The 57,671-nt window shown below is 73.7% G+C and carries 41 protein-coding genes (1 of these 41 running past the window's edge); 27 read left to right on the top strand and 14 right to left on the bottom strand.

Going from position 1 to position 57,671, the window contains the following annotated elements; translation table 11 throughout:
• The 14 genes from ACWGKI_RS01625 to ACWGKI_RS01560 all read left to right on the top strand — a co-directional run.
• Nucleotides 1–431: the final stretch of a carbohydrate ABC transporter permease gene (locus ACWGKI_RS01625; protein ID WP_452184145.1), read on the top strand. It extends 553 nt beyond the left edge of the window; 431 of the gene's 984 nt are visible here — the last part of the coding sequence; its start codon lies beyond the left edge, outside the window; it ends in the stop codon at nucleotides 429–431.
• A gap of 5 nt (nucleotides 432–436) precedes the next feature.
• A complete protein-coding gene (locus ACWGKI_RS01620; RefSeq protein ID WP_452184143.1) occupies nucleotides 437–1,378 on the top strand; it encodes a carbohydrate ABC transporter permease in 942 nt (313 codons plus the stop codon).
• 5 nt (nucleotides 1,379–1,383) lie between these two features.
• Nucleotides 1,384–4,590 (top strand): sugar-binding protein, encoded by a 3,207-nt coding sequence (locus ACWGKI_RS01615; RefSeq protein ID WP_452184141.1) that lies wholly within the window; start codon nucleotides 1,384–1,386, stop codon nucleotides 4,588–4,590.
• Nucleotides 4,591–4,705: 115 nt separating this feature from the next.
• On the top strand, nucleotides 4,706–6,151 hold the full coding sequence (locus tag ACWGKI_RS01610) for a Gfo/Idh/MocA family oxidoreductase (RefSeq protein ID WP_452184139.1): 1,446 nt from the start codon (nucleotides 4,706–4,708) through the stop codon (nucleotides 6,149–6,151).
• Nucleotides 6,152–6,160: 9 nt separating this feature from the next.
• Nucleotides 6,161–7,156: a LacI family DNA-binding transcriptional regulator gene (locus ACWGKI_RS01605; RefSeq protein ID WP_452184137.1), complete on the top strand. Its 996-nt coding sequence runs from the start codon at nucleotides 6,161–6,163 to the stop codon at nucleotides 7,154–7,156.
• A gap of 102 nt (nucleotides 7,157–7,258) precedes the next feature.
• The gene (locus tag ACWGKI_RS01600) at nucleotides 7,259–8,911 is read left to right on the top strand and encodes an FAD-binding protein (protein WP_452184136.1); all 1,653 of its coding nucleotides are present in this window, start codon (nucleotides 7,259–7,261) and stop codon (nucleotides 8,909–8,911) included.
• A gap of 473 nt (nucleotides 8,912–9,384) precedes the next feature.
• The gene (locus tag ACWGKI_RS01595; RefSeq protein WP_380240996.1) at nucleotides 9,385–9,753 is read left to right on the top strand and encodes a roadblock/LC7 domain-containing protein; all 369 of its coding nucleotides are present in this window, start codon (nucleotides 9,385–9,387) and stop codon (nucleotides 9,751–9,753) included.
• A gap of 253 nt (nucleotides 9,754–10,006) precedes the next feature.
• Nucleotides 10,007–11,158 carry a toll/interleukin-1 receptor domain-containing protein gene (locus tag ACWGKI_RS01590; protein ID WP_452184133.1) on the top strand — a complete coding sequence of 384 codons (1,152 nt, stop codon included), beginning with the start codon at nucleotides 10,007–10,009 and terminating at the stop codon, nucleotides 11,156–11,158.
• 3 nt (nucleotides 11,159–11,161) lie between these two features.
• The gene (locus ACWGKI_RS01585; RefSeq protein ID WP_452184132.1) at nucleotides 11,162–12,748 is read left to right on the top strand and encodes a hypothetical protein; all 1,587 of its coding nucleotides are present in this window, start codon (nucleotides 11,162–11,164) and stop codon (nucleotides 12,746–12,748) included.
• A 16-nt stretch (nucleotides 12,749–12,764) separates the two neighbouring features.
• Nucleotides 12,765–13,619: a DUF4231 domain-containing protein gene (locus ACWGKI_RS01580; protein WP_380241626.1), complete on the top strand. Its 855-nt coding sequence runs from the start codon at nucleotides 12,765–12,767 to the stop codon at nucleotides 13,617–13,619.
• 220 nt (nucleotides 13,620–13,839) lie between these two features.
• Nucleotides 13,840–17,460, top strand: coding sequence for a TIM-barrel domain-containing protein (locus tag ACWGKI_RS01575; RefSeq protein WP_452184129.1), 3,621 nt, complete (start codon nucleotides 13,840–13,842; stop codon nucleotides 17,458–17,460).
• A 244-nt stretch (nucleotides 17,461–17,704) separates the two neighbouring features.
• Nucleotides 17,705–19,045 carry an aminoacyl--tRNA ligase-related protein gene (locus tag ACWGKI_RS01570; RefSeq protein ID WP_452184127.1) on the top strand — a complete coding sequence of 447 codons (1,341 nt, stop codon included), beginning with the start codon at nucleotides 17,705–17,707 and terminating at the stop codon, nucleotides 19,043–19,045.
• A 72-nt stretch (nucleotides 19,046–19,117) separates the two neighbouring features.
• On the top strand, nucleotides 19,118–20,221 hold the full coding sequence (locus ACWGKI_RS01565) for a response regulator (RefSeq protein ID WP_380241632.1): 1,104 nt from the start codon (nucleotides 19,118–19,120) through the stop codon (nucleotides 20,219–20,221).
• Nucleotides 20,221–21,963 carry an ATP-binding protein gene (locus tag ACWGKI_RS01560; RefSeq protein ID WP_452184125.1) on the top strand — a complete coding sequence of 581 codons (1,743 nt, stop codon included), beginning with the start codon at nucleotides 20,221–20,223 and terminating at the stop codon, nucleotides 21,961–21,963. The genes ACWGKI_RS01565 and ACWGKI_RS01560 overlap by 1 nt, the downstream gene beginning before the upstream one ends.
• Before the next feature lie 25 nt (nucleotides 21,964–21,988).
• Here ACWGKI_RS01560 and ACWGKI_RS01555 read toward each other — a convergent pair whose 3' ends face one another.
• From ACWGKI_RS01555 to ypfJ, 4 genes are read right to left on the bottom strand one after another with little or no spacing between them, the layout of a single operon-like run.
• Nucleotides 21,989–23,119 (bottom strand): hypothetical protein, encoded by a 1,131-nt coding sequence (locus tag ACWGKI_RS01555; RefSeq protein WP_452184123.1) that lies wholly within the window; start codon nucleotides 23,117–23,119, stop codon nucleotides 21,989–21,991.
• 5 nt (nucleotides 23,120–23,124) lie between these two features.
• Nucleotides 23,125–24,399: a glycosyltransferase gene (locus ACWGKI_RS01550; RefSeq protein ID WP_452184121.1), complete on the bottom strand. Its 1,275-nt coding sequence runs from the start codon at nucleotides 24,397–24,399 to the stop codon at nucleotides 23,125–23,127.
• Nucleotides 24,396–25,307, bottom strand: coding sequence for an ATP-grasp domain-containing protein (locus ACWGKI_RS01545; protein WP_452184119.1), 912 nt, complete (start codon nucleotides 25,305–25,307; stop codon nucleotides 24,396–24,398). The genes ACWGKI_RS01550 and ACWGKI_RS01545 overlap by 4 nt, the downstream gene beginning before the upstream one ends.
• A 46-nt stretch (nucleotides 25,308–25,353) precedes the next feature.
• Nucleotides 25,354–26,256 (bottom strand): KPN_02809 family neutral zinc metallopeptidase, encoded by a 903-nt coding sequence (ypfJ, locus tag ACWGKI_RS01540; RefSeq protein ID WP_452184118.1) that lies wholly within the window; start codon nucleotides 26,254–26,256, stop codon nucleotides 25,354–25,356.
• 129 nt (nucleotides 26,257–26,385) lie between these two features.
• On the opposite strand from ypfJ, the gene ACWGKI_RS01535 reads away from it, so the two are divergent.
• Nucleotides 26,386–27,096, top strand: a complete 711-nt coding sequence (locus ACWGKI_RS01535; protein WP_452184116.1) for a Type 1 glutamine amidotransferase-like domain-containing protein — start codon at nucleotides 26,386–26,388, stop codon at nucleotides 27,094–27,096.
• A 78-nt stretch (nucleotides 27,097–27,174) separates the two neighbouring features.
• Here ACWGKI_RS01535 and ACWGKI_RS01530 read toward each other — a convergent pair whose 3' ends face one another.
• Complete coding sequence (locus ACWGKI_RS01530; protein ID WP_452184114.1) at nucleotides 27,175–28,683, bottom strand: DUF2809 domain-containing protein; 1,509 nt, start codon at nucleotides 28,681–28,683, stop codon at nucleotides 27,175–27,177.
• A gap of 172 nt (nucleotides 28,684–28,855) precedes the next feature.
• On the opposite strand from ACWGKI_RS01530, the gene ACWGKI_RS01525 reads away from it, so the two are divergent.
• Nucleotides 28,856–30,454, top strand: a complete 1,599-nt coding sequence (locus tag ACWGKI_RS01525; protein ID WP_380241647.1) for an ABC-F family ATP-binding cassette domain-containing protein — start codon at nucleotides 28,856–28,858, stop codon at nucleotides 30,452–30,454.
• On the opposite strand, the gene ACWGKI_RS01520 is transcribed toward ACWGKI_RS01525, so the two are convergent.
• Genes ACWGKI_RS01520 through ACWGKI_RS01510 form a run of 3 tightly spaced genes read right to left on the bottom strand, consistent with a single transcriptional unit; the run spans nucleotide 30,427 to nucleotide 32,221 of the window.
• Nucleotides 30,427–31,458, bottom strand: a complete 1,032-nt coding sequence (locus ACWGKI_RS01520; RefSeq protein ID WP_452184111.1) for an SURF1 family cytochrome oxidase biogenesis protein — start codon at nucleotides 31,456–31,458, stop codon at nucleotides 30,427–30,429. The genes ACWGKI_RS01525 and ACWGKI_RS01520 overlap by 28 nt on opposite strands.
• Complete coding sequence (locus ACWGKI_RS01515) at nucleotides 31,455–31,691, bottom strand: hypothetical protein (protein WP_380241651.1); 237 nt, start codon at nucleotides 31,689–31,691, stop codon at nucleotides 31,455–31,457. Before ACWGKI_RS01515 ends, ACWGKI_RS01520 begins: the two co-directional genes overlap by 4 nt.
• Entirely contained in the window at nucleotides 31,691–32,221 is a 531-nt protein-coding gene (locus tag ACWGKI_RS01510) for a DUF3099 domain-containing protein (protein ID WP_452184109.1), read from the bottom strand. Before ACWGKI_RS01510 ends, ACWGKI_RS01515 begins: the two co-directional genes overlap by 1 nt.
• A gap of 266 nt (nucleotides 32,222–32,487) precedes the next feature.
• Here ACWGKI_RS01510 and fabG point away from each other — a divergent pair, with 266 nt between their 5' ends.
• The 3 genes from fabG to ACWGKI_RS01495 all read left to right on the top strand — a co-directional run bounded on the left by fabG (nucleotide 32,488) and on the right by ACWGKI_RS01495 (nucleotide 34,695).
• Nucleotides 32,488–33,249, top strand: a complete 762-nt coding sequence (gene fabG / locus ACWGKI_RS01505) for a 3-oxoacyl-ACP reductase FabG (RefSeq protein ID WP_380241654.1) — start codon at nucleotides 32,488–32,490, stop codon at nucleotides 33,247–33,249.
• An 80-nt stretch (nucleotides 33,250–33,329) separates the two neighbouring features.
• Nucleotides 33,330–34,094 carry an enoyl-ACP reductase FabI gene (gene fabI, locus ACWGKI_RS01500; protein WP_452184107.1) on the top strand — a complete coding sequence of 255 codons (765 nt, stop codon included), beginning with the start codon at nucleotides 33,330–33,332 and terminating at the stop codon, nucleotides 34,092–34,094.
• A 49-nt stretch (nucleotides 34,095–34,143) separates the two neighbouring features.
• Nucleotides 34,144–34,695, top strand: coding sequence for a SixA phosphatase family protein (locus tag ACWGKI_RS01495; RefSeq protein ID WP_380241659.1), 552 nt, complete (start codon nucleotides 34,144–34,146; stop codon nucleotides 34,693–34,695).
• Between the two features lie 39 nt (nucleotides 34,696–34,734).
• Here the strand turns inward: ACWGKI_RS01495 and ACWGKI_RS01490 are convergent, their stop codons facing one another.
• From ACWGKI_RS01490 to glgC, 5 genes are all read right to left on the bottom strand, one after another.
• Nucleotides 34,735–35,277, bottom strand: a complete 543-nt coding sequence (locus ACWGKI_RS01490; RefSeq protein WP_380241661.1) for a cysteine hydrolase family protein — start codon at nucleotides 35,275–35,277, stop codon at nucleotides 34,735–34,737.
• Nucleotides 35,274–36,698: a purine-cytosine permease family protein gene (locus ACWGKI_RS01485; RefSeq protein WP_380241663.1), complete on the bottom strand. Its 1,425-nt coding sequence runs from the start codon at nucleotides 36,696–36,698 to the stop codon at nucleotides 35,274–35,276. Before ACWGKI_RS01485 ends, ACWGKI_RS01490 begins: the two co-directional genes overlap by 4 nt.
• A gap of 51 nt (nucleotides 36,699–36,749) precedes the next feature.
• Nucleotides 36,750–37,457 carry a hypothetical protein gene (locus ACWGKI_RS01480; protein WP_452184104.1) on the bottom strand — a complete coding sequence of 236 codons (708 nt, stop codon included), beginning with the start codon at nucleotides 37,455–37,457 and terminating at the stop codon, nucleotides 36,750–36,752.
• A 153-nt stretch (nucleotides 37,458–37,610) separates the two neighbouring features.
• Nucleotides 37,611–38,324 (bottom strand): phosphoserine phosphatase SerB, encoded by a 714-nt coding sequence (gene serB / locus ACWGKI_RS01475; RefSeq protein ID WP_452184102.1) that lies wholly within the window; start codon nucleotides 38,322–38,324, stop codon nucleotides 37,611–37,613.
• Nucleotides 38,317–39,561: a glucose-1-phosphate adenylyltransferase gene (gene glgC / locus ACWGKI_RS01470; protein WP_452184100.1), complete on the bottom strand. Its 1,245-nt coding sequence runs from the start codon at nucleotides 39,559–39,561 to the stop codon at nucleotides 38,317–38,319. Before glgC ends, serB begins: the two co-directional genes overlap by 8 nt.
• A gap of 65 nt (nucleotides 39,562–39,626) precedes the next feature.
• Here glgC and glgA point away from each other — a divergent pair, with 65 nt between their 5' ends.
• Complete coding sequence (gene glgA, locus ACWGKI_RS01465; protein WP_452184098.1) at nucleotides 39,627–40,904, top strand: glycogen synthase; 1,278 nt, start codon at nucleotides 39,627–39,629, stop codon at nucleotides 40,902–40,904.
• 36 nt (nucleotides 40,905–40,940) lie between these two features.
• On the opposite strand, the gene ACWGKI_RS01460 is transcribed toward glgA, so the two are convergent.
• Nucleotides 40,941–41,708, bottom strand: coding sequence for a hypothetical protein (locus ACWGKI_RS01460; protein WP_380241674.1), 768 nt, complete (start codon nucleotides 41,706–41,708; stop codon nucleotides 40,941–40,943).
• Between the two features lie 74 nt (nucleotides 41,709–41,782).
• Here ACWGKI_RS01460 and ACWGKI_RS01455 point away from each other — a divergent pair, with 74 nt between their 5' ends.
• The 7 genes from ACWGKI_RS01455 to ACWGKI_RS01425 all read left to right on the top strand — a co-directional run bounded on the left by ACWGKI_RS01455 (nucleotide 41,783) and on the right by ACWGKI_RS01425 (nucleotide 57,609).
• Nucleotides 41,783–42,580, top strand: a complete 798-nt coding sequence (locus tag ACWGKI_RS01455) for an ABC transporter ATP-binding protein (RefSeq protein ID WP_380241676.1) — start codon at nucleotides 41,783–41,785, stop codon at nucleotides 42,578–42,580.
• A 95-nt stretch (nucleotides 42,581–42,675) separates the two neighbouring features.
• Complete coding sequence (locus tag ACWGKI_RS01450; RefSeq protein ID WP_452184095.1) at nucleotides 42,676–43,155, top strand: NfeD family protein; 480 nt, start codon at nucleotides 42,676–42,678, stop codon at nucleotides 43,153–43,155.
• 78 nt (nucleotides 43,156–43,233) lie between these two features.
• Nucleotides 43,234–44,421 carry an SPFH domain-containing protein gene (locus ACWGKI_RS01445; RefSeq protein WP_452184093.1) on the top strand — a complete coding sequence of 396 codons (1,188 nt, stop codon included), beginning with the start codon at nucleotides 43,234–43,236 and terminating at the stop codon, nucleotides 44,419–44,421.
• A 96-nt stretch (nucleotides 44,422–44,517) separates the two neighbouring features.
• Complete coding sequence (locus ACWGKI_RS01440) at nucleotides 44,518–53,031, top strand: prealbumin-like fold domain-containing protein (protein WP_452184091.1); 8,514 nt, start codon at nucleotides 44,518–44,520, stop codon at nucleotides 53,029–53,031.
• Nucleotides 53,032–53,072: 41 nt separating this feature from the next.
• On the top strand, nucleotides 53,073–53,834 hold the full coding sequence (locus ACWGKI_RS01435; RefSeq protein ID WP_452184089.1) for a TetR/AcrR family transcriptional regulator: 762 nt from the start codon (nucleotides 53,073–53,075) through the stop codon (nucleotides 53,832–53,834).
• Nucleotides 53,834–55,585 (top strand): ABC transporter ATP-binding protein, encoded by a 1,752-nt coding sequence (locus tag ACWGKI_RS01430; RefSeq protein ID WP_452184087.1) that lies wholly within the window; start codon nucleotides 53,834–53,836, stop codon nucleotides 55,583–55,585. The genes ACWGKI_RS01435 and ACWGKI_RS01430 overlap by 1 nt, the downstream gene beginning before the upstream one ends.
• The gene (locus tag ACWGKI_RS01425) at nucleotides 55,582–57,609 is read left to right on the top strand and encodes an ABC transporter ATP-binding protein (RefSeq protein WP_380241688.1); all 2,028 of its coding nucleotides are present in this window, start codon (nucleotides 55,582–55,584) and stop codon (nucleotides 57,607–57,609) included. Before ACWGKI_RS01430 ends, ACWGKI_RS01425 begins: the two co-directional genes overlap by 4 nt.
• Nucleotides 57,610–57,671 lie beyond the last annotated feature (62 nt).

Genomic DNA, 57,671 nt, shown 5'->3' with positions numbered 1-57,671 from the left:
TGCAGGATCCTGGGCTCGCGATGCCGAGCATGGTCGTCCAGTCCACGTGGGCGACGGCGGGCACCGCCACGATCATCTACCTCGCGGCGCTCATGTCGATCCGCACCGAGCTGTACGACGCGGCCGAGGTCGACGGGGCGTCGATCCTCCAGCGCACGTGGCACGTCACCCTGCCGCAGCTGCGCAGCGTGATCCTGCTCATGCTCCTGCTGCAGATCATCGGCACGATGCAGGTCTTCACCGAGCCGTTCGTCATGACGGGAGGGGGGCCGGAGAACCGGACGGTCACGCTCCTGATGCTCGTCTACAACTACGCCTTCCTCTCGGGCGACTTCGGCAAGGCGACAGCCCTCAGCCTCCTGCTCGCCGTCGCCCTCAGCCTCGTCTCCGCGGTCTACCTGCGGCTCACCCGGAAGTGGAGCGAATCGTGACCAGCGTGACGACCAGAGTGACGACCCCCGTGCGCGCGACCGCGCGGCGCGCCCCGGCGGGCGCCGACCCCGACGAGCGGTCCAACATCTCCACGCTCGACCGGTCGCGCCGTTCCGTGCGCGTCACGACGCGCGTGCTCACCGGGGTGCTGATCGCCGCCCTGTGCGTGGTGGCGCTCGGGCCGCTGCTCTGGTTGTTCAAGTCCGCCCTGTCCACGAGCCAGGACATCCTGCGCGAGCCGTTCGCCTGGTGGCCGAGCGGCATCCAGTGGCACAACCTGGCCGACGCCTGGACGCAGGTCCACGTGGGGCAGTACCTGCTCAACACGGTGTGGATGGCGGCCGGCTGCTGGTTCTTCGGCCTCCTCGTGGCGCTGACCGGTGGCTACGGCATCGCCGTGCTGCGCCCCAGGTACGCGAAGGCCGTCAACGCCGCCGTGCTGGCGACCCTCTTCATCCCCGGGGTGGTCTCCCTCATCTCGCTGTACGTGACGGTGCTCGACGTCCCGCTGCTGGGGGTCAACCTCGTCAACACGTTCTGGGCGGTGTGGCTGCCGACCTCCGCGAGCGCCTTCAACGTGCTGCTCGTCGCGCGGTTCTTCGACCGGCTGCCGCGCGACGTCTTCGAGGCCGCCCGGATCGACGGCGCGGGCGTGTTCCGCGTGTTCTGGTCGATCGTGCTGCCCCTGTCGCGGCCGGTCGTCGGGGTGGTCTCCCTGCTGACGATCGTGGCCTCGTGGAAGGAGTTCCTCTGGCCGCTGCTCGTCCTGCCCTCGCCGGACCTGCAGCCGTTGTCCGTCGGCCTGTTCCGGGTGAGCGAGACGGCCCCCACCCATCTGCTGATGGCCGGGATGTTCATCTCGGTGCTCATCCCCGTGGTGCTGTTCGTCCTCTTCCAGCGCCAGTTCCTGCGGAGCGCCGGCCAGGCCGGCGCGGTCAAGGGGTGACGACGGTGCCGACGACGATGCCGACGACGACGCCCCCGACGACGCCCCTGACGACACGACGGCCGCGCCGGGCCGTCCCCGCTCTCCTCGCCGCGCTCGCGGTCCTCGCGGGCGTGCTCGTGACGCCCCCGGCGCCCGCCCGTGCCGACCTCGCCGCGTCCGACTCCTTCGAGGGGTGGACCACGACCGTCTCGGGCAGCCCTGACTTCGAGATCGCCGCGGACACCGCGCAGGCCCACGACGGAGCCGCCTCGGCGCGGGTCGACTTCACGACGCCGTACTCGGCCTCGTACGTCGACCTGCGGCAGAACGTCCGGGCGACGGGCGGCGTCACCTACGACATGAGCGCATGGGTGCGCACCGCGGACCTCTCCTCCGCCGGGGCGGCCTACGTCGTGCTCAGCAGCGACCACACCCAGCGCGTCGAGCTGCCCGCGGGGACGAACGGCTGGACGAAGCTGGAGTGGAGCTACACCCAGCCCACGGGCAGCATGACGTTCGTCCTGCGGTTCCTCGTGCGCGGCGCCGGCACGGTCTGGCTCGACGACGTGCGCATGGCCGCGGCGGGCGACGACGACAACCTGGTCGTCAACCCGTCGTTCGAGCAGCACGCGCCCCCGCCCGGCACGCTCGCCTTCGCCGACACCGCTCTCGTCTACCGGGCGGGCGACGCGCACGTCGGCGTCCGCACGGTGGCGCAGAGCGTGGACTGGGAGCTCCGGGCGGCGTCGGGGCAGCGCGTCGACACGGGGACGGTGACCGTCTCCGGCGGCTCGGCGTCGATCGACCTGTCCGGGCTGCCCGCGGGGTACTACGGCCTCACCCTCGAGATCGACGCCCCGGTCGCGCTCAGCCGCACCGGGTCCCTCGCGGTCGTCGAGGCGCCGGGGTCAGCGGCCTCGTCGGACCGACCGGTGGGCGTCGCGGTCCACGTGAACCGGTACTCGGTGGAGCAGGTCGACGCGCTCATGGCACCGCTGGGCGTCGGGACGATGCGCGAGGGGCCGTCGTGGGACACCGTCGAGACGGCGCCCGGCGTCTACGAGTTCCCCGCGCACTTCGACGCGCAGGTCGCGGCGGCGAAGGCCCGGGGCGAGCGGCCGCTGGTCATCCTCGCCTACTTCAGCAGGTGGTACGACGACGGCAAGACGCCGAGCACGCCCGAGGGGATCGCCGCGTACGCCCGGTACGCCGCGGCCGCCGCCGCGCACTACGGGCCAGGCGTCGACTACGAGGTCTACAACGAGTTCAACCACTCCTTCAACACGGGGGCGTGCGGCACGACCGCCGCGTGCTACCTGGACCTGCTCGCGCCCGCGGCCGACGCCATCCACGCCGCCGCGCCCGGCGCGCGCGTCGTCGGTCCCGTCACGGCGGGGGCGCGGTGGGACTTCATGGAGGACCTGTTCGCTCTCGGAGGCCTCGACTACCTCGACGCCGTCAGCTACCACACGTACGACTTCCCCGTCGCGCCCGAGGGCCGCACGGAGGCGGGCGTCGCGACCCTGCGCGCGCTCGTCGACGAGTACGCGCCTGGGCGGGACATCCCCATCTGGCTCAGCGAGCACGGCTGGACGACGACGACCGGCGGCACCACCGAGCAGCAGCAGGCGGCCTACGTCGTGCGCTCGGCGGCGCTCCTGGAGGCGGCGGGCGTCGAACGGGTCATCTACTACGAGCTCATCGACTCCGGCGCGAACCGTGCCGAGCCCGAGCACAACTTCGGGCTCACCCGGCTGCCGGCCGCCGGCGGCACGGCCCTGACCCCCAAGCCGGCCTACCCGGCGCTCGCGACCTTCACCCGGCTGACGGCGGGCCGCACGCTCACGGCCCTGCGGCGGCTGGACGGCGCGATCACCGCCGACTTCACCGACGCCACGGGCGGCGCCGTGCGGATGGTCTGGGCGACGGGGGCCCCGGTCACGGTGTCCGTAGGGACGGGGGCGTCGGCGCGGGTCGTCCGGGCCGACGGCCGGTCGTGGCGGGCGCGGCCGGACGGCCCGGTGGAGCTGACGGTCGGGGGAGACCCGGTCTACGTGTCCGGAGCCGTGGGGGCGACGACGATCGTGCCCGACGCCGCGGCCGAGGTCGGCACCCCCGACCAGGTCGCGCTCGGCCAGGGGGCCGACGTCCCCGTGGGCGTGGACCGCGCGGCGCTCGGGGTGACGGGCGACGTCAGCGTCGTCGGCCCGGTGGGCGCCGGGGTCGCTCTCTCCGGGACCGGTGACCAGGTGCAGGGCGTGCTCGCGCTGGACGCGATGCGCGAGCCGGGCGTGCACCCGGTGTCGTACACGGTGCGCAGCGGGGACGCGGTGGTCGCCTACGTCGACGACACCACGGACGTCGTGCAGAACCCGCTGCTCTCCCTCGGCCCGGCCGCCGGACGGCGGGGCGACGTCGGCCTCGCCCTCGACGTCGAGAACCTCCCTGGCGGGGACGCCACGACGGTCGGCGACATCACCTGGACCGTCGGGGACACGCAGGGCGTGCTGCCGGACGTCGCGGTGGACCCGGGGAGCACGTCGGCGTCGGTGCTCGACCCCGCGCCGCTCGAGCCGTGGCAGCCGTACCCGTTCACGCTCACGGCGACCGCGGGGGGAGAGGTGCGAAGGCTGTCCGGGACGACGGCACTGGCACCTGTCGCCAAGAACCCCCGCCGGGCGGCGGTGGTCGACTGGCGGGCCCGGGGCACCTACGTCCCGATCAGCGGTGCCACGCCCGACACCGACGACCTGGGCGGGACGTTCGCGCTCTCGTGGAGCGACCGCGGGCTCCGCCTCCGTGCCGCGGTGCGGGACGACGACCACCGCGTCTCCGCCGCGGTCGACCGGCTGTGGGAGGGCGACTCGATCCAGCTCGCCGTCGCGCGCGGGCTGCCGGGGGAGGACCCGGCGTCGCGGGTGGAGATCGGGGTCCACCCGGCGGTCGGGAGCGCGAGCGCCTACCGGTACACCGCCCCGGTCGGGGTCGTCGACGACGTCGCCGCGGACGTGGCGCGCGACGACGGCACCACGACCTACGACGTCCTCGTGCCCTGGGACGAGCTGGGGATCGACCCGCACGACGGGGTGTTCGCGTTCTCCGTCCTCGTCAACGACAACGACGGCGGCGCCCGGCAGGGCTTCCTCGAGTGGGGCAGCGGCATCGGGCCGAGCAAGGACTCGGCGCTGTTCGTCCCGGTCGTCCCCGTCCGGACCGTGCCCAGGCCGTGACCGTGCCCAGGTCGTGACCGTGCCCAGGTCGTGACCGTGCCCCTGCGCACCCCCCCGCTGACACACCGCATCACCGACAGGCCGGCCGACGCGCCGGGCCGAGAGGACCATCTCCATGACACGCACGACGACGACCCGCTCGACGACGGCCCGCAGCACGCGGTACGCGCTGATCGGCACGGGCGGGCGCGCCCAGCTCTACCTGACGGCGCTCGCCGGCCCCTACGCCGAGGTCGCCGAGATCGTGGCCTGGGGCGACACCAACCCGGGACGGTTGGAGTGGAACGAACGGCGCCTCGCGGAGGCGGGCCTCGCCGCCCCCGAACGGATCGACCTCGCCGCGCTCTCCGCGCACGTGGCACGGTCCCGCATCGACCGGGTGATCGTCACGGCGCCGGACCACGCGCACGCAGAGCTGGTGGTCGCCGCCCTCGACGGCGGTGCCGACGTCGTCGTCGAGAAGCCGCTGACGACGGACGCCGAGGGCGTGCGCCGCATCGCAGACGCCGTCGACCGCACGGGGCGGGACGTCGTCACGACGTTCAACTACCGGTACTCGCCCCGGAACGCCGCGCTGAAGCAGGTCGTCGCGGACGGCCGCATCGGCGAGGTCACCTCCGTGCACTTCGAGTGGCTCCTGGACACCTCCCACGGGGCCGACTACTTCCGCCGCTGGCACCGGCGCAAGGAGAGCTCGGGCGGACTCCTGGTCCACAAGTCCTCCCACCACTTCGACCTCGTCGGCTGGTGGCTCGCCGACGCCCCCGAGCGGGTGTACGCCAGCGGTGGGCTCCGCTTCTACGGCGAGGAGAACGCGGCCCGCCGCGGCCTCGGCGACCGGCCCGCCCGGGGCACCTACGACGGCGCGGACCGCGACCCGTTCGCGCTCGACCTGCGCGAGCACGACCTCCTGCGGGGCCTCTACCACGAGCAGGAGGAGCACGACGGCTACCTGCGGGACCAGGACGTGTTCGCGCCGGGGATCGACATCGAGGACAACCTGTCCGTCGTCGTCGACTACGCCCGGGGCGCCACCATGACGTACTCGCTCAACGCCCACTCTCCCTGGGAGGGCTACACGGTGGCGCTCAACGGGACGCGGGGGCGGGCGGAGCTCACCGTCGTCGAGCGCGGCGCCGTCCTGGCCGACGGCGGGAGTCGACCGGTCGACCCGACGGCCGCGGGGGACGCGGCAGCTGACGACGGCCCCCGACGGGTGGGAGAGCGGCTCGTGGTGCAGGAGCATTTCGCCAGCGCGCGGGAGATCGCCGTGCCGCAGGTCGCCGGCGGGCACGGCGGCGCGGACGACGCGCTGCTCCGCGACCTCTTCCTCGGCAGTGCGCACGACGACCTCGGCCGGGCGGCCACGTGGCTCGACGGCGTGCGTGCCCTCGCCGTGGGAGTGGCGGCCAACGAGTCCCTCGCCAGCGGGCAGCCGGTCGCCGTCCGTGACCTCGACCTCGGCGCGGCGCAGCCGGCGCTCGAGGTCGCCTCGACCGTCCGCGCCGCCCCTGTCGCCGCCCCCGCTACCGCCCCCGGCCGCGCGGCCCTCGCTGGATAGGATCGTCTGATGTCGACTCAACGTGCCGTGCGCCTGAGCGACGTCGCGGCGGTGGCGGGCGTGTCGAAGGCGACCGCGTCGAAGGCGCTCAACGACAGCCCGGTGGTGTCCCCGGCCACCAAGGCACGGGTGCGCGAGGCGGCCGAACGGCTCGACTTCCGCCCCAACGCCCTCGCCCTGTCGTTCGCGTCCGGGCGCAGCCGGACGGTCGGCCTGCTCACCCACCGCGCGACGGCGACGTTCTCCCGACCGGTCGTCATGGGCGCGATCCTCCGGCTGGGCAGCCGGGAACGCGCCGCGCTCGTCTTCGACGGTCGGATCGACGCCCACCGCGACATGACGGAGAGCGTCCGGACGCTCCAGGACCGCCGCATCGACGGGCTGCTCGTCGTCGGGTCCGGGTACGCCCGGGTCACGCCGTCGATCACCCACCACTTCGACGTGCCCGTCACGTACGCCTTCGCCGCGACCGACGACCCCGAGGACTTCGTGTTCCTCCCCGACAACGAGCGCGCCGGCTACCTCGCGGCCCGCCACCTCGTCGAGCGGGGCCGCACCCGGGTCGCGCACGTGACGGCGGACGCGGACGACCTCGCCGTGCGCCGGCGTGCGGCGGGGTTCCGGCGCGGGCTCGCGGAGGCGGGGATCGCCCCGCTGGTGACCCTGCACGGGAGCTGGCGGCGCGAGTGGGGCGAGCAGGCCGTCGGCCTCCTCGACGAGCAGCAGCCCCGCTACGACGCGATCTTCTGCGGCAACGACCACATCGGGTTCGGGGTGCTCGACGCCCTCGAGGCGCGGGGGCGCCGCGTGCCCGACGACGTCGCCGTCGTCGGCGTCGACAACTGGGAGGAGGTCGTCATCGACCAGAAGCTCCGGCGTCTGACCACGATCGACCTCGACCTCATGGGGGTGGGCCGGGTCGCGGCGGACAACGTCATCGAGCCGGAGGCGGACGGGGGAGAGCGGTTCGTGGAACCGCTCCTCGTGCACGGCCCCTCGACCTGACCCTCGTCGCGGCGGCGACGGACCCGTTGACGCCTTGCGCGGCGTGCTGGAGGATCGCAGGCACGCGAACCGGACAGTGGTGTCCGGATGAGAGGAGTCGTCATGCCTGGTCCGTCCGAGCAGCAGTTCGACCACACCTACGACGTCGTGGTGGTGGGCAGCGGGGCCGCGGGCTTCGCCACCGCCCTGGGAGCGGTGGACGCGGGGCTGAGCGTGCTGATCGTCGAGGGCACGGAGAAGTGGGGTGGCAGCTCGGCGATGTCCGGGGGCGGGCTGTGGCTGCCCGACAACCCGCTGATGGCCCGCGACGGTGCCGGCGACTCGCGAGAGGAGGCCCTGGCATACCTCGACGAGACCGTCGGCGACGTGGGCAGGTCGACCTCGCGAGAGCGCAAGGAGGCCTTCGTGGACGGGGTGGCCGACCTCGTCACGACGGCAGAGCGGCACGGGATGCGCTTCTCGCGGGGCAAGGACTACCCGGACTACTACCCCGAGCTCCCCGGCGGGAAGATCGGCCGGTCGATCGAGGTCGAGCCGCTGGACTCCAAGCCGCTCGGGGACTGGTGGCACACGCTGCGGTCGGCGATCGCGCTGCCCGCGAAGACCGACGACGTGTGGCTGCTGGGCCGTGCGTGGTCGACGCCGGCCGGCTTCGTGCGCGGCGCGCGGTTCGTGTTCCGCGCCCTGGGCGGGGTGGTGACCGGCAAGCGGCTCGTCGGGATCGGGAACGCGCTGATGACGTCGTTCGGCCGGGCCCTGCTGGTCGAGCGGGAGGTGCCCCTGTGGCTGTCCTCGCCCCTGGAGGACCTCGTCGTCGACGGGGGGAGGGTGGTGGGCGTCCGGGTGCGCCGGGAGGGCCGGGTCGTGACCGTCGGCGCCACGCGGGGCGTGATGCTGGCGGCAGGCGGCTTCGAGTCGAACCCCGACTGGCGGCAGAAGTACCACGGCATCGACGGCAACCCGTCGGGCAACCCGGGCAACGTCGGGCAGGTCATCGAGATCGCTCGTGAGGCCGGTGCGGCGCTCGAGCTCATGGACGACGCCTGGTGGGGCGCGTCGGTCGAGGCCCCGCCCGGCGGGTCGCCCGCCTTCATCGTGGGGGAGCGGTCGATGCCGTACTCGATCATGGTCGACGCGCGCGGAGAGCGGTTCGCGAACGAGTCCGAGTCGTACGTGGACCTCGGCCACCACATGCTCGCCCACGACAAGGACGGTCCGTACTGGCTCGTCCTGGACGCCCGCGCCCAGCGCCGCTACCTGCAGACCTTCGCGATGGACCCGCGGGCCGTCAAGGCGATGCGGCGGGCAGGCATCACGCACCGGGCGGGCACGATCGCCGAGCTGGCCGGGGCGATCGGCGCGGACCCGGCGACGCTGCAGCGCACCGTGCGGCGGTTCAACGGCTTCGCGCGCACGGGGGTCGACGGCGACTTCGGCCGCGGGAACTCCGCGTACGACCGGTACTACAGCGACCCGCTCGTGCGCCCCAACCCGAACCTCGGTCCGCTCGAGAAGGGTCCGTTCGTGGCGTACCGCGTCGTGATCGGCGACCTGGGCACCAAGGGCGGGGTCGTCACCGACGCCGACGGACGCGCGCTGCGGGAGGACGGCAGCGTCATCGACGGCCTGTACGCGGCGGGCAACACCTCCGCGTCCGTCATGGGGCGGACCTACCCCGGCCCGGGGTCGACCATCGGACCCGCCACCGTCTTCGGCCTGCGTGCGGCGCGGCGGATGGCACGCGCGGACGGCTGACCCTCCGGCGAGCGCGGTCGTACCGCGGCCGGGCGCAAGGATCTGAATCGTAGGACGGAAATTGCTGAGGAAATGTCGAGACGGCTGATATGCCATTCTTCAATTCAGATAGCACTATGTCGATGGAATGGCAGAAGGGCGCATTGACGGGGCGCTCCGTGAGGTAATGTCGCCATCGGACCGGTGCCCGCTGGTCGTCAATAGCGTTTCACTTCTGGGGAATGTTCCACGTGCCGTTTCTTCGCAAGAGGTCGAGGACCTCTCAGGCCGCCCACGCGGCCCCGGCCTCGCCCGACACCTCGGAGTTCGACCTGCGGATCCTGCTCGGCCTGGACCCGTCCGAACGACGCTCCCCGGCCGCGGAAGGCGGCGTTGACGACGGGTCGGTCCATGCCACCGATGACCACGGTCCTGCCCCGGCACCCGAGGGTGCGGGGCGGGCCGACATCGACCATCGACCGAGAGGACCGCTCATGGCCAGCATCGACGACGCGCTCACCGAACTCATCTCGCACCCGGGCGTCGTCGGCGCAGTGTTCGTCGACGCCGAGAGCGGGATGTCGTTGGGGACGAGGAGCGCCGGCGCGATCGACATCGAACAGGTCGCCGCCGTGAACTCCCAGGCCGTCCGCTCGAGCCTGCAGTCGATGCGGGCGCTGGGTATCGCCGACGACCTCGACGACCTGCTCATCACCTTCACCGGGCAGTACCACGTCGCCCGCGTCATCCCGCTCGACGGGAACCAGGCGATCATCGCCTACGTCGTCCTCGACCGGTCGCGCGGGAACCTCGCGCTCGGCCGGCTCAAGGTCGCCGAGGTCGCGCGGCAGATCGTCATCTGACGCGTCGACCAGGACGGAGGGCCAGGACGGAGGGACAGGACGGAGGGACTCATGGCGACGCCGTGAGCCCCTCCGTCCTCGGCGCAACGGGCGGGTGAACTTGTCGCGAACTGCTGCGACCCCGGCGCCCCGGTCGGAGATGGGGCGTACGCGGCCCCGCGGGTCGCGTGCGCGTCGGGTATCAGGGCCCGCCGCGGTCGTTCCCTTCGAGGTGACGCGGTCTCCGCCGCGGCCGACCTTGAGCAGGTGCGCCATGCCGAACCCCCACGTGTTCATCAGCTACTCCAGCCCCGACCGGCCTCCGGTCGAGATCATGGCCAAGTCGCTGCGCAACGTGGACGTCGACGCCTGGATCGACCGGGAGCTGCACGGCGGCGGGACCTGGTGGGGGCAGATCCTCGACCAGATCGAGCAGACGGACGTGCTCGTCTACGCGCTCTCCCAGCACTCGCGCCGGTCGAAGGCGTGCCAGGCCGAACGCGCCTACGCCCGCGCGCTCCGCAAGCCGGTCCTCGTCGTCCGCATCGACGACATCGACCTGGCACGCACCCAGGAGTCGCTCGAGCAGATCATCGACTACGACCCGACGTCGGTCGACTCGTTCATCACCCTCATGAACGAGGTCAAGAGACTGGGCGCGATGCCGCCCGTCCCGGTCGACCCGACGCCGGAACGCCCACCGGTGCCGGGCGCGTACATCCACGACTTCGTCGTCCAGCTGGACGCCGACGAGCTGACGTGGAGGCAGCAGTCGCGCCTGCTCGAGGACATCAAGCTCAGCCTCAAGATGGAGGACGACCCGCGTACCCGCGACGACCTGGTGGACCTGCTCCACCGCCTGAGCAGCCGTCCGGACGTGGTGAAGGACGTGGACGCGGCCATCGTCGCGTTCCTGGCGCAGGCTGCGCCTGCACCCGCCTCCGTCCCGGCGCCCGCCACCCACGCACCGACGCCCGCGCCTGCGCCCGCAGCGACGGTGTCGAGGCCGGCCTCGTCGTCCGGGCCGACGTCTGCGCCGTCGACGCCGTCACGGGTGCCGCCGCAGTCTGCCCCGTCGTCGCCGCACCGAGCCGCGGCGCCGCGCCCCCGGGCCGGTGCGGCGGCGCAGGGGCCTGCCACCGCACCGCCGGCCGCGCCCGCACCGACCGTGGCCCCGTCGGACCGCGCAGTCCTGTCGACGGTGGCGTTCGTGCTCGCGGGCGCCGGGCTGTTCAGCCTCGGGCTCGTCGCATGGGCCGGCGTGATCGTGGCCGGCGTCGGGCTGAGCAGGAAGGAGCGGCGGGCGAAGGCGGCGTTCTGGACCTGCCTCGCCGTGGCGGTCCTCGGGCTGGTGCTCCTCGTCGTCGTCCTGGCCACGGACACCTCCGGCGGCGGGGGCGACGTTCCCGTGCCGTCCGGTCTCTGAGCCATGGCGTCACGGCCCGCGGTGCATGTCCCGGTCCGGGTCTGGATCGGCGCCACCGGGCACCGCGACGTCACCGAGACCGACGCCTTCGTCGCGGCCGTGTCCCAGGTGATCGCCGAGACACGGGCAGCGGTCCAGGCGACGGGGATCGACGAGGTCCTGTTCGGTGTCGTGTCGGCGCTCGCCGAGGGCTCCGACCGCATCATCGCCCGTACGGTGCTCGCGGAGCCTGGCGCGGTGCTCGAGGCCGCGCTGCCCCTGCCGGCCGACGACTACGAGCGCGACTTCGACGACGCCGCGTCCCGGGCGGAGTTCCGTGAGCTGCTCGGCCGCGCCGCCTCCGTGCGGACGGAACCGGCGTCGGCAGACCGCGAGTCGGCGTACATGCTGGCCGGCTACCGCGTGGTCGAGCGGTGCGACGTGCTCGTGGCGGTCTGGGACGGGGCGCCCGCCCACGGCCTGGGAGGTACCGCCGACGTGGTGGCTGCGGCGCGCCGTGCCGCGCCGTCCCCCGTGATCTGGCGCATCGAGCCGGGGACCTGGCGCCTGGAGCGCGACACCGGGAGCCTGGACGTCACGGCCTACGTCCAGCTCGCCCGGTTCGTCGGTGAGTCCACCCCGGGTGCTGACGGCGCTGACGGCGCGGACGGCCTCGCCGGGACCATGCGCCGGGCGGCCCAGGCGGCCGCCGTCCCGGACGGGGTGCTCGACCCCTGGCTGTGCTGGATCTCGCCGGCCTTCGACCGCGCCGACGCCCTGGCCGTCCGGTACCAGCGGCTGTACAACCTCTCCACCAGCGGCCTGTTCGTGGGGTCTGCGCTCGCCGTCGCGCTGGGGGCGCTGCAGGTCGTCGTCCTGCACGACCAGGTCTGGCTCGTCGCCGGCGAGCTCGTCCTGCTGGTCGGCCTGCTCGCCCTGGTGGTCGTGGCGCGGCGGGGCGAGCTCCATGCGAGGTGGCTCTCCTACCGTGCCCTGGCGGAGGTGTGCCGCAGCTCCTTCTTCCTCGCCCTGGTCGAGGACGGGTCCCGGGGCCGGACCGGCGCGTCGGTCGGTCACCGGACCGGGCGCTGGGTCCCTCGCGCCGCGGAGGAGCTCTGGCTGGCACGGCCTCGCGGCGACGTCCCCGTGCGCGCCGGGCAGCTGCGCGAGCTGCTGGTCCGCGGCTGGGTCGAGGACCAGGCCAGGTACCAGGTCTCGCGCGGCCGCCGGCTGGGTCGGCAGGAGCGGGCCGTGCTGGGTGCGGTGTACGGCCTGTTCGCCGTGACCCTCGCGGCGGTGGCGACCCACCTGGTGACGGACCTTCGTGACGCCGGGGGACACCTCGCGGGCCTGTTCGCCCTGGTGGCGATCGTGCTGCCCGCCGTCGGGGCTGCGCTCGGCGCGCTGCGCGCGCAACGCAACCTGCAGCAGAACGCGGCCCGCGCCCTGCACAGCGGCGAGGTCCTCGCGACGCTCGGCGAGCGGTTGTCGGTGGCGACGCGTCCCGAGGAGCTGAGCAGGCTCGGCCGGCAGGTGGCCGAGCACCTCGCCCAGGAGAACCTCGACTGGTACGGCGGGATGCTCTACCGCGACGTCGAGCTCCACGTGTGACCGCCGGGGGGCCAGGATGCCGATCGAGCTGCTCTGGGAGCAGTACCTGTGCTGGTCGGCGGCAGCGGAGCGGCTGCACTCCGGGCTGCAACGTGCGCGGATCGCCAACCTGAGCCTCATCGTCCTCGGGTCGGTCACCGCCGTCACGGTCGCCACGGGCGGCCTCACCGTCGGAGCAGCCCGAGCGGTCGGCGGGCTGAGCGCGGTCGCCCTCGCCACGGCAGCGTTCGTCCAGGCGCAGTTCCTGACGAACGCCAGGGTGCGCGAGCGGCTGAACGCACGGGCGGCCGCCGAGTCGCTCAAGAGCCTGGCCTACATGTACCTCGCGGGCGCCCCGCCCTTCGCCGAGGCGAACCGGGACAAGGAGCTCGCGCGCAAGGTCCGTGCGGTCGAGGACCGCACGGACGCCGACCTGTTCCTGCCCGCCCCTGCGCGAACCGACGACCCCCGCCTGCCCGAGATCTCCTCCCTCGCGGACTACGCGGAGGACCGGGCGCGCGGGCAGCAGGACTGGCACGCGCGACGCGCCGCCGAGCACCACGCCGTCGGTCGGCGCTGGCGCCGGGTCCAGCTCGCCGACACGCTCGCCGCGGGGGTCCTCGCGGCGCTCGGAGGTGCGGTCGACGGGCTGCAGGTGTCGGCGTGGGTCGGTGCGCTGGCCACCGTCGCGGCGGCCGTCGCGGCGCACGTCGCGGGGGAGCAGCACGAGCGGATCGCCGGCTCGTACGCACGCACCGCCAGGAGCCTCGAGATCCTGCTCGCAGGCTTCGACCCGGCGCAGCCGCCGTCTCGACGAGGCGGCTTCGTGTCGAAGGTCGAGGGGGTCATCGCCAAGCAGACCGAGGCCTGGACCGAGCTCCTGGAGGCGTAGGCGCGGCAGCCGGTCGACGCGACATGACGTTCCCCTTGCTTGTTCGCGCGCATCACTGCGAGAATCCGAGCAACTTCGATCACTGCGCCCTCGACGGAGAGGGCGGAGCGTGACCGTCGAAGTGCCTGGATCACGGGAGACCGACATGTCGACGAAGACAGGTTCACGGATCAGCAGCACGACAGGGACACGGCCGGGACGACGGCGAAGGCGCGGCGCGGTGGCCGCGTTCACGGCGCTCGTGCTCGTCCCGGGGCTGGCGCTCGCGGTGCCGGCGACGGCCTCGGCCACGGCCGGGACTGCGCCCACCGAGGCCGCCCCGGCCGTGGCGGGGACGTCGCTCGCGGACGTCACCGCCCTCGAGCGCGACGGCGACACGTACACGTTCGCCGCCGGCACCACCGCCGGGGGAGAAGCCCGGCTCCGGGTGTCCTTCCTCGACCCGGGCGCGCTGCGGGTGTGGCTCGCGCCGGACGGGAAGTTCACCGACCCGGCGAACGACACCCCGAGCGACCCCGCCGCCCCGGCCGCGAAGATCGTCGTCGGGCAGCTCGACGGCGACGCCGCCACCACCGTGACGGAGGACGACGCGGCGTACCGGATCACGACGACGCAGGCCACGCTCACCGTCACGAAGTCGCCCCTGACGCTGGCGCTCGCCGACGCCGACGGCCGGCGCCTGTGGGCCGAGACCGCGCCGCTTGCGTGGGGGCCGTCGGGCACGACGCAGTCCCTGACGCGCGGGGCGACCGAGCAGTTCTTCGGCGGTGGCATGCAGAACGGACGGTTCTCGCACCGCGACGAGACGATCACGATCTCCCGCGACTACGACTGGGACGACGGCGGCAACCCGAACGCGTCCCCGTTCTACCTGTCCAGCAACGGCTACGGGGTGCTGCGCAACACGTTCGCGCCCGGCAGCTACGCCTTCGGGGACCCCGTCGCGACGCAGCACGCCGAGCAGCGGTTCGACGCCTACTACTTCGTCGGAGACACCCGCAAGGTGCTCGACGACCTCACCACCCTGACCGGACGCCCCGCCATGCTGCCCATGTACGCGATGGAGCTCGGCGACGCCGACTGCTACCTGCACAACGCCAACCGCGGCGAGCGCGAGACGCTGCGCGACTCCACCGCGATCGCGGAGGGCTACACGGACCACGACATGCCCCTGGGCTGGATGCTCGTCAACGACGGCTACGGCTGCGGGTACGAGGACCTGTCCGAGACCCACGACATGCTCACCGAGCACGGCTCCGAGCTGGGGCTGTGGACGCAGGCCGACCTGACCGAGCAGCCGGCCGAGGTGGCCAGCGGCGTCCGGGTCCGCAAGACCGACGTCGCCTGGGTGGGCCCCGGCTACCGCTTCGCGCTGTCTGCCTGCGAGAAGGCGAGCGCCGGCATCGAGGACAGCTCGGCCGACCGCGCCACCGTGGTGACCATCGAGGGCTGGGCCGGCACGCAGCGGTGCGGTGCGATGTGGAGCGGCGACCAGTCGGGCAGCTGGGACTACATCCGCTGGCAGATCCCGACCTACGCGGGCTCGACCATGTCCGGTCAGGCGGCCACGACGGGCGACGTCGACGGCATCTTCGGCGGCAGCGCGCAGACCTACACGCGCGACCTGCAGTGGAAGATGTTCCTGCCGATGACGTACGCGATGAGCGGCTGGGCGGCGAGCGACAAGCAGCCCTACCGGTACGGCGAGCCGTACACGTCGATCAACCGCTCGTACCTGCAGCTCCACGAGCGGTTGCTGCCCTACCTGTACACGTACCAGGCGGACGCCCATGCGACCGGCCTCGGCTCGACACGCCCGCTGTACGTGAACTACCCGGACGACCCCAAGACGTGGGGCGACGACGTGAAGTACGAGTTCCTCGCCGGGGACGACTTCCTGGTCGCGCCCGTGTACGAGGACAGCACGGTGCGCGACGGCATCTACCTGCCGGAGGGCACCTGGACCGACTACTGGACCGGGCGGACGTACACCGGCCCGACCACGATCGACGGGTACTCCGCCCCGCTCGACCGGCTGCCGCTGTTCGTCCGCGGCGGCGCGATCGTGCCGATGTTCCCCGAGGGGACCACCGACTGGCAGGCGGGCAAGCAGGCGGCGCGGCTGGACGTGGACGTGTACCCGCAGGGGTCGTCCAAGTTCACCCTCTACGAGGACGACGGCCGGACGCAGGAGTACGCCGCGGGCGCGCACGCCTCGCAGCGGCTCGCGGTGTCCGCCCCGCAGGCCGGGAAGGGCCCGATCGACGTCGCCGTGGGCGCGCTGACCGGGGACTACACCGGCAAGCCCACCGCACGCAGCTACCGGTTCACCCTGCACACCGACACCGCTCCCGCGACCGTGCGGGTCGGCGGCGAGCGGCTGTCCGCGGCCGCGACGGTCGACGACCTGGACCGCGGCCCCGGGTACGTCTTCGACCCGGCGAGCGGCGTCCTGACGGTCCAGACGGCGCGGGTCGACACCGACAGGGCCTTCGACGTCCGGGTGACGGGGTCGTCGGCCGTCGGCGGGCAGCACCCGCAGGAGCGGGCGGTCGACGCCGTCGTCACCGCGCCGTCGTTGTCGTTGGCCGGCACGGCGGGACAGGCGACGCTGGCCGTCACCAACCACACCGGCACGCCGGTCGACGTCACCGGGGCGGCCCTGAGCGCACCTGAGGGGTGGACCGTGGCGGCGACGTCGCCGACCACCGCCAAGGCCCTCAAGGACGGGGCGACCTTCACCGCGACGTTCGACGTCACGCCGCCGCCGACGGCGTCGCCCGGCCAGACGACGATCAGCGGCACCGTCGACTACCGCGTGCGGGCCACGCCCCGTCAGGTGGCGGCGCGGGCGCAGACGACCGTCGCCTACGCCGACCTCGCCGCGGCGTTCGACAACGTCGCCGTGACGACGCTGGCAGAACCGGAGAAGGGCGACATCGACGGCGGGGGAAGCAGCTTCATTGCGGAGCGGCTCGCCGCCCAGGGGGTGACCCCGGGCGCGACGGTGAGCGCGAACGGCTTCGACTTCACGTTCCCGTCCCCCCCTCCGGGCACGCCCGACAACGTCGGCAGCGCCGGGCAGACGGTCCCCGTCTCCGGCGAGGGCAACGTCATCGGGGTCCTCGGGACGGGTACCAGCGGGTCGGCGACCGGCGGAGTCACCGTGCACTATGCCGACGGCAGCACCGCCGCGAGCACGCTGGGCATGCCGAACTGGTGCTGCCTGGCGACGAACTCCTACGGGGCGAAGATCGCCGTCGTCACCCTCGGCAAGAACACCCCGTCCGGGGCGGCCTACCCGACCACGCAGTACCGCCTGTACACGAACACCATCCCCGTCGACCCGGACAAGCGGGTCGTGGCGGTGACGCTGCCGTCGAACGCGGCGGTGCACGTGTTCGCGCTCGCGACGGGCACCCAGGTGGTGGTGCCGCCGCCGGTCGCGGACGGCCAGTACTCGCTCACCCTGGCGAGCGGGCAGCGGCTGACGGCGCCCGGCAACGAGTCCACCCAGCTCACGGTCGCGCCGGAGTCGAGCTCGCCGAGCCAGAAGTGGATCCTCACCCGGCTCGGCGGCACGGACTACACGATCCGGAACGCGGGCAGCGGCCAGTGCGTCGACGTGTTCTCCAGCTCCCGGGCAGAGGGGGCGCTGGTCGGGCAGTACGGCTGCGGCGGCACCGACAACCAGGTCTGGCAGGTCACCGTCCAGGACGGGAGGCTCGAGCTCCGCAACAAGAACTCCGGCCTCTCGCTGACGGCCGACCCGGGCGGCGCGGTGGTGCAGCGCACCGACACCGCGGCGGCGAGCCAGCGGTGGGCGGCCGCGGCGGGCTGACGCGCGCACGACGGCGGGGGCTCACGGCGGCGCCGTGGGTCCCCGCCGTCCGTCGGCCGGCGCCGTTGACCTCGCGACGTCGGGCCGCGTAGCGTCAGAGCATGCGCAGCCAGCTGGTCACGACGACGCCGGACACCTCCGGCGCCGACTGACCGCTGCACCCGCACTGCACGCACCCAGGCCCCGGAGCTCGCTCCGGGGCCTTCGTCGTACCCGGGCGGCTCCCTCTCGAAGGAGCACCGACGTGAACACCGACCTGAACGCCGACCTGAACGCCGACCTGAACGCCGACCTGAACGCCGACCTGAACGCCGACCTGAACGCCGACCTGAACGCCGACCCGGGCGCGGGCGCCGAGCCGGCGGTCCTCGACCACCGCGACCTCGCCCGCGCGATGGGGATCTTCACCACCAGCCCGCTGGTCGGCCCCGGACTGCCGTTGTGGCAGCCGGCCGGCGCCGCCGTGCGCCGCGAGCTGGAGCGGCTCGCCGAGGACGTCGCGCTCGCGGGCGGCTGCGAGCCCGTGTACACCCCGGTGCTCGGCAAGCGGTCCCTCTTCGAGCGGTCAGGGCACCTGGCGAAGTTCGCCGCCGACATGTTCCCCGACCTGGACGACGGCAGCGACGACCCGCTCGTGCTGCGGCCGGCCAACTGCCCCCACCACACGCAGCTGTATGCCGCCGAGCCGCGCAGCCACCGCGACCTGCCGGTGCGCTACCACGAGCTGGGATCGATGTTCCGGGCGGAGCGCTCGGGGGTGCTCAGCGGTCTGTCCCGCGTACGCCAGATCAACCTCGACGACACCCACGTCTTCTGCCGGCCCGACCAGGTGGCCGACGAGGTCCGGGCCGCCCTCGACGCCGTCCTCGGCGTGCTGGAGGTGCTGGGGATCGCGCTCGACCACGTCCGGCTCTCGCGCAGCGACGACTCCGACGGCTGGCTGGGCGCGCCCGCGCAGTGGGCGGACGCCGAGGACCGGTTGCGCGACGCGCTCGCCTCGGCCGGGCTGCCGTGGGTCGACGGCCCGGGGGAGGCGGCGTTCTACGGGCCCAAGCTCGACGTGCAGGTGCGCGACGCCCGCGGGCACGAGGAGACCCTCGCGACCGTGCAGCTCGACCTGAACCAGCCGGAGCGGTTCGACCTCGGCTACACCGCGGCGGACGGCTCGCGGCAGCGCGTCGTGATGATCCACCGCGGCACCGTGGGCTCGATGGAGCGCATGGTCGCCTTCCTGCTGGAGCAGCACGCGGGCCGGCTGCCCGTCTGGCTGGCGCCCGTGCAGGTGTGCCTGCTGCCGGTGGGTGACGACCCCGCGGCCGCCGCCGAGGCGGCCGGCGCGCTGCGGCGACGTGGGGTGCGGGTGCGCGTCGAGTCCGGCGGGTCGCTCGGCAACCGCGTCCGGCTCGCCCGCGGGCGGCGGGACGCGCTCCTCGCGGTGCTGGGACCACGGGAGGCGCGGGCCGGCGTCCTGGCCGTGACCGACGCGGCCACCGGCGCCCGCGCCGAGCTGCCGGCGGACGAGCTCGGCCGCCGGCTGGCCGAGGCGTCGGGGGCCCGGGCGCCGCGGGTGCGCCTGGACCCCTGACGTGCGCGTCCTCGCGCGTCCCGGTCGTCCGGCGCGTACGGTACGACGAGACCGGGACCGCGAGGGGGAGCATTGTCGGACGACCGATTCCGGGCGCTCGTGCTCGAGGACGACCCAGACGCGGCCGAGTTCCTCCGCATCGCGCTGGAGCGTTACGGCGGGATGCACGTGGACGTCGCCGGCGACGCCGACCAGGCGCTGCGGGCGCTGCGCTCCGCGACCTACGACATCCTCGTGAGCGACATCCAGCTCCCGGGACGCTCGGGTCTGGACATCCTCCCGGAGGTGCGGGCGACCGACCCGACCCTGCCGATCATGATCGTCACCGCGCACCCGTCGGTCAGCTACGCGGTCTCGGCGCTGCGCGAGGCGGCGGACGACTTCCTGGTCAAGCCCGTGACGGCGTCCCACGTCGTCGAGCGCGCCACGGAGCTGGCGCAGCGGGCGCGGCGCGAGCGGGAGTCGTCGCGGCAACGGGTGCTGGCGGTGGGCGCGCACCCCGACGACGTCGAGATCGGCATCGGCGCCACCCTGGCGGCGCACGCGGCCGCCGGGGACGAGCTCGTGATCCTCACGCTCTCGGGCGGGGCGGTCGGCGGGGCTGTCGCAGACCGGCACGAGGAGGCCCTCGCCGCCGCGGCCGTCGTGGGCGCGCGGCTCGTGCACCTCGACTTCCCCGACACCCACCTCGACCCGGCCGCCGGCCCCATCACCGCCATCGAGGAGGTCGTCGCCGAGGTCGTGCCCGACCGGGTCTACACCCACAGCGCGCACGACCGGCACCAGGACCACCGGGCGGTGAACGCCGCCGTCCAGATCGCCGCCCGCGAGGTCCCCAGCCTGTGGTGCTTCCAGAGCCCGTCGGCCACGGTCGACTTCGCACCGACCCGTTTCGTCGACGTGGACGGCTTCGTGGAGACCAAGCTGCGGATGCTCGCCGCCTACGTGTCGCAGGCCCACCGGGAGTACATGCAGCCCGACGTGGTGCGCGCCACCGCCCGGTACTGGGCGCGGTTCAGCCCGGCGCGCGAGGTGGAGCCCCTCGAGACGGTGCGGTCGAGCGAGACCGTCGCGCGGGCCTCCCGGGTCCGCGCGGTGCCCGCCGTCGACGGGCAGGACTCCGGCGTCCCGGTCGAGGCAGGGGTCTGGCGCCCCGAGGCGGACGGGCCGGGCTGATGGAGCGCGGCACGGCCGGGAGGATCGCGGAGGTCTACGGCCGGGTCTGGACGGCCTGGTTCGCGGACGACGCGGTCGGGCTGCGGCAGCTGCCGCTCACCATCTCGTTCGCGCTCGTCCTGGTGATCCACTGGACCAGCGGGATCGGCAGCGACGGCCTGCTCGTCGCCCTGGCGGCCGCCCTGGTCGTCGCCGTGCAGGCCGTGGGGAGCCTCGGCCGCTGGGACCGGTGGCCGACCGCCTGGCGGTACGTGCTGCCGCTGGTTCAGATGCTGGCGATCGGCGTGCTGTCGATCGGCTCCACGCTGTCCCTGGCGAGCTTCCACGTCCTGTTCGTGCTGCCGGTGGTCAGCCTCGCCCTGCAACCGGGCCCCTGGGGGCTGGTGGTGGCCCTGTGCGGGTCGGCGGTGCTGATGTTCGTGCCGTCCCTGCTGCCGATCACGAAGAACGACGTCGTGCACCCCGCGGTGCACGCGCTCGTGGACCTGCTCATCATCGGCTTCGTCGCCGTCGGGGCGCACGGGATCGTCGGGGTGGCGCGCCGCCAGGCCCGGGAGCTGGCGCTCGCGCGGGACGACCTCGCGGTCGGCGCGCAGCGGCTGCGGGACTCGCGGGACACGTTGCGCAGCATGATGGCGGCCGCGACCGAGCAGGGGTTCGTCGCGACCGACGAGGCCGGGACGGTCGTGTCGGTCAACGTCGGGGCGGAGCGGGTGCTCGGGCGCCGCGAGGCAGACCTGCTCGGCACGCCGATGGACCGGTTCGTCGCGCCCGAGGAGCTCGCGGAGCGGCTGGCTGCCCCGGGCGCCCCCCACGGCCCGGACGCCGTGCACCGCGTGCTCGTCGGGTGCGCCGCCACCGGCGGAACGCAGGTGGACGAGTGGGTCTGCGTCCTGCCCGACGGGGGGCGGCGCCACCTCGAGTTCGTCGTGACCCCGCGCCCGGCGCTCGGCGGCTCTGCCCCGGAGCTGCCCGCCGGCTACCTGTTCGTGGTGACCGACGTGACCGCCCGCTTCGAGGACGAGCGCACCCAGGACGAGTTCATCGGTCTCGTGAGCCACGAGCTGCGCACGCCGCTCGCGTCGATCCTCGGCTACCTCGACCTGCTGCGGCTCGACGGCAGCAGGCTGGACGAGGAGCAGCGGGGGTATCTCGCCGTCGTGGAGCGCAACGCCCACCGTCTGCAGACGCTGGTGGACGACCTGCTCACCAGCGCGCAGATCGTCTCCGGGACCTACCGGATGGTGGCCGAGGAGGTCGACGTCGTGCAGGTGGCGCGCGACGCCGTCGCCAGCCAGGCACCGACCGCAGCAGCGGCGGGCGTGGACGTGGAGGTCCAGGGGGACCCGCGCGTGCCCCTCCTGTCGGACGCCGACCGGCTCGGGCAGGTGGTCGACAACCTGCTGAGCAACGCCGTGAAGTACAGCCGGCGGGGCGGGGACGTCCGGATCGTCGTCACCGCGGACCGGGCCCCGGACGGCGGCCGCCGGGCACGGGTGCGGGTCGCGGACGACGGCACCGGGATCGCCCCCGACGAGCTCGACCGGGTGATCCAGCGCTTCTACCGGACCCGCGACACGCGGCGGCGCCAGGTGCGGGGCGTGGGTCTCGGGCTGGCGCTCGTGGACCAGATCGTGCACGACCACGGCGGCACGATGACGATCCGCAGCGAGCTCGGGCACGGCACGGAGGTCGACGTCGTGCTGCCCGACCTCGCAGGTTCGGTCGGCCGCGCAGGCTGACGCGCCGGCTGATCGTCCTGGACGGTCACGAGCCTGCCCAGACCTTCCCCAGGGCGGTCCAGTGGGCGGCGGACAGGTGCGACAGGGGAGTGACGTTGACGGCCGTGATCCCGTGGGTGGAGGCCGCCTCGATCGACCGCGTCATGAGAGCCGGGGAGATGGCCCGGGGCGGATCGGCGTCGGCGCCGCCCGCCCAGAGGCCGACCGACATCGTGAGGCGCGACATGTCGAAGCCCGCCCCCGCGAGCGCGGCGGTCACCCGCTCCACGTCGGCGGGCGTGTGCCCGGAACCGACGTACGCCCACACGACCAGGCGGTCGGCCGCGCCGAGGAGGACCCGGTAGTCGTGACCGCTCCCGGTCGCCCCGCCGGCGGGGTCGTCCCAGTCGACGCGGACGTCCATCGCGAGCTCGATCTGCGCGCCGTCCCCGCCGCGCACCTGGTCGAGGGCCGCGCGCATCCGGCCGAGGAGTCCGGCGAGCACCTCCGCCTTCCACGTCGCGAGCGCGGGGGAGTCCTGGTCGATCATGCCCGCGGCGTCGCGAGGCCAGTCGTCAGCCCCCGTCATCTTCCGGTAGAGCGCGAGGTCGTCGTCGCCGAAGCACCGGTTGAGGAAGAGCTCGGTGACGGCGATCTGGCTCGGGTCGTAGCGCTCGCCGAGGGCCGTCACGTAGGCGACGAGGCGGTCGCCGACCTCGCCGGTGGTGAGCTGCGTGGCCGAGGCCTGGTAGGGCGACGGGCTGCCGTCGGGGGAGCGCCCGGCCACGGACGGGTCGGCGGCGATCCACTCGGGCACGTACGCGTCGACGACGAGCCCGACCTGCCGCGTGGAGCCGTCCGCGTTCGTGTGCAGGGCGCGCGCCGCGCGGGCGAGGTGGTCCGCGCCGGGCTCCGCCGCGACGTCGGGGTGGGCGGGCCAGTCGAAGGCGGTGAACTCGACCCGGCCGGCGTTGAGGTCGACGCCGTTGGCACCCACGGCGTCGAGGTGGCGGTCGACCGCCGCCCAGTCCGTGCCGGGGTCGGTGACGATGCCGAAGTCCACGCTGACCGACCGCCGCTCGTCGGGGGCGACGGCCGGCCGCATCGCGGGCGGGACGTCTTCCCAGGGGCGCGCGAGGAGGACGGCGGCCGCGACCGCCGCGCCGAGCGCGAGCACGACGATCAGGACCCAGGGCCATCGTCGTCGACGAGACCGCGCACCGACACCGTCCCGCTGCGGTCGAGCTTGTTCCATCGGTTCTCCGCGTTCCCGAGCTCGAGCCGGGCGGCGTCGAGCACCACCAGCGTCATCATCACCGAGTAGACCGGCCACAGGGGCAGGGTCCACGCCTGCCGGAGGTCGCCGGGGGCGCGGTCCAGGAGCACCGCGAGGAGCAGCAGCGCGACCGAGAGCGGCAGCCCCAGCAGCAGGACCCAGGCCCACCACGACGACGGCAGCCAGGTGGGGCCGTCCACGAGCACGAGCGCGGCGAGCACGACGAGCGCCACCACCTGGACGAACGGGGCGACGACCTGCGCGAGCGTGTTGTAGGCCAGGTAGAGCCCGAAGCCGCCGTACCGCGGGTTGCCCACCATCGACCGGTGCATCGCCGTCACCTGCAGCAGCCCGCGCGCCCAGCGCACCCGCTGCCGCCACAGCCCTCGCAGGGTCGACGGCGACTCGGCGTACACGAGCGCGTCCGGGGCGAACGTCACCCTGTACCCGGCCCGGTGGACGCGCCACGTCAGCTCGAGGTCCTCGCCGAGCGTGTCGGTGCGCAGCGGGCCGATGCGGTCCAGGGCCTCGCGCCGGAACGCGCCGATGTTCCCCGAGACGATGGGCAGGCAGCCGAGCACGTCCAGGGCGCGGCGCATCAGGCCGGTGCCGACGTGGCTGATGAGCGCGAGGAGGCGCGTGAGGACGCGGTCCAGGTTGACCGGCCGGTCGTTGCCGCACACGGCCCCGACCCGGGGGTCGCGGAAGCCGCGCAGCAGCCGGGTGACGGTGTCCGGGCGGAACAGCCCGTCGGCGTCGACGAGCACGAGGATCTCGCCCCGCGCCGCCGCGATCCCCGTGTTGAGGGCCGCACCCTTGCCGGCGTTCTCCTGCCGCAGCGCGCGCACCTGCGGGTGCTCCGCCGCGAGCTGCTCCATCCGGGCGAACGTGTCGTCGGACGAGCCGTCGTCGACGCACACGACCTCCAGCGCCGGGTGCTCGCTGCGCACGACGGAGCGCACGCAGTTCTCGATGACCACCGCCTCGTCGAAGGCCGGCACGACGACGCTCACCAGGGGGACCCGGTCGAACTCGGGGCCGCACCCGACGGGCCCGGGGTCGTCGCGGCGGCGCCGCGCCTCGAAGACGAGGGCGGCGGGCACGAACGCGAGCCGCACGAGGCCCACGACCAGCAACGACAGACCGAGGACGAGGACGAGGGCGACCAGGACGGACGTCACGACCGGCCCGGCCACTCGTCGAGGACGGCGTCCAGCAGCTCCGGCGCGCCCGCGGACACGGCGCCGAACCGGGCGTTCACCTCCAGGACCACCGGGGTGCCGTCCGCGAGGCGCCGCACGTCCATGTCGAGGGGGCCGACGAGGTCGAGCGCCTCGGCCGTGCGCCGTGCCAGGTCCTCGACGTCCGGCACCGCGCCCTCCGGCAGCCGCTCGACGGTGGTCGCGTTGCCGACCCGGCCCTCCTTGCGCCCCGTCTTCTCCAGCACGACGACGACGCAGCGGCCGTCCGCGGGGGACCGGTAGACCTGCGGGCTGTACTCCGTCCCGGGAGCGAAGGCCTGCACCACCCACGACGCGTCGAGGCCTGCCCAGACCGGGTCGTCGGGATGCTCCACCACCTGCACGCCCCGGCCGCCGCGCGAGACCCGCGGCTTGACCACGACCGGCGCGTCGCCCCACGCGAGCGCCTCGGCGGCGGAGGCCACCTCGTCGGCGGGCGCGTGCCGGGGCACCGCGACGCCCTCGCGCGCGAGCGCCCACATGGTGAGGAGCTTGTCGCCCGCGACGGCGGCGGGGCCGGGCGGCGACAGGACGACGGCGTCCCCGAGCCCGGCCGCGCGCGCGAGGACCGCGAGCCGCGGCAGCTCGTCCGAGACGGTGGGGACGACGAGCCGGGGCCGGTGGCGGGCCAGGAGCTCGAGGGTCGCGGCGTCGTAGGCGGGGTCGGCGGCGGCGGGGACGCTCTCGACCGCCGCGTAGCCGGCCACCGGGCTGGGGGCGAGGTCGACGCCCACCACGTGGCGCCGTCCCGCGTCGTGCCTGGCGGCGAGCTGGGCACCGAGGGTGCGGCCGGCCGGACCGGACGCACCGGTCACGAGGATCGTGTGCTGGTTCGCTCCGTCACCCATGTTCGGATCGTAGGTTCTGACCTGCGGTGCTGCAGCCCGGGGGCGCTCAGAGCCGCCGCGCGGACAGGGTGTCGCAGTCGCTCAGCGTGCCGCCGTCGTACCCGACGCTGAACCAGCGCACCCGCTGTTCCGACGTGCCGTGGGTGAACCCTTCCGGACTGATCCGGCCGGTCGCCTGCTGCTGGATGTGGTCGTCCCCGACGGCGGCCGCGGCGTCGAGCGCCTGGCGCAGCTGGTCCTGCGAGATCTTGTCGAGGAACGTGACCCCCGTGTCCGGGTCGACCTCGGTCGCGGCAGATCCCGCCCACATCCCCGCCAGGCAGTCCGCCATCAGCTCGATCCGCACCGAGTCGGACTCCGGGCCGCTGCCGCCCCGGTCGGCGGCGTCCATCGCGCCGGTGAGCTGTTCGACGTGGTGGCCCACCTCGTGCGCCACGACGTACTCCTCGGCGAGCGGCCCGCCCTCGGCGCCGAACTGGGCGCTGAGCTGGTCGAAGAAGGACACGTCCACGTAGACCGTCTGGTCGGGCGGGCAGTAGAACGGACCGGTCGCGCTCGAGGCCGAGCCGCAGCCCGTCGCCGTCGACCCGGAGAAGCTCACGACCTCCGGCAGCGTGTACCGGACGCCCGCCTGGGCGGGCAGGACCGTGTCCCAGTACGCGTCCAGGGACTGGACGGTGGCCGAGAGCCGGCACTCGCGGTCGGTGTTCGCCTGCTGGGCCGTGCAGTCGTCGACGTACTGCTCCTGGCCCGCCCCGACGGGCGCGCCCGCGTCGCCCTCCGCGCCGCCCAGGGCGTCCGTGAGCTGCCCCAGGTCCCCGCCGCCGAGGAGGACGGCCAGCAGCGCGACCACGACCGCGCCGATCCCGCCGCCGACGGCGACGCCCCGGCCTCGCCCACCCTTGCGGACGCGTCCGCCCTCGAACTGTCCGCCGTCGTTGAAGGTCACGAGCACACGGTAGGGCGGTGGGCGGTAGGTCGCTCGGGGGTGGGCCTGCGGCCGCCCCCTGGTGGACCTGCTGGGAAGGACGCGGGAAAGGACCGGCGTCCCGTGGGTCGCGCTGGCTAGGGTGCGGCCATGAACGGCACGGTGCTCACCCTCGGCGGCGGCGGCTTCTCGATGTCGGACGACGGCTCCTCGGCCCTCGACGACCACCTTCTCGACCTCACGGGCAAGGCCACCCCGAGAGTGTGCTTCGTCCCGACGGCGAGCGGCGACGACGCCGGGTACGCCCGCCGGTTCGAGGCGGCGTTCGCGGGTCGGGCCAGGACGTCGGTCCTGTCGCTCTTCTGCCGCGAGCCGTGGGGGTACACCGACCCGCACGCGCTGCTGGAGCAGGACGTCGTGTACGTCGGCGGGGGCTCGACCGCGAACCTCCTCGACGTCTGGCGGCGCCACGGCCTGCCGGAGCTGCTCGCGCGGGCGGCCGCGCAGGGGACGGTGCTCGCGGGGATCAGCGCGGGCATGAACTGCTGGTTCGAGGCCTCCTCGACCGACTCGTTCGGGCCGCTCGCGCCCCTGGAGGACGGGCTCGGCCTGCTGCCCGGCAGCGCCTGCCCGCACTACCTGGGGGAGGCCGACCGGCGCGAGGCCTACCTGGGCTGGGTCGCGTCGGGGGCGCTCCCGGCCGGGTACGCGGTGGACGAGTACGCCGCCGTCCGGTTCGTCGACGGCGTGGCCGTCGACGCCGTGTGCGAACGGCCCGGACGGCCCGCGTTCCGGGTGGAGCGTGACGGCGACGGCGCCACCGAGATCCCGCTGGACGTCCGCTCCCTGCCCGGGACCTGACCCCGCCCCCGCTGTGAGCGGGCGTCTGGCCCCGCGTCCCGGCGTGTCGCGGGCGTGTCTCCCGCTCACAACCTCGGGTCAGGAGCCGTACCCGACGGGGGTCTTCTCGGACTGCCAGTGCCACGGCTCCGGCAGCCGGCCGTCCGGCTCCGCCCAGTCGGGGTGCGTCCAGCCGAACCGCCCGGCGTTCTTCTTCAGCCAGGCGTAGGCGGGGCTGTCGAAGCCGGCGGGTCCCATGCTCAGGTCGACCGCGGTGCCCAGGCCGTGGTTCGAGCAGCCCGGGGGCGCGGCCAGGGGGTTCGGGTGCTCCGGGTCGTACACCGCGACCTGCTGCGCGTGGCTGCGGTAGGCGGAGTTCACCGTCAGGTGCGTGCCGAACTCGGCCCGGTAGGCGTCGTCGAGGGCGACGAGGCCGTCGAGGACGTCGGACCGCACGCGGTAGCCCGAGGCCCACGGGATCTCCGCGAGCCGGTCGTCGGCGAGACGGCCGGTCTCCGGGAACCACACCTGGTCCGGCTCGGGGCACACGACGGCGTCCTGCGCGGTCAGGAGGTCGGTCGTCGCCCGGCCGAGGTCGTCGCGGCTCGCGCCGAGAGAGGCGGCGGCCGCCTCCACGGCGGGCGCGCCGGCCGCTCCGACCGAGTCGAGCGCCTCGTCGGACGTCGCGGTCAGCGCGTCCTGCGCGGTGGCCAGGGCGTCGTCGGCGCTGGTCCGGACCGCGTCGCCGGCCCCTTGACCGTCCGCCGCGAGCCTCGCGGCGGCCGACAGGACCTGCTCGGCCCGACGGGTCACGGGGGCGAGGGACTCGCGGGCCTCGGTGACCTGGGCGCGCGCATGCTCCAGGCGGGAGCGCTGCACCGCCTCGGCGTCGCGGGCGAGCTCGGCACGCAGCGTGTCCGCGTCGCCGGGGCGGCGCTCGAGCAGCGGCGTGGCCCCCAGCAGGGCCTCGGCCCGGTCGATCGACGCGGCCAGGGCGGGGCGGACGGTGTCGTCGGCCACCCGGTCGGCCGAGTCGTCGAGGGTCTCCTGCGCGACGGCGACCTCGGTGGTCAGCGCGCTCGCCTCGTCGTGCAGCACCCACGCGAGGGCGCCGCCCGTGGCGCCGAGCAGCAGGACCACGACGACGGGCACGACGACCCTGGCGCGCCGACGACGGCGGTCCGGCGGGGCGCTGACATGCCGCAGCCGGCCGTCGACCCGGGCGGGCCGGGACGCGACCAGGGCGACGACGGCCCCGCCGGCCGCGGCCCCGGCGGCGTACCAGGCGAGGTCGGTGGGGACGAACGTCGTGCCGAGCACGAAGCGGGCCACCGGGACGCGCGCCACGATCTCGGCGGGCACCCCCGTCGCCTGCGCCAGCTCGACCGCGCCGCACAGGACGAGGCCGACGAGGGCCGCGAAGGCGGGCTTCGTGCGGGGCCGCACCAGGGCGACGAGGAGCACCACGAGCGTCGCGTAGAGGGCGTCGCCGACCGGGCCGCCGACAGCAGCGGGCAGCAGCAGCCGGGCGCCGAGGCCGAGGAGCACCACGAGGAGCGCGAGCAGCGCGGACGCCGTCCGCGGGACCGCCGTCACCGGTGCGCTCACCGGACGGGGCCGCGTGCGCGGGCGCGCGCGTCCACCGGGAGCGCGTCGGGGAGGGTCACGCGCACACCTTAGCGTCGGCCGGGGCGGGTGTGACGGGCGTCCTCGTGGCGAGGTGGTCCCGGCCCGTAGACTGGCACCGCCCCCCACCGTACCGACGAAGGACACCCCTGCCTTGATCACCGCCCACGGCGTCGAGCTGCGCTTCGGCGCCCGGACCCTGCTGCACGAGGCGACGTTCCGCATCGCCCCGGGCGACCGCATCGGCCTCGTCGGCCGCAACGGGGCGGGCAAGACGACGCTCACCAAGACGCTCGCGGGGGAGACCCTGCCCACGAGCGGACAGATCACCCGGGGCACCGACATCGGCTACCTGCCGCAGGACCCGCGCACGGGCGACCTCGACGTCGTCGCGATGGACCGCGTCCTGAGCGCGCGAGGGCTGGACCACATCGTGTCGCAGATGCGCGAGACCGAAGGCCTCATGGCGTCGGCCGACGTTGAGACCCAGACGGCCGCGCTCGAGCGGTACCCGAAGCTCGAGGCGCGCTTCCTCGCCGCGGGCGGGTACGCCGCCGAGTCGGAGGCGCACCGCATCACCAGCAACCTGGGGCTCGACGACCGCGTGCTCGCGCAGCCCCTGAACACCCTCTCCGGCGGTCAGCGCCGCCGGATCGAGCTCGCCCGGATCCTCTTCTCCGGCGTCGACACGCTGCTGCTGGACGAGCCGACGAACCACCTGGACGCCGACTCGATCGCGTGGCTGCGCGACTACCTCAAGACGTACAGCGGCGGGTTCGTCGTGATCAGCCACGACGTCGACCTGCTGCGCGCCACGGTCAACAAGGTGTTCCACCTGGACGCGAACCGCGGCGAGCTCGACCAGTACAACCTCGGCTGGGACGCCTACCTGGAGCAGCGGGAGCAGGACGAGCGCCGCCGCCGTCGCGAGCGCGCCAACGCCGAGAAGAAGGCCGGCGCCCTGGTCGCCCAGGCCGAGAAGATGCGCGCCAAGGCCACCAAGGCCACCGCCGCGCAGAACATGATGAAGCGCGCCGAGCGCATGCTCTCGGGCGTCGAGGGCGAGCGACGCGCCGACAAGGTCGCGCACCTGCGGTTCCCGAAGCCGGCGCCCTGCGGCCGCACGCCGCTGACCGCCACGGAGCTGTCCAAGAGCTACGGCTCGCAGGAGGTCTTCGCCGGTGTCGACCTCGCGATCGACCGCGGCTCCCGCGTCGTCATCCTCGGCCTCAACGGCGCGGGCAAGACGACGCTGCTGCGCATCCTCGGCGGGGTCGAGGAGCCTGACACCGGTCGCGTCGTTCCGGGGCACGGCCTGAAGATCGGGTACTACGCCCAGGAGCACGACACCCTGGACATGGACGTCACCGTGGTCGAGAACCTGCGGCACGCCGCGCCCGACCTCACCGACACGCAGGTGCGCTCGGTGCTCGGGTCGTTCCTCTTCAGCGGGGACGACGCCGACAAGCCGACCAGTGTGCTGTCCGGCGGGGAGAAGACGCGGCTGGCGCTCGCCACGCTGGTGGTCTCCAGCGCGAACGTCCTGCTGCTCGACGAGCCGACGAACAACCTGGACCCCGCCTCCCGCGCGGAGATCCTCGGCGCGCTCGACACGTACGAGGGCGCCGTCGTCATGGTGACCCACGACGACGGCGCGGTCGAGGCGCTCAACCCGGAGCGCGTCCTGCTGCTGCCGGACGGCGACGAGGACCTGTGGTCGGCGGACTACGCGGAGCTCGTGTCCCTCGCCTGACGGGCGGTGTCGCCCTGCGCGGCGTCCTTCTGCGCGGTGTCCTTCTGCTCGGCGGCGTCGAGCAGGGCGTCCTCGTAGTCCTCGTCCACGCGCCGCCGTCGCGGGCCCCAGGGGCCGGCAGGGCCAGCAGGGCCGACGCGGCCGGAACCGTCCGGGTCCTGCCCGTCCTGCGCGGCCAGGAGGTCGCCGGCGGTGACGCGCACGGGCTGGGTCTCACGGCGCCAGAGCACGACGTACCCGCCGAGCGCGCCGAGCGCGAAGATGCACCACTGCACGGTGTAGCTCAGGTGCGAGCCCGGGTCGGTGTCCGGCTCCGGCAGCGCGCCGAGGGCCGTCGCGGGTGCGGGGTCCTCGCTGCGCAGCTGCCCGTAGCCGCCGACCGTCGCCCCGTCGGCCCAGCCTGCGCCGTCCTGCCCGGCGGCGAGCACCTGGGCGGTGTTGATGGCCTGGACCTGCCCGGGGGGCGTGCCCCGCGTGGAGGTGGGCTCGTCGGGGCGCATGGTCATCGTCACCTCGACCGGGCCGCTCGGCGGGTCGGGGACGGAGGACGGGTTGCCCGCGTCCTCGCCCAGGGGCACGAAGCCGCGGTCGACGACGAGGACCAGCGGGCGGCCGTCGGTGCCGGAGGTCTCGAACGGCACCAGGACGTGGAAGCCCGGCTGACCGCCGACGGGCCGGTTGCGCAGCAGCACGGTGTCCTCGGGCCGGTACGTGCCGGTGGCCACCGCGGGGCGCCACTCGTCGTGCGCGGGCAGGACGGCGCCCGGTTCGGGCAGGAGGTCCTCGAGCGGGGCCGGGGCGGCGGCGTAGTTGGTCTCGACCAGCTCGATCTGGGCCTCGCGCCAGGTGTACCGGTGCCACTGCCAGACGGCGGCGAGGATGCACAGCGCCGCGAGCAGCACGGCGCCGAGGCCGAGGGTGATCCACTGCCGGCGCGTGCGCGGGGCGGCGGGTGCGGGCAGGTCGGCGGAGCGGCCCGACGAGGGCGCGGGGGAGGCGGTCACGCGCGGTCGAGCTCCACGACCGGGACCGTCTGCTTCCAGAAGGAGCGTGCCCCGAGGAACTGCTCGAGGTGCTCGCGGTGGTCGTCGCACGCCAGCCAGACCTTGCGGCGCTCGGGCGTGTGCAGCCGCGGGTTGTTCCACAGCAGGCCCCACGCGGCGTCCGCGCGGCAGCCCTTGGCGGAGCAGACCAGCTCGCCTGCCACCGCGTCGGCCCCGGTCCCGAGCACGTCCATCAGCGGTCTCCTCCACGGTTCTCGTCGGTCGGGCCGCCCGCGCCGTCCCGGTCGCCCGCGTCGCCCTGGGTGTGCGCGTCGTCCTGGGTGTCCCGGTCGTCACCGTCGTCGTCCTGGTGCTCCACGACGCGGTGACCGCTGTCGAACGACCCCGGCCCGGCAGGGTCGTGCCGGTCAGGTGCCGGGAGCGGTCCCGGGAGCTCCGCGGGCGGGACGTCGGACACGGGCGACGTGTCGTACGAGACGCGGTCGCGCCCGGCGTTGGCGAACAGCACCGCCGAGTACGGCAGCACGACGGCGGCGGCGACGAGCACCAGGCGAACCCAGAGCTCGTCCACGAGGACGGCGCCGATGAAGCAGACGATCCGGATGCCCATCTGCACCAGGTAGCGCCGGGTGCGGCGCGCCTGGTCCTCCTCCAGCGGCTCCGGGGCGCTGGTGATGGAGGGGACCTCGGCACCGCGGTCCCCGCCGTGCCGGTGGTTCCCGGAGGGGCGCGGACCCGGCGGGGTCGCGCGGGCATTGCTCACCCGGCCAGTCTACGGCGGGCCCGCGGCCGCCCCGGACGGGTCGGCACGGCGGTCGCCTTGTAGGGATCCGACAAACGGCCGCGAGGACCTGTGACGCGCCGCGACCCTGCGGGAGCGCCGCGTCGGGGTACCGTCACCAGGGCGTCGGCCGCCGCACCCGCCGTGCGGCAGCGCCCGTCGTCCCACCTGCACCTCGTCCCACCAGCACCCCACCAGCACCCCACCAGCACCGACCGCGACCACGAGCAGACCGCCGAGGAGACCCCGTGACCGACGCCCCCGCCTCCCAGCCCACCCCGGCGCCCGCCGCCGGCGCCGGTCCCACGGGCCGGGTCGTCGTCGTCACCGGCGCCGCGCGCGGCATCGGCCGCACGATCGCCGAGCACTTCGTCGCGGCCGGTGACACCGTCGCGACGCTCTACCGCGGCGGCGACCTCCCCGCCGGCGTGCACGGCTACGTCGCGGACGTCACGGACTCCGCCGCCGTGGACGCGGCCTTCTCCGCCGTCGAGAGCGAGCTGGGCCCCGTCGAGGTCCTCGTCGCCAACGCGGGCGTCACGCGCGACCAGCTCCTCATGCGCATGAGCGACGAAGAGTTTGAGACCGTCCTCGACGTCAACCTCACCGGCACCTTCCGCTGCGTGCGCCGGGCGTCCAAGGGCATGATCCGTGCGCGCAAGGGCCGCATCGTGCTGGTCGGGTCGGTCGTCGGCCTGTACGGCGGCCCCGGGCAGGTCAACTACTCGTCGTCCAAGGCCGCGCTCGTCGGCATGGCGCGGTCGATCACCCGCGAGCTCGGCGGCCGCGGCATCACGGCGAACGTCGTCGCGCCGGGCTTCGTCGAGACGGACATGACCGCGGCGCTGCCCGAGGCCACCCAGAAGCAGTACAAGGCGAGCATCCCCGCGGGCCGGTTCGCCTCGACCGACGAGGTGGCAGGCGTCGTCGGCTTCCTCGCGTCCGACGCCGCGGCGTACGTCTCCGGGGCCGTCATCCCCGTCGACGGCGGCCTCGGCATGGGGCACTGACGCACCGAGACCACCGGCGGGCCCGGGCCCGTCGCGCATCACCCGCTCCGCTCCACCCCCCGCACAACCGGAAGGTCATCATGGCTCTGCTCGACGGCAAGAAGCTCCTCGTCACGGGCGTCCTCACGGACAGCTCGATCGCGTTCCACGCCGCCCGCCTCGCCCAGGAGGAGGGCGCCGATGTGGTGCTCACCTCCTTCGGCCGCCAGATGAAGCTCACGCAGGCCTTCGCCAAGCGGCTGCCGGTCGCGGCGCCCGTGGTCGAGCTCGACGTCACGAGCGACGAGGACCTCGCGGCGCTCCCGGAGCGCGTGCGCGAGCACGTCGACGGCATCGACGGCGTCGTGCACTCGATCGGCTTCGCCCCGCAGTCGGTCATGGGCGGCAACTTCCTCGCGGCCGAGTGGGGCGACGTCGCCACGGCGCTCCAGGTCTCCACCTACTCCTACAAGTCGCTGATCGAGGCGGCGCGGCCGCTGATGTCGGGCGGCGCCTACGTGGGGCTCACGTTCGACGCCTCGTTCGCCTGGCCGGTCTACGACTGGATGGGCGTCGCGAAGGCCGGGCTGGAGTCCGCGAACCGCTACCTGGCCCGTGACCTCGGGCCGCACGGCATCCGGTGTAATCTCGTCTCCGCCGGGCCCATCCGCACCACGGCCGCGAAGTCCATCCCGGGGTTCGCGACCATGGAGGACGCCTGGCCGCAGCGCGCCCCGCTGGGTTGGGACCAGACGACGGCGGAGCCTGCTGCGCGCGCCGTCGTGGCGCTTCTCTCGGACTGGTTCCCTGCCACGACGGGTGAGATCGTCCACGTCGACGGTGGTGTGCACGCGATGGGTCAGTGACGGGTCCGGTCCCGGAGCGACCCCCGGACCGACCTGTGAGACGGAGCGCATGAGAGCGGTAACGCAGGCCGACCACGAGGCGCCGACCCGGCGTCTCGTGCTGCTGCGGCACGCGAAGGCGGAGCCCGGCAGGGGCGCGCTGTCGGACGAGCAGCGGCCGCTCGCGCTGAACGGGCGCAAGCAGGCGAGCCGGGTGGGCATGGCCCTGACGGCGGCGGGTCTCGTGCCGCAGGTCGCGCTCGTGTCGTCCGCGCTGCGCACCAGGCAGACCTGGGACCTGGCCTCCGCCCACCTGTCGGGCTCGTCGGCCACCGTCCTCGAGGTGCGCGACGAGCTCTACGAGGCGAGCGTGCGCGACGTCCTCGGTCTCCTGCGGGAGGTGGAGGACTCCACACGGACCGTCCTCGTCGTCGGGCACGAGCCGACCATGGCCGCGACGGCGGCGTACCTCGCCGCCGAAGGGTCCGAGCCGGCGGCGCTCGCCCAGGTGCGGGTGGGCGTCCCGACGGCCACCTACTCCGTGCTGGAGTCCGCCGAGCTGTCGTGGGCGGACTGGGGCCGCAGCACGTCGCGGCTCGTGCACGTGGGCCGCCCCTCCTGACCGTCCCAGGGGCGGGCGCTGCCGCCGCCCGCCGTTCTCTCAGAGGTCGCCCAGCACCTCGTCGACCGAGGTGACCTCCACGAGCGGGGCGTACAGCCGCATCGCGGCCAGCGCCCGCTCGTGGTCCGCGGGGCTCGCGCCGGCGCACGCGTCGGCCACCACCCGCACCCGCCGCCCGGCGTCCGCGGCAGGCAGCACGGTCGACAGCACGCAGCAGTCGGTGGACACGCCCGCCACCACCAGTTCCCCGGCACCCCCGGTCGCCGCGTCGAGCTCCGGCCCCCACTTGCCGAACGTCGTCGCGGTGACGACGGGCGCGCCCGCCGGGTCGAGGCCGTCGGCGAACGCGTACAGAGGGTCGTCGTCCGGCACCAGGGCGAAGGGCCATTGCGCGAAGTACTCCTGCCACGCGCCGGCGGGTGCCGCGGGTGCCACGTAGCGGGTCCACACGGTGCGCCCGTCGAACGCGGGCAGGAGCCGCCGCACGCCCGCGGCCGCGGCGGGGAAGTCCGCCGACGCCCAGGGGCTGCCGGGTCGCCCGAAGACCGTCTGCATGTCGACGACGACCAGCGCTGCGGTCATGCGGCCTCCTGCCGGCGGACGGTGCGCGCGGTGAGCAGGAACGTCCCGAGCAGCCCCAGGGCGAGGGCCGCCAGCACGCCGAGATTGGCTCCCGCCCACTGCCCGTCGCGGCCGCCGAGCCCCAGGGGACCCAGCAGGTAGCCCTGCCACGACAGCCACCCCGCGTAGGAGTTGGTCACGAGGCCCCACCCGAGCACGGTGCCGCCCACCACGAGGAGCACCGCGGACCACCGCACGCTCCCGTACCGCCCCCGGCGGTCGCCCAGCTCGGCGTCGGCGTAGTCGCGACGGCGCAGCGCGATGTCGGCGAGGAGCACACCGCACCAGGCGGCGACGGGGACGCCGAGGGTGATGAGGAACCCCTGGAACGGTCCGAAGAAGTCGTCGGCGACGAAGACGACGTAGACGGCGCCGAGCACCATCAGCACCCCGTCGATCGCGGCGGCGACCCAGCGGGGCGCGGGCAGGCCGAGGGACAGGAGGGCGAGGCCGGAGGAGTAGATGTCGAGCGCGGCGCCGCCGATGAGCCCCGCCAGGGCGACGACGATGAACGGGACGAGGAACCACTCGGGGAGCAGCACGGCGAGCGCGCCGATGGGGTCCGCGCCGATCGCGTCGGCGAGCGCGGGGTCCGAGCCGGCGAGCAGCAGGCCCGCCACCAGGAGCAGCACGGGCGGCAGGGACGCGCCGAAGGTCGTCCAGCCGACGACGCCCGGTCCGGACGACGTGCGGGGCAGGTAGCGCGAGTAGTCGGCGGCCATGTTGACCCAGCCGAGCCCGAACCCCGTCATCATGAAGACGAGCCCGCCGATCACCTGCGGCGCCTGACCGGGCGGGATCGCCGCCACCGTCGCCCAGTCGACGTGGCCCGCCACGAGCACCACGTACACCACGGTGAGCACCGCGGTGAGGACGGTGATGATCTGCTGGAGCCGCATCACGAGCTGGAAGCCGAAGATGCCCGCCGTGACCACGACGAGCGCCACGACGGCCAGCGTGACGACCTGCGTCACCGTGCCGCCGCCCCACCCGAGCGTGGTGAGCACCGTGGCGGTGGCGAGCGTCGCGAGCGCGACCAGGACGGTCTCCCAGCCCACGGTGAGGATCCAGGAGAGCAGGGACGGCAGGCGGTTGCCGTCCACGCCGAAGGCGGCGCGGCTGAGCACCATGGTGGGGGCGGAGCCGCGCCGTCCGGCCAACGAGATGAACCCGCAGCACAGGAACGACACCACGATGCCGACGAACCCCACGACGACGGCCTGCCAGAAGGACACCCCGAACGCCAGCAGGTACGCGCCGTAACCGAGGCCGAGCACGGACACGTTCGCCGCGAACCACGGCCAGAACAGGTCGCGCGGGCGCCCGTGCCGCTCGGACTCGTCGATGGTGTTCAGAGCGTTGGTCTCGACCGTCGTCGCCATGGGTCCGATCCTGGCCCTGCCGGCCGTCTGGCGCTACGGCTGGTGAGGGTGTCAGCCGGGGGGAGCCAGCAGGGCCGCGAACCCTCCGAGCAGCGCGAGCGCCGCGAGCGCGCCGCAGACGAGCCCGACCCGCAGCCGGGCCAGGGCGTGGGCGGCGTGGAGGGTCGTCTCGATGAACGCCGACTCGGCGTCGACGTCGACCAGGATCTTGGGCAGACCGGCGGCAGCCCACCCGGTGTACGCGACCGCCTGCACCGCGAGGACGAGTGCCGCCCAGGTGCACAGGTAGAGGCCGAGCCCCATCCCTTGCGGCCCCTGCGGCAGGCTGGGCTTGACGAGGAGGACGGCACCGAAGACGGCGAGCAGCGCGGCGAAGATCGTCCGCCACTTCTCCGCCGTCTCCTGGGTCCGGCGCAGGAACGAGCGCCGGAGCTGGGCGGCCTGCTCGTCCCACGACGGCCGCTCGTCCGCCCAGGCGAAGGCCGTCAGGTGGCGTGCTCGGCGCCCCAGCCGCTTCTCCCACGAGATTTCCGGGACCGATGGTGCCGTGGCCTTCGGCCGGCCCCGGACGCGCCTCCTGGACTGCGGCAGCGGTGCCGGCCGGTGGACGACCGTGAACCCCGGGGCGGGGGCGCGCCGGCCACCCAGCTTCTTCAGCACCCGGTTGGCGACCCACCGGCCTGCGATCAGCTGCACCAGGTAGACGATCACGAGGACGCCGACGGCACCGGCCATCGACCACCATCCGACGTCGGACATCCGCGTCCTCCTCCCGCCTGGGTCGATGGTGCCAGCGGCGGCGGGTCTCCGCCCGGGCGACGGGCGGGGGTGGGGAGCGCGGGGGCCGGGCGCCGGCCCGTCCGCCGAGGGGCGCGCCGTGCTAGGGATTCACCGTGCTAGGGGTTCACCGTGCTAGGGGCGCACCGTGCGGGGGGCGCGTCCCGCGGCGGCGTCGACCTCGTCGATGACGTCGAGCACGGCGTCGAGGCGGGGCCCGTCCACGCTGAACGGCGCCTGCGCGCGCACGACCGGCTTGGCCGCGAACGCGATGCCGATGCCCGCGGCGCCGATCATGTCGAGGTCGTTCGCGCCGTCGCCCACCGCCACGGTGTCGACCATCCGCAGGCCGCACTCGTCGGCCCACCGGCGCAGCGTGGCTGCCTTGTCGGCCCGGTCCACGACCGGTCCGACGGTGCGGCCGGTGAGGACGCCGTCGGCGACCTCCAGGCGGTTCGCCCGCCAGCGCTCGATGCCGAGGGCGGCGGCGATCGGGCCGAGGATCTCGGCGAAGCCGCCGGAGACGAGGCCGAACTCCCAGCCGCGGCGGTGCACCTCGCTGACGAGGTCGGCGGCGCCCGGCGTGAGCACCACGGCCTCGCGCACCGCCGTCAGGGCCTCCACGGGGACGCCGCGCAGGGTGGCGACCCGCTCGCGCAGGGAGCCGGCGAAGTCCAGCTCGCCCTGCATGGCGCGCTCGGTCACCTCGGCGACCTGCGCGCGCGTGCCGGCGTGGTCGGCGAGCATCTCGATGACCTCGGCGGTGATGAACGTCGAGTCGACGTCGGTCACGACCAGGCGGGGACGGACCCGCTCGGCAGGAGAGGTGCGGGGATCGGGGTCAAGCAACGACGGTGCCCTTCGGGACGACGGTGATCCCCGACGCGGAGATGGTGAAGCCGCGGGCCCGGTCCTCCTCGTGGTCGACGCCGACCCGGGCTCGCTCGCTCACCACCACGTTCTTGTCGAGGATGGCGCGGTGGACCTGGGCGTGCCGCTCCACCTGGACGTTGTCCATCAGGACCGCGTCGGTCACGGTGGCCCACGAGTGCAGGTACGCGCCCGGGGACAGGATGGACCCTGCGACCGTCGCGCCGGAGATGAGGACACCAGGCGAGACGATCGAGTCGGCGGCGTGGCCCAGGCGGCCCGGCCCCGCGTGCACGAACTTGGCGGGCGGGAGCCCCGTGTAGCCGGTGAGCAGCGGCCAGTCCTGGTTGTACAGGTTGAACACGGGCTGGACGGCGATGAGGTCCGTGTTCGCCTCGAAGTAGGCGTCGATGGTGCCGACGTCGCGCCAGTAGTCGCGGTCGCGCTCGGTGGAGCCCGGGATCTCGTTGCGGATGAAGTCGTAGACGCCGGCCGTACCGTCGCGGACGAACGCGGGGATGATGTCGCCGCCCATGTCGTGCCGGGAGTCCGGGTCGGCCGAGTCCTTCGTGACCGCCTCGACGAGCGCGTCGGCGTCGAACACGTAGTTGCCCATCGAGGCGAGCACCTCGGTGGGGGAGTCGGGCAGACCCACGGGGCTCTCGGGCTTCTCGAGGAACTCGCTGATGCGCGTCGGGTCCTCGCGGTCCACCTCGATGACACCGAACTGGTCGGCCATCGCGATGGGCTGCCGGATGGCCGCCACCGTGGCGCGCGCCCCGGACGCCACGTGCGACTCGACCATCTGGGAGAAGTCCATCCGGTACACGTGGTCGGCACCGACCACGACCACGATGTCGGGACGTTCGTCGTCGATGATGTTGAGGCACTGGTAGATCGCGTCGGCCGAGCCGAGGTACCAGTGCTTGCCCACCCGCTGCTGCGCGGGCACGGACGACACGTAGTTGCCCAGCAGCGAGGACATCCGCCAGGTCTTGGAGATGTGCCGGTCCAGGGAGTGCGACTTGTACTGGGTGAGCACGACGACGCGCAGGTAGCGCGAGTTGATGATGTTGGACAGCGCGAAGTCCACGAGCCGGTAGATCCCTCCGAAGGGGACCGCCGGCTTGGCACGGTGCGCGGTGAGGGGCATGAGCCGCTTGCCCTCGCCGCCGGCGAGGACGATCGCGAGCACGCGGGGCTGGGTCGACGCCATGCCCCGACCCTAGGGCGTCGTGGGCCACCGCGCCTGCGACCCGCCCGCACCGCTAGGTTGGCGGCGTGAGCACGCCGCAGAGCAGTCCTTTCCGGGTCGACCTCCTGACCCGCGAGTACCCGCCGCACGTGTACGGCGGCGCGGGGGTCCACGTGGAGGAGCTGTCCGCCGTGCTGCGCCGGCACGTCGACGTGCGGGTGCGCTGCTTCGACGGCCCGCGCGCGGACGACGACGCGGCCGGGGTGACGGGCTACGGCGTGCCGGCGGAGCTCGCCGGCGCCAACCCCGCCCTCGGCACGTTCGGTGTCGACCTCGCGATGGCGCAGGACGCCGCGGGCGCCGACGTGCTGCACTCCCACACCTGGTACGCGAACCTCGCGGGTCACCTGGGCGGGCTGCTGCACGGCGTGCCCCACGTCGTGACCGCGCACTCCCTCGAGCCGCTGCGGCCGTGGAAGGCGGAGCAGCTCGGCGGCGGGTACGCGCTGTCGTCGTGGGCGGAGCGCTCCGCATACCTGGGCGCCGCGGGGGTGATCGCGGTGTCGGCGGGCATGCGCGCCGACATCCTGCGCGTGTACCCCGAGCTCGACCCGGCACGGGTGCACGTGGTGCACAACGGGATCGACCTGGCCGGTTGGCGCCGGCCCGCCGACGACGACCCGCAGACGGACCGCGTGGTGCGCGACCTCGGCATCGACCCCGACCGCCCGGCCGTCGTCTTCGTGGGCCGCATCACCCGGCAGAAGGGGCTGCCGTTCCTGCTGCGCGCGGCCGCCCGCCTGCCGCGCGAGGTGCAGCTGGTGCTGTGCGCCGGAGCCCCGGACACCGCGGAGCTGATGGACGAGGTGCGCGGCCTGGTCGCCGACCTGCGCCGCGCGCGGGGCGGCACGGGCGAGGCCGGCCCGGGTGGGGCCGGCGCCGAGGCCGGCGTGGTCTGGATCGAGCAGATGCTGCCGCGCCCCGACCTGGTCGCCGTGCTCGCGGCCAGCACCGTCTTCGTGTGCCCCTCCGTGTACGAGCCGCTCGGCATCGTCAACCTCGAGGCGATGGCCGTGGGCCTGCCCGTGGTCGGCACGGCGACGGGCGGCATCCCCGAGGTGGTCGACGACGGCGTGACGGGCGCCCTCGTGCCGATCGAGCAGGCCGACGACGGCACGGGGACGCCGCTGGACCCCGAGCGGTTCGTCGCCGACCTGGCCGCGGCGCTCGAGCGGGTGCTGGACGACCCGGCACGCGCCGCCGAGATGGGTGCCGCAGGTCGGCGCCGGGCGGAGGAGCTCTTCTCGTGGGAGGCCGTCGCGGAGCGCACGCTCGACGTGTACCGGGGCGTGCTGGCTGGCTGAGCGGCCGGCTGAGCGACCGGCTGCGCGACCGGCCCGTCAGCGCACGACGCCGTAGGTCGCGGCGGCGAGCGCGCGACGTGCGGTGCGCTCCACCTCCCGCAGGGCGGTCGAACGCTGGTCGGACTGCCACACGTTGACGGCGCCGCCGTCGTCGACGGTCGCGAGGTCGACGATCGCCAGCAGCCGAGTGGCGAGCTGCAGCACCCGCGCGCGCCTGCCGTCGAGAGCGGGCACCGGCCACCCGTCGGTGCTGCCCCCGCGCAGGCGCTCGATCGCGTCGGCCGCGTCGTCGCGCCAGCGCGCCACGTCGAGCGCGTCGAGCGCGTCCGTGGCCGTGACGAGGCTGGTGCGCAGCTCGCGCTCCGCGTCCGCCAAGGAGCCCAGCGTGCCGGCCACCCGGGTGGACCACGAGGGCACGGGGCGCACCTGCCACGCCACGAGGTGGCCCGGTTCGAACGAGCTCCCGAACGTCGTCACGGCGGGCACCGCGGCCCACGACCCGGCACCGGTGGTGACCATCACGCACTCCCCGGCGTCGGTGGCCTCGGCGCTCACCGTGGCGGGCACGCCGCCCAGGTCGCCCGGGGCGGGCAGGAGGGCGCAGACCTCGCGCGGCCCGTCGAGCCACGCGGTGACGAGGTCGCGCAGGTCGGCGTCGTCCTCGCGGCCCGGCATCCCCACCACGCCGTGCGGCTCGTCGTCGCCCTGCACGCTGCGCACCACGACGCCGGGTGCCGCCCCCACGGTCTGCAGCCAGAGCGCGAGGACGACGCTGCGCGGCAGTGCGTCGGGGGAGGTCTCCACGGCCTCACACTAGACGTCCGCCCCGTCGGGACGCAGGGCGGTCCGGCGTCCCGGCTCGGGTAGGGTCGGGCCTCATGAGCGCGGTTCTCGACCTGCAGGGCGTCACCGTTCGACGCGGTACCACCACCATCCTCGACGCCGTGGACTGGCAGGTGAACGAGGGCGAGCGCTGGGTGGTCCTCGGGCCCAACGGGGCCGGTAAGACGACGATGCTCCAGATCCTCGCGGCCCGCTCGCACCCGACGGCCGGGACCGCGGAGCTCCTGGGGGAGCGGCTGGGACGCGTGGACGTCTTCGAGCTGCGTCCCCGGATCGGCTTCGCCTCCGCGGCGCTCGCGGACCGCATCCCCGGCCACGAGACGGTGCGCGACGTGGTGCTCACGGCCGCCTACGGCGTCACCGGCCGGTGGCAGGAGACGTACGAGGAGTTCGACGAGCAGCGCGCCAAGGATTTGCTTGCGGCGTTCGACGTCGCGGACCTGTCGGACCGGTACTACGGGACGCTGTCCGAGGGGGAGCGCAAGCGGGTCCAGATCGCGCGCGCGCTCATGACGGACCCGGAGATCCTCCTGCTCGACGAGCCGGCCGCCGGGCTGGACCTCGCCGGGCGCGAGGAGCTGGTGAGCGCCCTGTCGGAGCTGGCGGCGGACCCTGCCTCGCCCGTCCTGGTGCTCGTCACGCACCACGTCGAGGAGATCCCGCCGGGCTTCACGCACCTGCTGCTCATGCGCCAGGGCGGGATCCAGGCCGCCGGGCCGATCCACGAGGTGCTCACCGCGGACAACCTCTCGCAGGCTTTCGGGACGCCGCTGATGGTGGCCCACGGGGGCGGTCGCTGGCTCGCGCGGGCGGCCCGCCCGGCCGGTCGCTGACCGTTCCCCAGCGCCGGGGGAAACTTGGTAAAGTCTGAGCAAAACCCTGTGGCCGTGACACTCCGGTCCCGGCGCAGGGCCTGGCGGAGGTGACCATGGATTCCTGGCTGTGGTGGGTCGGTGCGGCACTCGTGCTGGCCGCCATCGAGATGTTCTCCCTCGACCTCGTGTTCATCATGCTCGCCGGGGGCGCTGTCGCCGGCGCCGTCACGGCGGCCGCGGGCGGCCCGGTCTGGCTGCAGTTCGTGGTGGCGTGCGTGTTCGCGCTGCTACTCGTGCTCCTGCTGCGCCCGTTCCTGCTCCAGCACCTCAAGCAGCGCGTGCCGCTCCAGGAGACCAACGTCGCGGCCCACGTCGGGCGTCCGGCCGTCGCGCTGAGCGAGGTGACCGAGGCCGGCGGCCGGGTCAAGCTGGCCGGTGAGGTCTGGAGCGCCCGGCTCGTCGACGACCGCGTGCCGGACTCGTCCGGGCGGGTGCCCGCGGGCGCCGAGCTGCGGGTCGTGCGGATCGAGGGCGCGACCGCCGTCGTCGAACCCGTCCCGTCGTCGCACTCCCAGCCCGAGCACAGCGCCTGACGGAGCCGCCCTGCGGTCGCGTACCACCCTGCCGGGGCTGCCGGCAGTCCTGTTCGACGTCGACAGAAAGGGACCATCGTGTCCGACCCCTCCGCCGGCACCATCGTGCTGTGGATCGTGATTCTCGCGCTCGTGATCTTCGTGGTCGTGGCGCTGTTCAAGATGGTGCGGGTGGTGCCGCAGGCCACGGCGCTCATCATCGAGCGCCTCGGCCGCTACCGGCACACGTTCGAGCCGGGCCTGCACTGGCTGGTGCCGTTCATCGACCGCGTGCGCGCGGGCGTCGACCTGCGCGAGCAGGTCGTCTCCTTCCCGCCGCAGCCGGTGATCACGAGCGACAACCTCGTGGTGAGCATCGACACGGTCGTGTACTTCCAGGTGACCGAGCCGAAGTCCGCCGTCTACGAGATCGCGAACTACATCACCGCCATCGAGCAGCTCACCGTCACCACGCTGCGCAACGTCGTCGGCTCGATGGACCTCGAGCAGACCCTCACCAGCCGGGACCAGATCAACGGCCAGCTGCGCGGGGTGCTCGACGAGGCCACCGGCCGCTGGGGCGTCCGCGTCAACCGCGTCGAGCTCAAGTCGATCGACCCGCCCGCGAGCGTGCAGGGGGCGATGGAGCAGCAGATGCGCGCCGAGCGTGACCGCCGCGCCACGATCCTCACCGCGGAGGGTGTCAAGCAGTCGCAGATCCTCACCGCGGAGGGCGAGAAGCAGTCCCAGATCCTGCGGGCCGAGGGCAACGCCCAGGCGGCGATCCTCACCGCCGAGGGTGAGGCGCGGGCGATCCTGCAGGTCTTCGACGCCATCCACCAGGGCGACGCCGACCCGAAGCTGCTCGCGTACCAGTACCTGCAGATGCTGCCGCAGATCGCCAACGGCAACGCCTCGAAGCTGTGGGTCGTGCCGACGGAGTTCACGGCCGCGCTCGGCTCGATCGCGCAGGGCTTCGGCGGCGTCCCGGGCACGCCCGGCATCCCCGCCCCGCCGTCGGACGACGAGGGCGAGCGCACGCCGCGCCCGCGCACCGCGTTCGGCGAGACCGCGCTGACCGACCCGGGCGAGGCCCTCGCCGAGGCGCGCCGCCAGGCCGAGGCCGCGACGGCCGACGCCACCAGCGCGGGCACCCGTTCGGGCGCGCCGTTCGACCCCTCGGCCGAGCGCGGTCAGCGTCCCGCCGGCGGTCCGGCGACGCCCCCGGTGCCCGGCACCCAGCCCCGCCCGCTCGGCGGCGAGCCGGGGGACCTCGAGCAGCAGTAGTCGTCACGCTGCCTGACCGGACCCCGTCACCCCTCGTGGATGGCGGGGTCCGTCGTCCCCGCAGATCCGGTTCCTGTCGCGCGGTCTCCCGGCCCCGTGGGTACGTTGATCGGGACAGCGCGCCGTGTCGCGGGGGGCAGCGGCGCCACGGTCGAGCCGTTCGGCGTCCTCGGGGAGGGGCGGGTGCACGGGTCAGCGCAGCAGGGAGCACGTCCGCCGGAACGGGCACACCGCCTGGCCGGCCGTCGTCGTGTCGCCGGGCTGACGGCGCTGACGCTGCTCCTGGCCTTCCTCGTGCCGCTGGCTCCCGGCGTCCCGAGCCGAGAGGCGGCGGCCGTCACCCTCCCCTCGGGTCTGCAGACCGGGTTCCAGATCGACGGGGACAAGACGAGCGGGACGCCGCCGGACACCTTCGACTGGAACGACGTCCTCCAGCCGCAGCCGTCGTCGACACAGACCCCCACGTTCGTCCCCACCGCGCCCTACACCACCGCGGGCGGCTTCCGCTCGTCCGGGGTCTTCGCGGGCGGCTTCTTCTGGGACGACGGCGCCTACTCCAACTGCGACGGCCAGGGAACGGACCCGACGGCGAACCAGGGCAGCCAGAACGGGAACACGAACCCGTGGGTGGCCGCGCCCGCGAACGTGCAGGACAAGGCGAACCTGTGCAGCGCGGGGTACGCGACGGAGGCGCTGTCCGACGAGACGGGCCTGCGGCACTTCATCATGTACGGGTACTTCACCCGCCGGGCCGGCAACGGCTCCGTGAGCATCTACACGGTGTTCGAGGGGCCGGAGCCGGGGCGTTGCGACGACCTGCTGCTCGACGTGCTCTACGCGGAGGGGACCACCCGCTTCCTCGAGTGGACCCCGACAGCGGGCGACGGCTGCGCGAACCCGGACGGGGCCGGCACGTGGTCCACCACGGGCCGGGCCGTCGACTTCGCCTTCGCGATGGGCCAGCGCACCGAGGCGCCCCCGCTGGGCAACCAGCAGCAGGACACCTTCGGCGAGTACGCGATCGACCTCACCGCGGCGGGGCTGTTCGGGGACGACCAGTGCTCGACCTTCGCGATCACGTCCCTGATGTCGCGCACCGGCGCCGCGGAGACCGCGACGATCGCGGACTTCTTCTTCAACACCCCCGAGCCGCTCGAGATCTCCAACTGCGGCACGCTGACCGTCACGAAGCGGACGCCGGCAGGACAGACGGACGACGACTTCGCCTTCCGGGTCACGAACGAGAGCTCCCAGGGCGTGGTGGTCCCGCCCGACCGGACGAGCATCGAGGACACCGTGCGGGCCGGGCAGACGCGGACGTACGAGAACGTCCTGTCCAGCTCGCTGCTCCACCTGGAGGAGACCGGGGTGCCTCCGCCGTGGCAGCTCACCGCGGCGGAGTGCGCCTACACCGACCAGGTGGGCGAACGACATACCGTCGACGTGACGGACCCGGCCACCCCGTTCACCCTGCTGGGTGGCGGGCGGACCGACTGCACCCTCACCAACGACGCCGCCTTGGTGACCGTGACCAAGCAGACGCTGCCCGACGGCGCCGTCCAGGACTTCGACTTCGCCGTGGGCGACGAGACGGCCACCCTCGGCGACGGTGAGAGCCAGACGTTCGCCGTGCCCGCAGGTGACGACCTCACCGTGGCCGAGGGCGCCGTCGACGGCTGGATGACGCCGGAGGTCCGGTGCACGGACGGGACCACCCAGACCGGCGCCTCCGTGACGGTCACGCCGGTGGTCGGGGAGAACCTCGGGTGCACGTTCACCAACACGCAGCTCGCCACGGTGACGATCGAGAAGCGCGTGCCCCAGGACAGCGCGGGCACCTCGTTCGACTTCACCGGTGACCTCGGCGACTTCACGCTCACGCCGGTGGTCGTGCCGCAGACGACCAACGCCACGGACTCGCAGCAGTTCGAGGTGCCGCCGGGGGAGTACTCCGTCTCCGAGGAGGTGCCCGAGGGGTATCTGCTGGCCGACCTGTCCTGCTGGGACCCGCCCTACGACTACGAGGCGGAGCTGGACGTCGACCCGCCGACGGCGACGTTCACCGTGCGCCCCGGATCCCAGCTGACCTGCTCCTTCGAGGACATCGCGGAGCCGGAGGGGGCCACCCTCGTGGTGCAGAAGGCGACCGCGCCGATGGTGGAGTGGGACGCGGACTTCCCCTTCGCGGTCACGGGCCCGGAGGGGTTCGACGACGCGGCGTTCACGCTCAACACCGTCGGGGACGACTGGTCGTGGGTGGTGCAGGAGATCCCGGCAGGGGACTACACGATCACCGAGGACGAGCTGCCGGGGTGGGGCATCCAGGACGTCGTGTGCCAGCGCGCCGACGGTGCCGACCTCACCTGGAGCCGGGACGGCGCTGCCACGGACGTCACGCTCGAGGACGGCGCGATCGTCACCTGCCTGTACTCCAACCTCGCCCGGCCCGCTCGGGCGACGCTGACCAAGACGACGGCGAACATCGGCCCGGACCTCGCGTGGAGCGTCGACGTCTCGCTCTCGCCGGACCCGGGCACCTCGACCACCCTGACGGGCACCGGGCCGGGGAGCGCGAGCACGTCGTGGGGCGAGCTGGTGCCCGGGCAGCGCTACGTGGTCCGGGAGCAGCCGCTGTCCGGATGGACCATGGGCCCGATCACGTGCACGGACGCGGACGGCACCGTGGCAGACCTCGACGGCGACGACCTCACCTTCACCTTCGTCGCGGGGGTCGCGCAGGAGCTGTCGTGCGGCATGACGAACACCGGGCAGCCGTCGTCGGTGAGCCTGCGCAAGGTCACCACCGGGCTGTCGGCGGACTACCCCTGGTCCTACGACGTCCAGATCACGCCGTTGCCGGAGGGTGCCACCAACCCGACCACGGTCTCCGGGGTGGGCCAGTCGGCGGTGACCGTCGGCTGGGACAACCTCCTGCCCGGTCAGACCTACGAGGTCACGGAGGTGAACCTGCCGGACGAGGTCACCCAGCGGCTGGAGACCTGCACAGGAGGCGGCGTCGACCAGATCGAGGGCGGCTTCCGCTTCGTCGCGCCGCTCGACGCCAGCGTGTCGTGCAGCCTCACCAACTTCGTCGCGCCCGTTGAGGCCACGCTGACGAAGACGACGGCGGAGGGCGACGGCAGCTTCACGTTCGACCTGACCACCCTCGGCACGGGCGACACCCCCGCCACCGTCCCGATCACGACGACGGCGGGAAGCGGCTCGGCGGCGTTGTCGCTGGTCCCGGGCGTGCGCTACTCCCTGGTGGAGCGCGACCAGCCCGGATGGGTCGAGGGCGAGATCGTCTGCACCGTCACGCCCGCGACCGGCGACGAGCACACCATCGAGGACGTCACGGACTTCACCGTCTCGGTCGGGGACAGCGTGGCCTGCACGGTGGAGAACGACATCGCGCCCGGGACCGTCTCGTTCACCAAGCACACCGCCGGCATCACCGACGACTACGAGTGGTCGTTCCCCGTGACGCTCACCCCCCAGGGCGGGGACGACGACGCACGGGAGGTGTCCGGGACAGGGCCCGGTTCGTCGTCGGTCGCCTGGGAGGATCTCGAGCCGGGCCGCTACACGCTCCAGGAGGGCGGCCTCGAGGGGTGGGACGCGGGGCCGATCACCTGCGGCCTGGGGGGCGGGGACGACGACCCGTTCACGCCGGGCGTGCAGCTCGACATCGAGCCGGGGCAGTCGTACGCGTGCTCGGCGACGAACACCGCGCTCCCGGCGTCGGCCACGATCCGCAAGCGCACCGCCGGGATCGGCGACACGCTCGACTGGTCGTTCGACCTGACGCTCTCGCCGGCGCCCGAGGGGCAGGACGGCACGGTGACCCTCTCCGGCACCGGGCCGGGCCTCGGCGACGACTCCCACACGTGGACGGAGCTGTCTCCCGGCAGCGTCTACTCCCTGACGGAAGCCGGCCCCGGGGCCGGGTGGACCGCCGAGGGCATCGTCTGCGACGACGGGACCGGCGCGTCGATCGACGCCTCGCGCCTCGTCGTGGCGCCGGGCGCCGAGTACACGTGCGTGGCCGACAACACGGCACCCGCCGTGACCGGCAGCATCACCAAGACGTCGGTGGGCGGGGACGGCGACTTCGCCTTCCTCCTGGACACCGTGCCGTCGTCGGGCGCGCCCACGACCGTCCCGGTCACCACCTCCGGCGGGACCGGCAGCGTCGACCTGCCGACCCTGCTCCCGGGGAACCGCTACTCGCTCACCGAGCAGGCCGTCGACGGCTGGCGGCAGACCGGGCCGCTCGCCTGCACGCGCACGCCGTCCGGCGGAGACCCCACGCCGATCGCCGACCTCACGGACTTCGGCGTGCAGGCGGGCGACAGCATCGCCTGCACGGCCGAGAACACCGCGGACGGCCGGGTGATCCTCTACAAGGAGGTGCACGGCACCGGCGACCAGGCGCGCGACTTCGACTTCACGAGCAACGTCGACGGCCACGAGGCCTTCACGGTCGAGGGCGTGCGGGACGACGGCACGCTCTACGAGACCGTGATCGAGGACGTCGCGCCGGGCCAGGACTACTTCTTCGAGGAGACCACGGACAACGGCGACCCGAAGACCGTGCTCGCGGACCTGTCCTGCACGTACGGCGGCGAGGACCACAGCGGAACCCCGGAGGACCGGGAGAACCGGCGCCTGGGGTTCGAGGTGCTGCCGGGGGAGACCACCGAGTGCTACTTCACCAACGCGGTCGAAGGGAGCCTCATCCTCATCAAGAGGTCGGTCCCGGCGAACTTCGACCAGGACTTCGACTTCACCGTCACCGGCCCGAGCATCGCGCCGGAGGACGAGGCCTTCGTCGTCAACTCCGACCCGAGCGTCGACGGCGCGATCCGCTCCTGGACCGGCCTGCTCGAAGGCACCTACACGCTCACCGAGGGCGAGATGCCCTCGGGGTGGAGCCTCAACACCCTGAACGACGCGACGTTCTGCAACACGGCGGACGGGTGGACGCTGGACCCTCAGGCGCGGTCGATCACCGTCGAGCTGGAAGCGGCGGACGTCGTCACCTGCTTCTTCTCCAACCGCGCGGCGACGGCGTCGGTGGAGGTGACGAAGACCGCCGAGGGGCTGGCCGACGGCACGCCGTGGTCGTTCCCGGTCACCCTGAGCCCGGCGGCCGGGGTCACGCCCGGGGGCACCCAGACGGTCAGCGGCACCGCGCCGGGCTCCGGCACGGTGAGCTGGTCGAACCTCACGCCCGGGGTGACCTACACCCTCAGCGAGCCCGCACCGGGCGGGTGGACCTCCGGCGGCCTGGAGTGCTCCGGCCTGACGGACGCGAGCCCCGCCGCCGGCTTCCAGTTCGTCGCGGGAGTCGGGCAGAGCCTGGAGTGCACGCTCGTCAACACCGCCGCCGCGGCGTCCGTCACCGTCACCAAGACGGTCTCGGGGATCGCCGCCGGGCTGAGCTGGTCGTTCGAGCTCACGCTCACGCCCGACGCCGACCCGGCGGGCCCGCAGGCGGCCACCGGGACCGGCAACGCCACGTCGGCGCCCGTGGCCTGGACCGATCTCGTGCCCGGCACGAGGTACACCCTCGCCGAGACGCCGCAGGCCGGGTGGGTGCTGGGGCTCGTCCAGTGCCCCGGGCTGACGGACGAGAGCGCCGACCCCGGCTTCCAGTTCACCGCGACACCGGGCCTGGCCCTCCAGTGCGGGGTCGCGAACGCCGGCACCGCCTCCCGGGTGAGCGTCGTGAAGACCACGACCGGCGTGGCCGACGAGGTCGCCTGGTCGTTCCCCGTGACGATCTCGCCCGCGGCCTCGCCGCAGGCGACGCAGAACCTCACCGGGACCGGGTCCGCCACGTCGGCGGCGGCCACCTGGACCGGCCTGGTTCCCGGCGTCACCTACACGCTCTCCGAGGCGCTGCCGGCCGGCTGGACCGGCGGCACGTTCACGTGCACCGTGGGGGGCACCTCCGTCGACGACGCGAGCGGGGCGGCGGGCTTCCAGCTCGTGGCGGGCCTCAACGAGGTCGTGTCGTGCGCGGTCGCGAACGCCGCCCGCCCCGCCGACGTCACCGTGACCAAGTCGGTGACGGGCGTCGACGGTGACCTGGACTGGTCGTTCGACGTGTCGCTGACCCCGGCGGCGACGCCGGGCAACCCGGTCTCCCTCACGGGCACGGGGAACGGGACGAGCGCCCCGGCGACGTTCACCGACCTGGTGCCGGGCACGCTCTACACGCTGACGGAGGACCTGCCGGCGGGCTGGACCTCGCCAGGCTTCACGTGCGCCGGCATCACCGACCTGGACCCGGAGACCGCCGGCCTCCAGCTGCGCCCCACCCTGGGGCAGAGCCTCACCTGCGGGGTGGCCAACGCCGCGGTTCCGGCCGAGCTGTCGTTCGTCAAGACCGTCGAGGGGGTCGCCGACGACCACGAGTGGTCGTTCCCCGTCACGCTCGACCCGCCGGCGGGCGGCGTCGGGACGCAGGACGCCACCGGCACCGGCAACGCCCCGAGCAGCCCGCTCGGGTGGACGGGCCTGGTGCCCGGGACGTCCTACGACCTCACCGAGGTGGCCGACGGCTACGACGCCGGCGAGATGACCTGCGACGTCGACGACGTCCCGATCGACCTCGGCGTGCGGTTCACGCCCGAGCCAGGGGACGACATCTCCTGCGCCGTGACGAACGCCGCCGTCCCGGCGGACCTGAGCGTCACCAAGACGGTGACGGGCGCGCCCGACGACACGGCATGGTCGTTCGCGGTGACCCTGACCCCGCCCGGAGCCCCCGAGGGGACGCGGACCCTCACCGGGACCGGCGACGAGACGTCGGACCCGGGGACGTGGGCGGGCCTGGTGCCGGGCGCGACGTACACCCTCGTCGAGGGTGAGGTGCCGGCGGGCTGGACGGCCGGCGGGTTCAGCTGCACCTCCGCCGGCGACCTGCTCGAGGACGCGAGCGAGGCCCCCGGCTTCCAGCTCGTGCCGGTGTCCGGCCAGGACGTCGCGTGCGACGTCGTGAACTCGCCCGACCCGGCGACCGGCACGATCACCAAGACCGCCGTGGGCGACGACGGCGACTTCGTGTTCGTGCTCACCCCGGAAGGGCAGCCCGACCAGACGGTCACGGTGACCACCGCGGGCGGCTCGGGCAGCGCGGACCTCCCGGAGCTGCTGCCGGGGGTCACGTACGCGCTGGGCGAGCAGCAGGCCGACGGCTGGACCGCGACCGAGACGCTCGCGTGCACGGTCACGCCGGCAGGCGGGGGCGACGCGACCCCGGTCGCCGACCTGGGCGCGTTCACCGTGGACCCGGGGGCTCACCTCGACTGCTCGGCGACGAACACCCGCCTCGGGCGCATCGTCGTGGTGAAGGCGGTGGACGGAGCCGACGCGGAGTTCGGCTTCACCGGCTCCTGGCTCGACCCCGAGGACTTCACGATCACGACGTCCGGCGGCACGGGTGCCCGCACGTTCGAGGACGTGGCCCCTGGCGAGCACACCCTGGCGGAGGTGGCGCGCGAGGGGTACGAAGGCACCGGGCTGGTCTGCACGGACAGCGTGGCCGACGGCGCGACGTCGACCGTCGACGGCCTCGACGCCACCATCGCCCTGGACCCGGGGGAGACGGTGACCTGCACGTACTCGAACACCCGGTGGGGCGTGCTGGTCGTGGACAAGGCGACGGTCCCGCCGTCCGACCAGGAGTTCGGGTTCGCGTGGGGCCCCGCCGGGGGTGCGCAGGAGCGGTTCACCCTGGCGGACGCGGACGAGCCGTTCACGACGCCTCCGCTGGAGCCGGGCACCTACACCGCGGCCGAGGACGGCACCGACGGCTGGCAGCTCCAGGGCCTGGACTGCACCGGGTCGAGCGGCCAGGTCACCGTGGACGGCGCGAACGCCACCGTGGACGTCCGGGCCGGTGACACGGTCCTGTGCCGGTTCACGAACGCCCGGGCGGCGGCGCTCACCGTCGAGAAGGAGGTGGTGAGCGGGCCCGTGGACCGGGGGTCGGGCGTCTTCGAGCTCGGTTACCGGATCACGGTGGACAACCCCGGAGGCGTCTCCCAGCGGTACGACCTGTCCGACCGGTTGCGCTTCGGCGGCGGGATCCGGGTGGTGGCGGCCCGCGTCGTGTCGTCCGACGCCCGGATCAACCCGAGGTGGGACGGTACGGGAGACGCCACGGTCGTGGCGGGGGCTTCGGTCGCGGCGGGCGCCAGCCACCGGTTCGACGTCACGGTCACCGCGCGGGTGCCGGACTCCGTCCTCGACGCCGCCCGCGTCTGCCAGGGGGCGGTCGGCGCGGAGCGCGGCAGCGGCTTCCTCAACACGGCCACGCTGCTCGGCCCGGACGGCGAGGCCGCGGCGGCGGAGGCGTGCTCGGACGTGCCGCCGGCCCGGCCGACCCCGAGCCCGACCCCGAGCGCTCCGAGCACTCCGAGCACTCCGAGCCCGGGAGCGACGTCGACCGCGAGCCCGCCGGGCGCCGGTCCAGCACCCGACGCCGGCCCCGGGTGGCCGCTCCCCGTGACCGGGCTGGAGGCAGGGATCGCCGGCCTGGCGGTGGTGCTCCTGCTCGCGGGCCTGGTCCTGGTCCTGGTGCGGCGCCGCCGGAGCTGACCACTTGTCGAGTGAGTGCTCACTCATTTACGATGACGCCCATGCTGGCTGCCCCGGGCGCGAGCCGTCGCGCCACCCCCCTCTCCCCGGACGACCGGCGGTCCGCCATCATCGAGGCCGTGCTCCCGCTCGTCGGTGAGTTCGGCGTCGACGTGACGAGCCGCGAGCTGGCCGACGCCGCGGGGGTCGCCGAGGGCACCCTGTTCCGGGCGTTCGGCGACAAGCTCACGCTGGTCGGCGCCGTCGCGGTCGAGGGGCTGCACCGAGCCTCCGGGCCGGTCGAGACCCGCGCCGAGCTGGCGGCGATCGACCGCGAGGCACCCCTCGAGGAGCGGCTCGAACGCGTCATCGAGCTGGGCCGGCGCCGGATGAGCGACGTCGTGCGCTGGATGACGGTGCTGCGCGTGCTGCACCATCGCACGGGCGCGCGAGACATGGTGCCGCCCGACCACGTGCAGGAGTTCCGCGCGCAGCTCGCGGAGCAGCGCGAGCGGCAGCGCGAGGCGACGGTCGCCGGGCTCGTCGGCGTGCTCCAGCCCGACGAGCACCGGCTGCGCGTGCCGATCGAGGTCGCGGTGGCGCTCCTCGAGGCGAGCATCGCCGGCACCCACGCCCGCGTGGACCACCTGCTGCCGGCGCCCTCGCCTCGCGTGGTCGCCGACGCGCTCGTGCACGGCATCGCGCGCACCGCCGAGGAGTCTGCCGAGCCGCCGGCCGACGAAAAAAGCCAGGACCGCGAGCCCGCGGCGACGGAGAATCCCCCCGGGGCCACGCCCCGCACCCCCCACCCTCAGGAGCCCTGATGCTCGTCTCCCTGGCGCGGAGCTATCTGCGCCCGTACTCCGGCGCCGTCGTGCTGCTGCTGGTGCTCCAGCTGCTGGCGACGCTCGCGTCCCTCTACCTGCCCTCCCTCAACGCGGACATCGTCGACAACGGCGTGACGACGGGGGACACCGCCTACATCATGCGCGTGGGCGGCTGGATGCTCGTCGTGAGCCTCGGCCAGGTCGTGTGCGCGATCGGCGCCGTGTTCCTCGGCGCGCGCACCGCCACCGCGCTGGGCCGCGACGTGCGTCGTGACCTGTTCGACTCCGTGCAGGGCTTCTCCGCCCGCGAGCTGGGCCAGTTCGGGGCCCCGTCGCTCATCACCCGCACGACCAACGACGTCCAGCAGGTGATGATGGTCGTGCTGATGACCTTCACCATCATGGTGATGGCGCCCATCATGCTGGTCGGCGGCGTCATTATGGCGCTGCAGGAGGACGTCGAGCTGTCGGCGCTGCTGCTGGTCGTCGTGCCCGTGCTGGGCATCGCGATGGGCCTGCTGATGTGGCGCATGGTGCCGTACTTCCGGGCCATGCAGAAGCGGATCGACGCGATCAACGGCGTGCTGCGCGAGCAGATCACCGGGCTGCGGGTGGTGCGGGCCTTCGTCCGCGAGAACCGCGAGCTGGAGCGGTTCGGTGCCACCAACGAGGCCCTGTACGACACGTCGCTCAACGCGGGCAAGCTCATGGCGCTGGCGTTCCCCATGGTCATGCTCATCATGAACGCCTCGAGCGTCGCCGTGCTGTGGTTCGGCGCGCAGCGCATCGACAACAACGAGATGCAGGTGGGCGCGCTGATGGCCTTCCTCAGCTACATCATGTACATCCTCATGGCCGTGATGATGTCGACGATGATGGTCATGATGGTGCCGCGTGCCTCCGTGGCCGCCGGCCGCATCTCGGACGTCCTCGGCACGGAGACCTCCGTCACCGAGCCGGTCGCCCCGGTCTCCCTCACCTCGCTCGCCGACGGCGAGGGACCGCGCGGAGAGGTCGTGTTCGAGGGCGTCGAGTTCCGGTACCCGGGCGCCGACGAGCCGGTGCTGCACGACCTGTCGTTCACCGCCTCGCCCGGCCGGACCACCGCGATCATCGGGTCCACGGGTGCGGGCAAGACGACGCTCCTCAACCTCGTGCCGCGGCTCTTCGACGTCACCGGCGGCCGGGTGCTCGTGGACGGTGTGGACGTGCGCGACCTGTCCACCGGGGACCTCGGCTCCATGCTCGGCCTGGTGCCGCAGAAGGCGTTCCTGTTCAGCGGCACCGTCGCGGACAACCTGCGCTACGGCAAGGCGGACGCCACCGAGGACGAGATGTGGGCCGCTCTCGAGATCGCGCAGGCGCGCGACTTCGTCGAGGCGCTCCCCGAAGGGCTCCAGGCGCCGGTGGCGCAGGGCGGCACCACGTTCTCGGGCGGTCAGCGCCAGCGGCTCGCCATCGCACGCGCCGTCGTGCGCCGGCCACGGGTGTACCTGTTCGACGACTCGTTCTCGGCGCTCGACTACAGCACCGACGCCCGCCTGCGCGCGGCGCTGCGTCCCCGCACGCAGGACGCGAGCGTCCTCGTCGTCGCGCAGCGGGTGGCGACCATCCGGGACGCGGACCAGATCCTCGTGCTGGACCACGGCCGCATCGTCGGGCGCGGCACGCACGCCGAGCTGCTGGCCGACAACGAGACCTACCAGGAGATCGTCTCCTCCCAGATGTCCCTCGAGGAGGCGGCATGAGCACCGAACGCAAGGCCCCGGCGGCGACGCCTCGACCGGGCGGCCCCCGCGGCGGCGGCCCCATGGGCATGGGCGGCGGCGCCCCCGTCGCGAAGGCGATGGACTTCCGCGGGTCGCTCCGGCGCTTCGCGGGCGTGATGCGGCCCGAGCGGGCACGCGTCGTCCTGCTCACCCTGTGCGGCGTCGTCTCGGTGGCGCTCACCGTGGCCGGCCCGAAGATCCTCGGCGACGCGACCAACGTCATCTTCGCCGGCGTGGTCGGCAAGGGGCTCGCGTCTGCGGGCGTCCCCGCGGGGACCACCGGGGACGAGGCCGCCGCGATGCTGCGCGCCTCCGGCGACGACGCCCAGGCCGGGCTGATCTCGTCCCTGCCGAACGTCGTGTCCGGCCAGGGCGTCGACTTCACGCGGCTCGGCCAGATCCTCCTGTGGGTGCTCGCCATCTACCTGGGCGCGTTCCTCTTCGGATGGCTCCAGGCGCGGATCATGACGATCGCGGTGCAGAACACGATGCGGCGCCTGCGCGACGAGGTGGAGGCCAAGCTCCACCGCATCCCGCTGAGCTACGTGGACAAGCAGGCCAAGGGCGAGATCCTCTCGCGCGTCACCAACGACATCGACAACGTCGCGCAGACGACGACGCAGACGCTGGCGCAGCTCGTGACCTCCGTGCTCACGGTGATCGGCGTGCTGGGCATGATGTTCTGGATCTCGTGGGTGCTGGCGCTGGTCGCGCTCGTCACCGTGCCGCTGTCCGTGGTGCTCACGATGCAGATCGCCAAGCGCTCCCAGCCGCAGTTCGTGGCGCAGTGGGCGGCGACCGGACGGCTCAACGCGCACGTCGAGGAGATGTTCACCGGGCACTCGCTCGTCAAGGTGTACGGGCGCCAGCAGGCCGCCGCCGAGAAGTTCGGTGCCGAGAACGAGGCGCTGTTCGAGGCGTCCCGCAAGTCGCAGTTCATCTCGGGCACCATGCAGCCCTCGATGGGCTTCCTGGCGAACCTCAACTACGTGGTGGTGGCCGTCGTCGGCGGCCTGCGCGTGGCGTCGGGGCAGCTGTCGCTGGGTGACGTGCAGGCGTTCATCCAGTACTCGCGGCAGTTCACGCAGCCGCTCACGCAGATCGCGTCGATGATGAACCTGCTGCAGTCCGGTGTCGCGTCGGCCGAGCGCGTGTTCGAGCTGCTCGACGCTCCCGAGCAGGACCCGGACCCGGCCGACCCGCGACGCCTCGAGCACGTCCGCGGTCGGGTGGCGTTCGAGGACGTGTCGTTCTCCTACGACCCCGAGACACCGCTCATCGAGCACCTCGACCTCGTCGCGGAGCCTGGCCAGACGATCGCGATCGTCGGTCCGACGGGCGCCGGCAAGACGACGCTGGTCAACCTGCTCATGCGGTTCTACGAGGTGAACGCAGGACGCATCACGCTCGACGGCGTGGACACCCGAGACATGACGCGGGACGACCTGCGCTCGCGGATCGGCATGGTGCTGCAGGACACCTGGCTGTTCAAGGGCACCATCGAGGAGAACCTCCGGTACGGGGTGCGCGACGGCGCCACGGTGGGGGAGGCGGAGTTCCGCGCCGCCACCGAGGCCACCCACGTGGACCCGTTCGTCCGGACGCTGCCCGACGGCTACGCGACGCTCCTGGACGACGAGGCGACGTCCCTGTCGGCGGGCGAGAAGCAGCTGCTCACCATCGCGCGCGCGTTCCTCGCCGACCCGGAGATCCTCGTGCTCGACGAGGCGACCAGCTCGGTCGACACCCGCACGGAGGTGCTGGTGCAGCAGGCGATGAACGCGCTGCGGGCGAACCGCACGTCGTTCGTCATCGCGCACCGCCTGTCGACGATCCGGGACGCCGACACCATCGTGGTGATGGAGCACGGGCACATCGTGGAGCAGGGCGACCACGACGCGCTGCTGGCTGCCGGCGGGGCGTACGCGCGGCTCTACGAGTCGCAGTTCAGCGCCCCCGTCGTGGAGGAGGAGGACGTGGTGGCCGGACCCGCCGGGGTCTGACCCCGCCCCTGGCAACGAGCGTGCTGACCTGATCCTCAAACGGGTCGTTTGAGGATCAGGTC

This window comes from Isoptericola sp. NPDC055881, from assembly GCF_053615895.1.
Note: the sequence above shows the minus strand (reverse complement) of the source record. Positions and strands in the feature narration are given on the sequence as shown.

Excerpts from the sequence above, each read along its gene's own strand:
- ACWGKI_RS01610 (WP_452184139.1), top strand. The coding sequence starts at position 4,706 with ATGACACGCACGACGACGACCCGCTCGACGACGGCCCGCAGCACGCGG.
- ACWGKI_RS01605 (WP_452184137.1), top strand. The coding sequence starts at position 6,161 with ATGTCGACTCAACGTGCCGTGCGCCTGAGCGACGTCGCGGCGGTGGCG.
- ACWGKI_RS01600 (WP_452184136.1), top strand. The coding sequence starts at position 7,259 with ATGCCTGGTCCGTCCGAGCAGCAGTTCGACCACACCTACGACGTCGTG.
- ACWGKI_RS01595 (WP_380240996.1), top strand. The coding sequence starts at position 9,385 with ATGGCCAGCATCGACGACGCGCTCACCGAACTCATCTCGCACCCGGGC.
- ACWGKI_RS01590 (WP_452184133.1), top strand. The coding sequence starts at position 10,007 with ATGCCGAACCCCCACGTGTTCATCAGCTACTCCAGCCCCGACCGGCCT.
- ACWGKI_RS01585 (WP_452184132.1), top strand. The coding sequence starts at position 11,162 with ATGGCGTCACGGCCCGCGGTGCATGTCCCGGTCCGGGTCTGGATCGGC.
- ACWGKI_RS01580 (WP_380241626.1), top strand. The coding sequence starts at position 12,765 with ATGCCGATCGAGCTGCTCTGGGAGCAGTACCTGTGCTGGTCGGCGGCA.
- ACWGKI_RS01560 (WP_452184125.1), top strand. The coding sequence starts at position 20,221 with ATGGAGCGCGGCACGGCCGGGAGGATCGCGGAGGTCTACGGCCGGGTC.
- ACWGKI_RS01545 (WP_452184119.1), bottom strand. The coding sequence starts at position 25,307 with ATGGGTGACGGAGCGAACCAGCACACGATCCTCGTGACCGGTGCGTCC.
- ACWGKI_RS01535 (WP_452184116.1), top strand. The coding sequence starts at position 26,386 with ATGAACGGCACGGTGCTCACCCTCGGCGGCGGCGGCTTCTCGATGTCG.
- ACWGKI_RS01515 (WP_380241651.1), bottom strand. The coding sequence starts at position 31,691 with ATGGACGTGCTCGGGACCGGGGCCGACGCGGTGGCAGGCGAGCTGGTC.
- fabI (WP_452184107.1), top strand. The coding sequence starts at position 33,330 with ATGGCTCTGCTCGACGGCAAGAAGCTCCTCGTCACGGGCGTCCTCACG.
- ACWGKI_RS01495 (WP_380241659.1), top strand. The coding sequence starts at position 34,144 with ATGAGAGCGGTAACGCAGGCCGACCACGAGGCGCCGACCCGGCGTCTC.
- ACWGKI_RS01490 (WP_380241661.1), bottom strand. The coding sequence starts at position 35,277 with ATGACCGCAGCGCTGGTCGTCGTCGACATGCAGACGGTCTTCGGGCGA.
- ACWGKI_RS01485 (WP_380241663.1), bottom strand. The coding sequence starts at position 36,698 with ATGGCGACGACGGTCGAGACCAACGCTCTGAACACCATCGACGAGTCC.
- ACWGKI_RS01480 (WP_452184104.1), bottom strand. The coding sequence starts at position 37,457 with ATGTCCGACGTCGGATGGTGGTCGATGGCCGGTGCCGTCGGCGTCCTC.
- glgC (WP_452184100.1), bottom strand. The coding sequence starts at position 39,561 with ATGGCGTCGACCCAGCCCCGCGTGCTCGCGATCGTCCTCGCCGGCGGC.
- ACWGKI_RS01455 (WP_380241676.1), top strand. The coding sequence starts at position 41,783 with ATGAGCGCGGTTCTCGACCTGCAGGGCGTCACCGTTCGACGCGGTACC.
- ACWGKI_RS01450 (WP_452184095.1), top strand. The coding sequence starts at position 42,676 with ATGGATTCCTGGCTGTGGTGGGTCGGTGCGGCACTCGTGCTGGCCGCC.
- ACWGKI_RS01435 (WP_452184089.1), top strand. The coding sequence starts at position 53,073 with ATGCTGGCTGCCCCGGGCGCGAGCCGTCGCGCCACCCCCCTCTCCCCG.
- ACWGKI_RS01430 (WP_452184087.1), top strand. The coding sequence starts at position 53,834 with ATGCTCGTCTCCCTGGCGCGGAGCTATCTGCGCCCGTACTCCGGCGCC.
- ACWGKI_RS01425 (WP_380241688.1), top strand. The coding sequence starts at position 55,582 with ATGAGCACCGAACGCAAGGCCCCGGCGGCGACGCCTCGACCGGGCGGC.